At 70.3% G+C, this 57,671-nt stretch carries 46 protein-coding genes, 1 tRNA gene and 1 rRNA gene (1 of these 48 running past the window's edge); 20 read left to right on the top strand and 28 right to left on the bottom strand.

The window, feature by feature from the left end; translation table 11 throughout:
- From M2271_RS37040 to miaA, 4 genes are all read right to left on the bottom strand, one after another.
- Positions 1 to 943 carry the 5' end (the start) of an HD domain-containing protein gene (locus tag M2271_RS37040; RefSeq protein ID WP_280891859.1) on the bottom strand. The gene continues 1,286 nt to the left of window position 1, outside the view, so the window shows 943 of its 2,229 coding nt (coding positions 1-943); the start codon lies at positions 941 to 943; the stop codon falls past the left edge of the window.
- A 205-nt stretch (positions 944 to 1,148) separates the two neighbouring features.
- Positions 1,149 to 2,018: a diaminopimelate epimerase gene (gene dapF / locus M2271_RS37035; RefSeq protein ID WP_280891858.1), complete on the bottom strand. Its 870-nt coding sequence runs from the start codon at positions 2,016 to 2,018 to the stop codon at positions 1,149 to 1,151.
- A 76-nt stretch (positions 2,019 to 2,094) separates the two neighbouring features.
- Positions 2,095 to 2,595, bottom strand: a complete 501-nt coding sequence (locus M2271_RS37030) for a hypothetical protein (RefSeq protein WP_280891870.1) — start codon at positions 2,593 to 2,595, stop codon at positions 2,095 to 2,097.
- Between the two features lie 108 nt (positions 2,596 to 2,703).
- Complete coding sequence (gene miaA / locus M2271_RS37025) at positions 2,704 to 3,642, bottom strand: tRNA (adenosine(37)-N6)-dimethylallyltransferase MiaA (RefSeq protein WP_280891857.1); 939 nt, start codon at positions 3,640 to 3,642, stop codon at positions 2,704 to 2,706.
- Between the two features lie 183 nt (positions 3,643 to 3,825).
- Here miaA and M2271_RS37020 point away from each other — a divergent pair, with 183 nt between their 5' ends.
- Both M2271_RS37020 and M2271_RS37015 read left to right on the top strand, forming a co-directional pair.
- Positions 3,826 to 4,143 carry a hypothetical protein gene (locus tag M2271_RS37020; RefSeq protein WP_280891856.1) on the top strand — a complete coding sequence of 106 codons (318 nt, stop codon included), beginning with the start codon at positions 3,826 to 3,828 and terminating at the stop codon, positions 4,141 to 4,143.
- A 19-nt stretch (positions 4,144 to 4,162) separates the two neighbouring features.
- Entirely contained in the window at positions 4,163 to 4,519 is a 357-nt protein-coding gene (locus tag M2271_RS37015) for an antitoxin (RefSeq protein WP_280891855.1), read from the top strand.
- A 97-nt stretch (positions 4,520 to 4,616) separates the two neighbouring features.
- Here the strand turns inward: M2271_RS37015 and M2271_RS37010 are convergent, their stop codons facing one another.
- Positions 4,617 to 5,402, bottom strand: coding sequence for a class III extradiol dioxygenase subunit B-like domain-containing protein (locus M2271_RS37010; RefSeq protein ID WP_280891854.1), 786 nt, complete (start codon positions 5,400 to 5,402; stop codon positions 4,617 to 4,619).
- On the opposite strand from M2271_RS37010, the gene M2271_RS37005 reads away from it, so the two are divergent.
- Complete coding sequence (locus M2271_RS37005) at positions 5,401 to 5,577, top strand: hypothetical protein (RefSeq protein ID WP_280891853.1); 177 nt, start codon at positions 5,401 to 5,403, stop codon at positions 5,575 to 5,577. The two genes, M2271_RS37010 and M2271_RS37005, sit on opposite strands and share 2 nt — an antisense overlap.
- Positions 5,578 to 5,653: 76 nt before the next feature.
- Here M2271_RS37005 and miaB read toward each other — a convergent pair whose 3' ends face one another.
- The gene (gene miaB / locus M2271_RS37000; protein WP_280891852.1) at positions 5,654 to 7,183 is read right to left on the bottom strand and encodes a tRNA (N6-isopentenyl adenosine(37)-C2)-methylthiotransferase MiaB; all 1,530 of its coding nucleotides are present in this window, start codon (positions 7,181 to 7,183) and stop codon (positions 5,654 to 5,656) included.
- A 488-nt stretch (positions 7,184 to 7,671) separates the two neighbouring features.
- Complete coding sequence (rutA, locus tag M2271_RS36995; protein WP_280891851.1) at positions 7,672 to 8,754, bottom strand: pyrimidine utilization protein A; 1,083 nt, start codon at positions 8,752 to 8,754, stop codon at positions 7,672 to 7,674.
- Positions 8,755 to 8,923: 169 nt separating this feature from the next.
- Here rutA and M2271_RS36990 point away from each other — a divergent pair, with 169 nt between their 5' ends.
- Positions 8,924 to 11,848: a SpoIIE family protein phosphatase gene (locus M2271_RS36990; protein WP_280891850.1), complete on the top strand. Its 2,925-nt coding sequence runs from the start codon at positions 8,924 to 8,926 to the stop codon at positions 11,846 to 11,848.
- Between the two features lie 27 nt (positions 11,849 to 11,875).
- Here the strand turns inward: M2271_RS36990 and M2271_RS36985 are convergent, their stop codons facing one another.
- Together M2271_RS36985 and M2271_RS36980 are read right to left on the bottom strand one after the other, a co-directional pair.
- A complete protein-coding gene (locus M2271_RS36985; RefSeq protein ID WP_280891849.1) occupies positions 11,876 to 12,529 on the bottom strand; it encodes a response regulator transcription factor in 654 nt (217 codons plus the stop codon).
- A complete protein-coding gene (locus tag M2271_RS36980) occupies positions 12,529 to 13,491 on the bottom strand; it encodes a histidine kinase (protein WP_280891848.1) in 963 nt (320 codons plus the stop codon). The genes M2271_RS36985 and M2271_RS36980 overlap by 1 nt, the downstream gene beginning before the upstream one ends.
- Positions 13,492 to 13,720: 229 nt before the next feature.
- Here M2271_RS36980 and M2271_RS36975 point away from each other — a divergent pair, with 229 nt between their 5' ends.
- The 3 genes from M2271_RS36975 to M2271_RS36965 all read left to right on the top strand — a co-directional run bounded on the left by M2271_RS36975 (position 13,721) and on the right by M2271_RS36965 (position 16,709).
- The gene (locus M2271_RS36975) at positions 13,721 to 14,206 is read left to right on the top strand and encodes a TrkA C-terminal domain-containing protein (protein ID WP_280891847.1); all 486 of its coding nucleotides are present in this window, start codon (positions 13,721 to 13,723) and stop codon (positions 14,204 to 14,206) included.
- A 4-nt stretch (positions 14,207 to 14,210) separates the two neighbouring features.
- Positions 14,211 to 15,437, top strand: a complete 1,227-nt coding sequence (locus tag M2271_RS36970) for a cation:proton antiporter (RefSeq protein ID WP_280891846.1) — start codon at positions 14,211 to 14,213, stop codon at positions 15,435 to 15,437.
- A gap of 273 nt (positions 15,438 to 15,710) precedes the next feature.
- Positions 15,711 to 16,709: a TAXI family TRAP transporter solute-binding subunit gene (locus tag M2271_RS36965; protein ID WP_280891845.1), complete on the top strand. Its 999-nt coding sequence runs from the start codon at positions 15,711 to 15,713 to the stop codon at positions 16,707 to 16,709.
- A gap of 196 nt (positions 16,710 to 16,905) precedes the next feature.
- Here the strand turns inward: M2271_RS36965 and M2271_RS36960 are convergent, their stop codons facing one another.
- Entirely contained in the window at positions 16,906 to 18,297 is a 1,392-nt protein-coding gene (locus tag M2271_RS36960; protein ID WP_280891844.1) for a HAMP domain-containing sensor histidine kinase, read from the bottom strand.
- Positions 18,298 to 18,306: 9 nt separating this feature from the next.
- Positions 18,307 to 18,993 (bottom strand): response regulator transcription factor, encoded by a 687-nt coding sequence (locus tag M2271_RS36955; RefSeq protein ID WP_280891843.1) that lies wholly within the window; start codon positions 18,991 to 18,993, stop codon positions 18,307 to 18,309.
- Positions 18,994 to 19,277: 284 nt separating this feature from the next.
- Between M2271_RS36955 and M2271_RS36950 the strand changes: the two genes are divergently transcribed.
- The 8 genes from M2271_RS36950 to M2271_RS36920 all read left to right on the top strand — a co-directional run bounded on the left by M2271_RS36950 (position 19,278) and on the right by M2271_RS36920 (position 25,770).
- A complete protein-coding gene (locus tag M2271_RS36950) occupies positions 19,278 to 20,054 on the top strand; it encodes an amino acid ABC transporter ATP-binding protein (protein WP_280891842.1) in 777 nt (258 codons plus the stop codon).
- A gap of 97 nt (positions 20,055 to 20,151) precedes the next feature.
- Positions 20,152 to 20,994, top strand: coding sequence for a glutamate ABC transporter substrate-binding protein (locus tag M2271_RS36945; protein WP_280891841.1), 843 nt, complete (start codon positions 20,152 to 20,154; stop codon positions 20,992 to 20,994).
- Positions 20,995 to 21,133: 139 nt separating this feature from the next.
- Positions 21,134 to 21,802, top strand: a complete 669-nt coding sequence (locus M2271_RS36940; protein ID WP_280891840.1) for an amino acid ABC transporter permease — start codon at positions 21,134 to 21,136, stop codon at positions 21,800 to 21,802.
- A complete protein-coding gene (locus M2271_RS36935; protein ID WP_280891839.1) occupies positions 21,799 to 22,668 on the top strand; it encodes an amino acid ABC transporter permease in 870 nt (289 codons plus the stop codon). Before M2271_RS36940 ends, M2271_RS36935 begins: the two co-directional genes overlap by 4 nt.
- A gap of 246 nt (positions 22,669 to 22,914) precedes the next feature.
- Positions 22,915 to 24,555 carry an FAD-dependent monooxygenase gene (locus M2271_RS36930; RefSeq protein ID WP_280891838.1) on the top strand — a complete coding sequence of 547 codons (1,641 nt, stop codon included), beginning with the start codon at positions 22,915 to 22,917 and terminating at the stop codon, positions 24,553 to 24,555.
- A 9-nt stretch (positions 24,556 to 24,564) separates the two neighbouring features.
- On the top strand, positions 24,565 to 24,726 hold the full coding sequence (locus tag M2271_RS42665) for a putative leader peptide (RefSeq protein WP_348539224.1): 162 nt from the start codon (positions 24,565 to 24,567) through the stop codon (positions 24,724 to 24,726).
- Positions 24,727 to 24,805: 79 nt separating this feature from the next.
- Positions 24,806 to 25,348, top strand: a complete 543-nt coding sequence (locus M2271_RS36925; protein ID WP_280891837.1) for a cysteine dioxygenase — start codon at positions 24,806 to 24,808, stop codon at positions 25,346 to 25,348.
- Positions 25,345 to 25,770, top strand: coding sequence for a rhodanese-like domain-containing protein (locus M2271_RS36920; protein WP_280891836.1), 426 nt, complete (start codon positions 25,345 to 25,347; stop codon positions 25,768 to 25,770). Before M2271_RS36925 ends, M2271_RS36920 begins: the two co-directional genes overlap by 4 nt.
- A gap of 248 nt (positions 25,771 to 26,018) precedes the next feature.
- Here M2271_RS36920 and recX read toward each other — a convergent pair whose 3' ends face one another.
- The 5 genes from recX to M2271_RS36895 all read right to left on the bottom strand — a co-directional run bounded on the left by recX (position 26,019) and on the right by M2271_RS36895 (position 30,311).
- On the bottom strand, positions 26,019 to 26,948 hold the full coding sequence (recX, locus tag M2271_RS36915; RefSeq protein WP_280891835.1) for a recombination regulator RecX: 930 nt from the start codon (positions 26,946 to 26,948) through the stop codon (positions 26,019 to 26,021).
- Positions 26,949 to 26,951: 3 nt separating this feature from the next.
- Entirely contained in the window at positions 26,952 to 28,079 is a 1,128-nt protein-coding gene (gene recA, locus M2271_RS36910) for a recombinase RecA (RefSeq protein WP_280891834.1), read from the bottom strand.
- A gap of 359 nt (positions 28,080 to 28,438) precedes the next feature.
- Positions 28,439 to 28,591, bottom strand: a complete 153-nt coding sequence (locus M2271_RS36905) for a hypothetical protein (RefSeq protein ID WP_280891871.1) — start codon at positions 28,589 to 28,591, stop codon at positions 28,439 to 28,441.
- Between the two features lie 142 nt (positions 28,592 to 28,733).
- Positions 28,734 to 30,023, bottom strand: coding sequence for an AI-2E family transporter (locus M2271_RS36900; RefSeq protein ID WP_280891833.1), 1,290 nt, complete (start codon positions 30,021 to 30,023; stop codon positions 28,734 to 28,736).
- Between the two features lie 93 nt (positions 30,024 to 30,116).
- Positions 30,117 to 30,311: a DUF3046 domain-containing protein gene (locus M2271_RS36895; protein ID WP_280891832.1), complete on the bottom strand. Its 195-nt coding sequence runs from the start codon at positions 30,309 to 30,311 to the stop codon at positions 30,117 to 30,119.
- A gap of 80 nt (positions 30,312 to 30,391) precedes the next feature.
- Between M2271_RS36895 and M2271_RS36890 the strand changes: the two genes are divergently transcribed.
- From M2271_RS36890 to M2271_RS36875, 4 genes are all read left to right on the top strand, one after another.
- A complete protein-coding gene (locus M2271_RS36890) occupies positions 30,392 to 31,342 on the top strand; it encodes a hypothetical protein (protein WP_280891831.1) in 951 nt (316 codons plus the stop codon).
- Positions 31,343 to 31,695: 353 nt separating this feature from the next.
- A complete protein-coding gene (locus M2271_RS36885; protein ID WP_280891830.1) occupies positions 31,696 to 36,849 on the top strand; it encodes an ATP-dependent helicase in 5,154 nt (1,717 codons plus the stop codon).
- 102 nt (positions 36,850 to 36,951) lie between these two features.
- The gene (locus M2271_RS36880; protein WP_280891829.1) at positions 36,952 to 37,866 is read left to right on the top strand and encodes a DNA-formamidopyrimidine glycosylase family protein; all 915 of its coding nucleotides are present in this window, start codon (positions 36,952 to 36,954) and stop codon (positions 37,864 to 37,866) included.
- A 32-nt stretch (positions 37,867 to 37,898) separates the two neighbouring features.
- The gene (locus M2271_RS36875) at positions 37,899 to 38,663 is read left to right on the top strand and encodes an SDR family NAD(P)-dependent oxidoreductase (RefSeq protein ID WP_280891828.1); all 765 of its coding nucleotides are present in this window, start codon (positions 37,899 to 37,901) and stop codon (positions 38,661 to 38,663) included.
- On the opposite strand, the gene M2271_RS36870 is transcribed toward M2271_RS36875, so the two are convergent.
- From M2271_RS36870 to M2271_RS36830, 9 genes are all read right to left on the bottom strand, one after another.
- Complete coding sequence (locus tag M2271_RS36870) at positions 38,611 to 39,000, bottom strand: hypothetical protein (RefSeq protein WP_280891827.1); 390 nt, start codon at positions 38,998 to 39,000, stop codon at positions 38,611 to 38,613. The two genes, M2271_RS36875 and M2271_RS36870, sit on opposite strands and share 53 nt — an antisense overlap.
- Positions 39,001 to 39,407: 407 nt before the next feature.
- Positions 39,408 to 39,788, bottom strand: a complete 381-nt coding sequence (locus tag M2271_RS36865) for a helix-turn-helix transcriptional regulator (RefSeq protein ID WP_280891826.1) — start codon at positions 39,786 to 39,788, stop codon at positions 39,408 to 39,410.
- 109 nt (positions 39,789 to 39,897) lie between these two features.
- On the bottom strand, positions 39,898 to 40,443 hold the full coding sequence (locus tag M2271_RS36860) for a CinA family protein (protein ID WP_280891825.1): 546 nt from the start codon (positions 40,441 to 40,443) through the stop codon (positions 39,898 to 39,900).
- A complete protein-coding gene (pgsA, locus tag M2271_RS36855; protein WP_280891824.1) occupies positions 40,440 to 41,288 on the bottom strand; it encodes a CDP-diacylglycerol--glycerol-3-phosphate 3-phosphatidyltransferase in 849 nt (282 codons plus the stop codon). Before pgsA ends, M2271_RS36860 begins: the two co-directional genes overlap by 4 nt.
- A complete protein-coding gene (gene rimO, locus M2271_RS36850) occupies positions 41,285 to 42,787 on the bottom strand; it encodes a 30S ribosomal protein S12 methylthiotransferase RimO (protein ID WP_280891823.1) in 1,503 nt (500 codons plus the stop codon). The genes pgsA and rimO overlap by 4 nt, the downstream gene beginning before the upstream one ends.
- Before the next feature lie 86 nt (positions 42,788 to 42,873).
- A complete protein-coding gene (locus M2271_RS36845; RefSeq protein ID WP_280891822.1) occupies positions 42,874 to 43,710 on the bottom strand; it encodes a helix-turn-helix domain-containing protein in 837 nt (278 codons plus the stop codon).
- A 242-nt stretch (positions 43,711 to 43,952) separates the two neighbouring features.
- Positions 43,953 to 46,700 (bottom strand): DNA translocase FtsK, encoded by a 2,748-nt coding sequence (locus tag M2271_RS36840; RefSeq protein ID WP_280891821.1) that lies wholly within the window; start codon positions 46,698 to 46,700, stop codon positions 43,953 to 43,955.
- Between the two features lie 261 nt (positions 46,701 to 46,961).
- Complete coding sequence (locus M2271_RS36835; RefSeq protein WP_280891820.1) at positions 46,962 to 47,645, bottom strand: response regulator; 684 nt, start codon at positions 47,643 to 47,645, stop codon at positions 46,962 to 46,964.
- 318 nt (positions 47,646 to 47,963) lie between these two features.
- Positions 47,964 to 53,453: a HAMP domain-containing protein gene (locus M2271_RS36830; protein WP_280891819.1), complete on the bottom strand. Its 5,490-nt coding sequence runs from the start codon at positions 53,451 to 53,453 to the stop codon at positions 47,964 to 47,966.
- A gap of 377 nt (positions 53,454 to 53,830) precedes the next feature.
- Here M2271_RS36830 and M2271_RS36825 point away from each other — a divergent pair, with 377 nt between their 5' ends.
- Complete coding sequence (locus tag M2271_RS36825) at positions 53,831 to 56,584, top strand: SpoIIE family protein phosphatase (RefSeq protein ID WP_280891818.1); 2,754 nt, start codon at positions 53,831 to 53,833, stop codon at positions 56,582 to 56,584.
- A gap of 49 nt (positions 56,585 to 56,633) precedes the next feature.
- Here the strand turns inward: M2271_RS36825 and M2271_RS36820 are convergent.
- From M2271_RS36820 to rrf, 3 genes are all read right to left on the bottom strand, one after another.
- Positions 56,634 to 56,706 (bottom strand) — tRNA-Thr (locus M2271_RS36820).
- A gap of 96 nt (positions 56,707 to 56,802) precedes the next feature.
- On the bottom strand, positions 56,803 to 57,480 hold the full coding sequence (locus M2271_RS36815) for a DegT/DnrJ/EryC1/StrS family aminotransferase (RefSeq protein WP_280891817.1): 678 nt from the start codon (positions 57,478 to 57,480) through the stop codon (positions 56,803 to 56,805).
- Positions 57,481 to 57,579: 99 nt separating this feature from the next.
- Positions 57,580 to 57,671: ribosomal RNA gene (rrf, locus tag M2271_RS36810) — 5S ribosomal RNA — on the bottom strand; the annotation flags it as partial.

Here is a 57,671-nt window from a genome sequence, read left to right as displayed (position 1 = left end):
GGCCGAAGTCGGAGCCCCGCAGCCGGCCGCGTTTGCGGGCCACGCGGTGCAGGGAGACGAAGTGCCGGGGCCGGATGAGAACTTCGGTCTGGATGCCGGCGTCCCGCAGGACCGTGCGCATCTCGTCGGCCGCCTCGGCTAGCGGATCGTCCGTGCGGGAGGCGTTGTCGACGATCATCTGCCGGGTGTGCGCGTACTCCTCGGGGCGCAGGATCGCGAAGACCAGGTCCTCCAGTTCGGTCTTGAGCGCCTGCACACCGAGTCGTTCGGCGAGCGGGATGAGGACGTCACGGGTGACCTTGGCGATGCGGGCCTGCTTCTCGGGGCGCATCACACCGAGGGTGCGCATGTTGTGCAGGCGGTCGGCGAGTTTGATCGACATCACACGGACGTCGTTGCCGGTGGCGACGAGCATCTTGCGGAAGGTCTCGGGCTCGGCGGCGGCGCCGTAGTCCACCTTCTCCAGCTTCGTCACACCGTCGACGAGGAAGCGGACCTCCTCGCCGAACTGCTCACGGACCTGCTCCAGCGTCACGTCCGTGTCCTCGACGGTGTCGTGGAGAAGCGACGCCGTCAGGGTCGTCGTCTCGGCGCCGAGTTCGGCGAGGATCAGGGTCACCGCGAGCGGATGGGTGATGTACGGCTCACCGCTCTTGCGCATCTGGCCCCGGTGCGAGGACTCGGCCAGAACGTAGGCGTGGCGCAACGGTTCGAGGTCGGCGTCGGGGTAGTGGGCGCGGTGGGCCTCGGCCACATGGCCGATGGCGTCGGGCAACCGGTCACGGGCGGTGGGGCCGAGCAGCGCGGCCCGGCCGAGGCGGCGCAGGTCGATCCGCGCGCGGCTCTTCCTGCGGGGCACTGTCGGCAGGACAGGCCCCGATGTCGTCGGACCCGATGTGACCACCGGGCCCGGGGTCGCAGGATTCGCGGCATCCGCACTCATGGGCACCTCCGGCTGTGGACCGGCGGACGGGTGCCCCAGGGCTGACACGGCTCAGGGGATGTCATCGATCCCCCGTCCGGGCCGGTGCTTGATGCTACCGAGCCCATCACGGCCGACTGACCGCCTCTCGACGAGCGTGAAACTGATCACCCATTCGAGCGAGGGTTCATAGGTTTAAGATTGCGCATCCCGTGACGGCAACCGGTCAGCGAACCGTGTTTTCCAGCCACTCCGCGTCGATCTCCCCTTCAGCAACGATAACGGCCGGTCCGGTCATCTCGATCTCACCGTCGGGCCGCTCGGTGATCACCAGGGTGCCGCCGGGCAAGTCGACGGTGTACGTCGCCGGGGTACCGGTGACGGCCGGGTCGGCGCCGTCCCGGCGAGCGGCGGCCACGGCGACGGCGCACGCGCCCGTGCCGCACGAACGGGTCTCGCCGGCGCCGCGCTCGTGCACCCGCAGGGCGACGTGCCCGGGGCCGCGGTCGGTCACGAATTCGACGTTCACGCCGTCCGGATAGGCGGTGGCCGGGCTGAAGGGCGGCGGGGAGAACAGGTCACCCGCGTGTGCGAGGTCCTCGACGAAGGCGACGGCGTGCGGGTTGCCCATGTTCACGTTCCGCGCGGGCCAGCTGCGCTCGCCGACGCTCACCGTGACGCCCCCCTCGGGGAGCAGCGCCTTGCCCATGCCGACCGTGATGTCGCCCTCCTTGGCGATGTGCACGGTCTTCACGCCTCCGCGCGTGGCGACCACGAGGTCGCCCTCACCGGCGTACCCGGCGCGCTGGAGGTAGCGCGCGAACACGCGCACGCCGTTGCCGCACATCTCCGCGATCGAGCCGTCGCCGTTGCGGTAGTCCATGAACCACTCCGCCTCGGCCGCCAGATGCTTCGCCTCGGGGTGCGCGGCGGACCGCACAACGTGCAGCAGCCCGTCACCGCCGATGCCCGCGCGGCGGTCGCACAGGGCGGCGACGGCGGCCGGGGGCAGATCGATGGCGTTCTCGGGGTCCGGGACGATCACGAAGTCGTTCTCCGTGCCGTGCCCCTTGAGGAAAGCGATCCGCGTGCTCATTCCTCGATCGTACGGGGTGGGTACGACACTTCCGCGCGCGTGGAGGTCAGCACGACGGCCGACACACGTGTGGAGGTCAGCGCAGTCGGGCCACGCGCCAGACGGCGAGAACGACCACCGCGGCGACCAGCACGACGTAGGCGATCACCACGCGCCAGTCCGGCCGTCGCCCGGAGCCGCGCTGCGGCAGCCCGGGCCACGTGTAACCGACGCGGCGGGCGGCCATCATGCCCCAGCCGGCCGCGCAGGAGCAGATCAGCAGGCCCAGCATGGCGATCACGGCCCCGCTGTCGCCGAAGTCGAAGGCGAGCGGGAAGGCGAACATCAGGGAGCCGACGGCAGCGAGACTCACAATGGGCGCGAGCTGCCAGATGCGCAGCCGACGTTGTGGACGGAGCTCGACTTCGACCTCCGGACCGCCCGGGAACATCTCCTCCGGCTCGGGGCCGTCGGCGGTCACCCCGTCCGGTGTCTCGTCGGGTCCGTCGGAGCTCAGACGGTCGTCGCCCTGCTCCGGTTCGCCGACCGCCCTGCTGTGTTCGGTGCCTTGTGCGGTGTCGCGAGGGCCGGCCTCCATCGCCACGCGCCCTCCCAACTTGGACTCCACTTGGTCGATCGAAGCTCGATGATGGCACGGCGCCGGAGGCCGCGATGACGGCCGGAGCGTCCCGATGCCATGACGTGATCAGGCTGTAACCGGTCGTTCGACCAATGTCAGTGCGAGCTGCGGAAGTTCCGTGAGATCCGCCGCAGCCCCACTCAACCAGTGCACCCGCGGGTCGCGCCTGAACCATGAATCCTGACGGCGCGCGAAGCGCTTGGTGGCACGAACCGTCTCGGCCCGCGCCTCCTCCATGCTGCACTCCCCGGCGAGCGCCGCCAGCACCTGCTGGTAGCCGAGCGCGCGCGAGGCCGTACGCCCCTCGCGCAACCCCTGCGCCTCCAGCGCGCCCACTTCCTCCACCAACCCGGCCTTCCACATCCGGTCGACCCGGCGGGCGATGCGCTCGTCGAGTTCGGGGCGGGTCACGTCGACGCCGATCTGAAGGGTGTCGTAGACGGAGTCGTGGCCGGGGAGGTTCGCGGTGAAGGGCCGGCCCGTGATCTCGATCACTTCGAGGGCCCGGACGATACGACGGCCGTTGCTGGGCAGGATCGCGAGGGCGGCCTCCGGGTCGGCGGCGGCCAGACGGGCGTGCAGCGCGCCGGAACCACGCAGGGTGAGCTCGTCCTCCAGCCGGGCCCTGATCTCGGGATCGGTGCCCGGGAACTCCAGGTTGTCGACGGCCCCGCGGACGTACAGTCCGGACCCGCCCACGAGGATCGGCCAGCGGCCCTCGGTGAGCAGCGCGTCGATGCGTTCGCGCGCGAGCCTCTGATACTCGGCGACGGATGCGGCGACCGTCACGTCCCAGATGTCCAGGAGATGGTGCGGGACGCCGACGCGCTCCTCGGGCGTCAGCTTGGCGGTGCCGATGTCCATCCCTCGGTAGAGCTGCATGGAGTCGGCATTGACGACCTCACCGCCGAGTCGCCGGGCCAGGAAGACGCCCAGATCGGACTTTCCGGCCGCGGTGGGTCCGACGACGGCGATGACGCGGGGGGCGGGGGGTGCGCTGCTCACCGCCCCAGTCTCGCAAACCTCGGCCTGTGCCCTCGAACGAGTTACGTGACGGTCCGGGTGCGAGGTCGTTCCCAGTTGCGAGGCTCTCCGCCACCCGTTCACAGAGGCGGCGAACCGGACGACGCAAACGGACGCACCGGACGACGCGGGATTTCGCCCGCACGAGTAACATATGGAGTGGATATGGGCGTTTTCGCACGACTTCTCCGGAGGAAGAAGACCACGGAGGAGGCGGTACCCGCCGAGGCGCAGGCCGAGACGGCGACGGCCGAGCCCGCAGCTCAGGAGGCGGCAGAAGCAAAGGGATCGACGGAGACCGAGGCAGAGTCGGACGCCAAGGCCGAGGGCGGGTTGGCGGTGACGGCGGTTGCGACAGCGGCAGCGGCGGTCGCAGCCGAGGGCACCGGCAGTGACGGCGCCGGCGACGGCGTCGAGATCCCCAAGCAGCAGTCCGCCGAGGAGGTTGCCGACAGCGAGGCCGGGGAAGGCGCCCGCACGTAACCGCCACGGAAGGTGGACCATGGGTCTCCTGGACAACATGAAGGCCAAGCTCAGCCCGGCCAAGGACAAGGTTTCCGGCCTCGCGCAGCAGCACGGGGAAAAGATCGAGCGCGGCCTCGACAAGGCCGCGAAAGTGGTTGACGAGAAGACCAAGGGCAAGTACAGCAAAAAGATCCACACCGGCACGGGCAAGGCCAAGGACGCCATGGACCGCCTTGCACAGAAGGAGGACACGGGTCCGGCCGACACGGGGCCCGGTACCGGTCTGAGCGGCGACAGCGGCACACCGCCGGCATCGCCTCCGCCTACCTCGCCCCCGTCGGCATCACCTCCACCGTCCTCGCCTCCGCCTGCGTCACCGCCGCCGGCATCCTGAAGGCACGGCGCATGGACGGACGGCCGCGGAGCAGCACGCTCCCGGCCGTCCGCCGTGTCCGGGGCCCTGACCCCAGCCCCTGCCTCTCCCTACGGCGTCACGACCAGCTCGCCACCACGTACCCCACCCCGTACGGCGCGTCCTCGTACAGCAGCGTCCCGCCGAGGCTCGCGTCTTCGGCCGCACCGGCCAGGACCTGCCAGGGGGCCCGACCGGAGGCCTTCAGTTCGTACGCCAGGTCGGCGTCCAGTGCCCGCAGCGCCGCCAGGTCCGCCGCTCCCAGCGCACGCGCGGCCTCCTCGTCGAAGGGTGCCGCCCGCTCGTCGAGGTAACCGGGGGCCTTGAGCGTGCGGCAGGCGCTGGCGTCGCCCATCACCAACAGCGCCACTCGCTCGGCCCCGGCGGCAATGTCCCTTCCGACCTGGATACACCGCTCGGGCGCCAGCGGTTCCCCCACGCCGAGTCCCTCGATCGGGGCATCCGACCATCCGACCCGGTCCAGCAGCCACGCTGCCACCGCGAGCGAGGGCGGAAGCGGGCGGCCGGGCTCCCCGCCTTCCTCCGTGCCCTCGGCGGCCCTGACCCCGTCGGCCCTGACCCCGTCGCCGTCCCTGCCCCTGCCCTTCGGGTTGTCCGCGCCCAGGCATACGTCCAGATCTACGCCGAAGCCGCGGAACGAACCCCGCGTCCCCTGCGGGTGCGGTCCCCGTCCGCTCTCGTCGGCGGGCCCGACAACCACCAGCCGGTCGGGCCGGGCCGCGGCAAGGACACCGAGCGCGTCCGTGCACGCGGCACGCACGGCCTCCAGCTCGCAGGCAGCGCCGGCGGCGACATCGGGCACGAGAAGAGGCGGGCAGGGGCAGACTCCGGCGGCGACAAGCATGATCGGCAGCGTAACCCCGTACGACGGCCGGGTGTCACCCGCCCGTCACGGCGCTCCCGTGGGCCACGCGCCGCCCGACCTCCGCGGCCGACCGGTATGCCCGCCGATCGCCATCACCGCCGCCATCACCGTCTCCGGCTCCGTCTCACCGCTGCGGCTACCGCCGTCGTCGTAGCGTTACCGGTGGCCATAGCAATACCGACAGACGCAGCGGTGCCGGCAGCCGTGGCCGTCCGTCGGCACAACCGTCGTCAGTCGCAGCCGCAGCCGCTCCCTGTCGCGACCGGCAGCGGAGCCGGTGCACCGATCTTCGGCAGGCCGAGCATCACGCCCGCGGGCTTGGCGGCCTTCTCGGCGTTCCGCTTCTCCCAGGCGTCACCCGCGCGCGTGGGGCGCACGGCGAGGACGGCGCCCTCGGCGAGGAGGTGGTGCGGGGCGGCGTACGTGATCTCGACTGTGACCACGTCGCCGGGGCGCACCTCCTGCTCGGGCTTGGTGAAGTGCACCAGGCGGTTGTCGGCGGCGCGGCCGGAGAGGCGGTGGGTGGCACCGTCCTTGCGGCCCTCGCCCTCGGCGACCATAAGGTCGAGCGTGCGGCCGACCTGCTTCTTGTTCTCCTCCCAGGAGATCTCCTCCTGGAGGGCGACGAGACGCTCGTAGCGTGACTGGACGACCTGCTTGGGGATCTGGTCCTCCATGGTCGCGGCCGGGGTGCCGGGCCGCTTGGAGTACTGGAACGTAAACGCTTGCGCGAACCGGGCCTCGCGGACGACGTGCAGGGTCTGCTCGAAGTCCTCCTCGGTCTCGCCGGGGAAGCCCACGATGATGTCGGTGGTGATCGCCGCGTGCGGGATGGCCGCGCGGACCTTCTCGATGATCCCGAGATAACGGTCCTGCCGGTACGAGCGGCGCATCGCCTTGAGGACCGTGTCCGAACCGGACTGCAGGGGCATGTGCAACTGGGGCATCACGTTCGGCGTCTCGGCCATGGCCGCGATGACGTCGTCGGTGAAATCGCGCGGGTGCGGGGAAGTGAAGCGGACACGTTCCAGGCCCTCGATGGTGCCGCAGGCCCGCAGCAGCTTACTGAAGGCCTCGCGGTCGCCGATGTCGGAGCCGTACGCGTTGACGTTCTGGCCGAGCAGGGTGATCTCGGAGACGCCCTCGGCGACCAGGGCATCGATCTCGGCCAGGATGTCGCCGGTGCGGCGGTCCTTCTCCTTGCCGCGCAGGGCCGGGACGATGCAGAAGGTGCAGGTGTTGTTGCAGCCGACGGAGATCGACACCCAGGCCGCGTACGCGCTCTCGCGCCGGGTCGGCAGCGTGGAGGGGAACGCCTCCAGGGACTCGGCGATCTCGACCTGGGCCTCCTCCTGGACGCGGGCGCGCTCCAGCAGGACCGGCAGTTTGCCGATGTTGTGCGTGCCGAAGACAACGTCCACCCAGGGCGCCTTCTTCACGATGGTGTCGCGGTCCTTCTGGGCGAGACAGCCACCGACCGCGATCTGCATGCCGGGCCGTGAGGCCTTCCTCGGCGCGAGACGGCCGAGATTGCCGTACAACCGGTTGTCGGCGTTCTCACGGACCGCGCAGGTGTTGAACACGACGACGTCGGCGTCGCCGTCCGAGCCCTCGGGTGCGCGCACATACCCGGCTTCTTCGAGCAGTCCGGACAATCGCTCGGAATCATGGACGTTCATCTGGCACCCGTAGGTGCGGATTTCGTAACTCTTGGATGAGGAAACGTCCACTGCCGGGTTCCGGTGGCTGCTGCTGGTCATGGCTCAAGGGTAGGTGCTCCCCAGAGCCCCGTGCTCAGCGCTTCCTCCTCCGGCGCCCCATGGCCCCCCGCGGCCCAGGGTTCTCCCCCGGGCGGGCGACACCCAGGGCCCCGGCAAGGGACACCCGGGACTCCCGGCATCGGACACGCGGGGCAGAACCTCCTGGTCCGGCGGACAGCGGTCGAAGAGACGTGGGACATTGCTGAGTACCGTTGCCCTCGGGAGTCGGGCGGACCAAGGGGAACTGATGGACGGGGAGTTGGAGAGCTTGGCCTGCGCGACGGAGAAGCCGACAGTGACAGCCGCCTCCGGCCCCTTGTGCGGCGTCGGCTGAACGATCTGGACCGAGTCGCGGGCGCGGCCGTTCAGGCCATGGGCGCGCGGCTCAACCACGTCGTGCGGAGCCGCTTCGGCCCCGGCACCACACGCTTCCTCGGTGACGTGCTCGTCTACCAGCGCCACCAGACCCGCAGGGTGATGCCCCGGGATCAGGCCTCGGCCGGGCGCGCGGACCGGGACCTCATCAGCGGCTGGATGCGCGTGCCGAAGTTCTCGATCCCTTCGAGGAAGTCGTCGAAGACCAGCATGATCCCCTTGGTTCCGGGGACTTCGGCGATCTCGTCGAGCATCCCCGCGACGGTCTCGTACGAGCCGACGAGCGTGCCCATGTTGAAGTTCACGGCGCCCTCGGGCAGCGAGATGGTCCGGGCGGTGGAGGAGTCGTCGGCCGTGGTGTCCGTGGCGGACTCGCCCGCCATGTACGCGAGCGCCGCGCGGTCGGCGTTGTCGTGGTAGTCCTGCCACTTCGCGCGGGCGGCCTCGTCGGTCTCATCGGCGATGATCATGAAGAGGGAGAGCGCGCCCACGTCGCGGCCCGTCTCCTGGACCGCGTCCACCAGCGCGGCCGTGGTGTCCGCGAAGGCGAGCGGGGTGTTGACACCGCTGCCCAGGATGAAGTTGTAGTCGGCGTGCTCGGCGGCGAACCGCATCCCGGTACTGCTCTGACCTGCGGCGACGATATCGATGTGCCCGTTCACCGGGCGCGGGGACAGCACGCAGTCGTCCATCTCGTAGAACTCGCCCTTGAAGTTGCTGATGCCTTCGCTCCACAGCTCCTTCATCACGTTGACGTACTCGACGGCCCGGGCGTAGCGGTTGCCGAAGTGCTCGTCGCCGGGCCACAGGCCCATCTGCGCGTACTCTCCGGGCGCCCAGCCGGTGACGATGTTGACGCCGAACCGCCCCGGGGCGATGGAGTCGACGGTGACCGCCATGCGCGCGACGATCGCCGGAGGCAGGGCGAGGATCGGGGTGGAGGCGTACAGCTTGATCCGCTCGGTCACCGCGGCCAGGCCTGCCATCAGCGTGAACGACTCGAGACAGTGGTCCCAGAACTGGGTGTCGCCGCCGAAGCCCTTGAGTTTGATCATCGAGAGGGCGAAGTCGAGTCCGTGCTCCTCGGCCTTCTGCACCACGGCCTTGTTCAGCTCGAAGGTCGGCATGTACTGCGGAGAGCTCTTCGAGATGAGCCAGCCGTTGTTGCCGATGGGGATGAAGACCCCGATGTCCATGCCGCTCCTCATGATCGGAAGCCAGTCCGTGGAACGGCACGCTACAGGGAACAGATTTCAACAACTCGCTTGAGTTTCCCGACGGTTGAGGGATGGAGGGGGCAGGAAGCCGCCGGTGAGAATATGTGAAAGAGGTTTCGGGTGAAGAGGGGAACGATACGTTTCCTGCATGAACGCACGGCTCGCTCTGCTCGGCACGGTGCCCCCTGGAGTCACGGAGAGCGAGGTTTTCCGACTGGCGCTCCAGCACGCGGTGGGTGAGCTGGCCGCGCTGGGTGCGGCCATGCACCTGCGCGGCCCGATGTCCGCGTTGCGGCTGGTGTCGACTGCGGGCCTGCCGCCCGCCCTCACCCGGTCCTGGGAGATCGTCGACCAGGAGGGACCGCTGGCCCCGGCCCGCGCCCTCCAGCAGGGCCAGGGCGTATGGGTCCCGCTGGACTCCGCCGGCCCCGGACCGGAGGTCGCCTGGCCCGGTACGGGCCTGGTCTCCCTGCCGGTGTTCAGCGGGAAGCGCGGTATCGGCGCGCTGACCGTCCTGGTGGGCGAACGTGGTGAGCCGACCCCGGAGCAGTGGGACTTCCTCCGGGCCGTCGTTGCCTGGGCCGAGGACCGCATGGCCAAGGCGCCGCCGCCCTCGGGGCCCGCGCAGCCGGAGCACAGCGGCGAGCGTCTGCGGCAGGCGCTGAAGGAGGTCCAGGTCGGATCGTGGGACTGGAACATCCGCACCGGCGACCTGATCTGGGACGAGGCGGCGCTGGAGCTGTACGGCACCCGGCCCGCCGACTTCACCGGCAAGATCGAGAACTGGATGAGGATCGTCCACCCGGACGACCTGGCGCCGACGCTGGCGGCGGCCCAGCAGGCGATCCTGGACCACACCGTGTACGAGGCCGAGTACCGGGTTCGGCGCCTGGACGGCACGTGGGGCTGGACGCAGGCCCGCGGCCGGGCCACGTACGACGAGCAGGGCGAGCCCCACCGGATGATCGGCGTCGGCTGGGAGAGCAACGAGGCGCGGACTGCCCGTGATGCGCTCAGCCGGGCCCTGCGCCACATGAGCGACGGCTTCCTGGCGGTGGACGAGGAGTGGCGGATCACCTTCGCCAACCTGGAGGCGGAACGTTTCCTGGGCTTCTCCGAGGAGGAGTTGTTCGGGCGCCTCCTGTGGGATCTGCCGTCCGCCCGGCAGGCGCCCGGCATGGAGAGCCGTTGCCGGGAGGCGGCGGCCGAGGAGAAGCCCGCCGGTTTCGACGTACACATGCCGGATTCCGGTCGGCGATACCACCTGCGGCTTGTGCCGGGTCCCGACGGGCACACCCTCTACTTCACCGACGTGACCGAGAAGCGGCGCCTGGCCGAGGAGCACAAGGCGGCCGAGCGAGCCGCGACCGAACGGGCGACCCGGATCGCGGAACTGACCGCGGAACTCGCCAAGGCGACGACCTCACGGGACGTCGTGGACGCGGTCGCCCGACGGGTACTGCCCCCGTTCGCCGCCGCCGGAGTCCTGGTCCAGGTCATCGAGGGCGACCAGCTCCACTCCGTCGGCGCCGTCGGCTATCCGGACGACTCCCTGAAGGTCCTCGACAACATCCCCCGCGCGGTCGGCGATCCGTCCTGGGACGCGATCAGCTCCGGCGCACCGCTCTTCCTGTCCTCGGCGCAGGAGCTGGCCGCGCACTCACCTCCGATGACCGGCCTGCCGGAAGCCGGAGAGCGCGCCGGCAAGCAGGCGTGGGCGTTTCTGCCGCTCACGGCGTCCGGGCACACGTTCGGGGTGTGTGTCGTGGCCTTCGACCGTCCGCGGCGGCTCACCGAGGAGGAGCGCGCGCTCCTGACCACGATCAGCGCCCTCGTCGCGCAGTCCCTGGAGCGGGCCCGGCTCTACGACGCCGAGCACACCCGGTCCCGGGAACTCCAGCGCAGTCTGCTCCCCCAGGGGCTGCCCGACCTGCTCGCGTGCACGGCCGCCGCCCGCTATCTTCCGGCCGGGCAGGGCGCGGACGTGGGCGGCGACTGGTACGACATCATCCCGCTCTCCGGCGGGCAGGTGGCGCTGGTGGTCGGCGACGTCATGGGGCACGGTCTGCCGGAGGCGGCCACCATGGGCCGGCTGCGCACCGCCGTCCACACCCTGGCCGACCTCGAGCTGCCCCCCGACGAGATCATGGGGCACCTCAACGACATCGTCCGCGGCATGGGCGAGGCGTCGTACGTCACCTGCCTGTACGCGGTCTACGACTCCACCACCCGGATCTGCTCCCTCGTCCGTGCCGGGCACCCGCCGCCCGCCCTGGTCCGTCCCGACGGCACCGTGCACTTCCCGGAGCCGGAGGCCGACCCGCCGCTGGGCGCGGCGGAGCCGCCGTTCGAGACGGTCGAGCTGGAGGTGCCCGAGGGCAGCCTGCTCGTGCTCTACACCGACGGCCTGGTCGAGTCGGCGAAGCGGGACATCGACGACGGCATGGCGGAGCTGGCCCGGATGCTCAGCACGGCGCACGCAGGTGGTGCCGTCGACACCGTCGCGGATCTCGAACATCTGTGCGACACACTGACGGCCGGCCTTCTGCCCGCCGACCAGCAGGCGGCCGACGACGCCGCGTTCCTCGTCGCCCGGCTGCACTCCCTGCCCTCCGACCGGATGGCCTCCTGGCCGCTGCCCGAGGATCCGAGAGCGGCCGGCCAGGCCCGCCGTCATGTCCGCGAGCAACTCGCGGCCTGGAACCTGGACGACCTCGCCGCCACCACGGAACTCCTGGCCAGCGAGCTCGTGGGCAACGTCGTCCGCCACGCCCGGGGTCCGGTCCGCATGCGTCTGCTGTACGGCGCCGAGCTGATCTGCGAGGTCTTCGACGGCAGCCAGACGATGCCCCGCATCCGCCGCGCGACGGAGACCGACGAGGGAGGCCGGGGGCTGCAGCTGATCACAGCGCTCTCGGGACGGTGGGGCGCCCGCTACACGCCGACGGGGAAGTGCATCTGGACCGAGCAGCCGCTGCCCGGCCCGGACGGCGGCGAGGAGCCGCCCGTCGACATGGCGGGGTTGTTCCTGAACCCGGCCGACTTCGACGGGGACTGGGAAACGCTCCTCTGAAGACGGTTCACGGGTCTGGAAGACGGTTCACGGGTCTATGAGACCGGCCCGGATCGCGTAGCGGGTCAGTTCCAGGCGGTCGCGCATGCCCAGCTTCTGGAGGAGGTTCGCGCGATGGCGTTCGACCGTCTTCGCGCTGATGAAGAGCAGTTCGCCGATCTCCTTGGAGGTGTGCCCCTCGGCGACCAGCTTGAGGATCTCCTCCTCGCGTTCGGTGATGGCCCGCTCGGGCAGCCCGTCGCCGCGGTGGAGCCGCTCCAGATAGGAGCGGACGAGGGCCCGTTCCGCCCCCGGGTAGATGAACGGTTCGTCCCGTACGGCCGCCCGGCACGCCTCGACGAGGTCACGGTCGGCGACGGACTTGAGGACGTAGCCGCTGGCACCGGCCTTGAGGGCCTCGAAGAAGTACTCCTCGTTGTCGTACATCGTCAGGATGAGGATGTGCAGGCCGGGCAGTCGGCGGGACAGTTCGCGGGCCGCCTGCAGACCGGTCATACGGGGCATGGCGATGTCCAGCACGGCCAGATCGACGGCACACGCGCGTGCCAGTTCGACCGCCTCCGCCCCGTCGCCCGCCTCGGCCACCACGGTGAGGTCCGGCTCCCCCTCCAGGATGAGGCGCACGCCACGGCGTACGAGGGTGTGGTCGTCGGCGAGCAGGACCCTGATCGGGGTCGCCATCAGCGGCTTTCCCCGGCCACCGCGCCGGCCGCAGCGGGGACGCGCAGCCATAGGTCGGTGCCTCGGCCGGGAGCGGATTCGAGGGAGAGCGCGGCCCCTATGAGGAGCGCGCGTTCGCGCATACCGCTGATGCCGGAGCCCTCGGGCGCCCCGCCGAGGCCCTTGCCGTTGTCACGTACGAGGAGTTCGACGCCGTCCGTGACCGGCCGCAGCCGGACGTCCGCGCGGACTGCGGCGGAATGCCGGGCGGTGTTGGTCAGGCCCTCCTGGGCCACCCGGTAGAGCACGAGTTCGGACTCCTCGGTGAGGTGGGGCAGATCGGCGGATATGTGGTGGCCGACCGTCAGGCCGTGCGTGGTGAACTCGGCCGCGAGCGAGCGCAGGGCGCTGGCCAGGCCGAGTTCGTCCAGGACGCCGGGGCGCAGTCGGCGGGCGATGCGACGGATCTCGTCGAGGCCCGCGCGGGTGGCCTCCTGGGCCTGGCCGACCTCCTCGCGCAGTTCGTCGGGCGCCCGGTCGGCGACGCGCTTGAGCTGGAGGAGGACGGCGGTCAAGGTCTGGCCGACCTCGTCGTGGAGTTCGCGGGCGACGCGCTGCCGTTCGCGCTCCTGGGCGGAGAGCGCGCGGGCCACACCGGCGGCCCGCTCGGCCTCCAGCCGGCCGAGCATGGTGTTGTACGTCATGATCAACGCGGCGGTCTCGGCGGGCCCGGAGACCGGTGCCCGGGCTCCGGGACGGCGCAGGTCGGCGGCGGCCATGGCGCGGCCCAGCCGCTGGAGGGGGGCGAGACCGACACGCAGGACGAGCCCGTTCGCGACCAGCAGAGCCGCGAGGCCGCCTACGACTGCCAGCGCCTCACTCGGCAGGACGGGCGTCGACACGGTGACCGGACCCAACAGCAGCGCGGCGGCGGCGATCAGGCCGACGGCGTTGAGCGAGAAGATCCGCCAGAACAGCGACACGGACGTGGTCCCGCCCTTTCCGTCCCTTTCGGCATCCCCCGCCTCCGCAACGCGCCGAGCGGCTGCGATCAGCCTCCCAGCCTCGCGTCGGCCGCGTATATCCGTGACAACACCCATATCGCCACCGTACGGGTGGGTGACAGCATGCAGACCGGGCAGGCGTGATCATCGAGCCGAGCCGCCTCGCACACCCACACTTCACGTGCACCGACGAGCAAGGGGAAGAAACGTGTCTGCTCCACGCCTGAGGGCGACGCCGCTGCCGGGGATCGGGGTCCAGTACGACCTCGTCACCCGGGAACAACGCCATCTGTCCGTGGTGGCGCACCGCGACGGAGCCCGCACGGTGAGCGTGTACCGGGCCGACGACCCCGACTCCTGTGCGCAGTCCCTGCGGCTGACCGGTGCCGAGGCAGGGGCGCTGATCGACACGCTGAAGCCGTCCCACCACAGCGCGAGCCTGCTCTACACGACCGATCTGGGGCTGGTCGCCGAGCGGATCGAGGTCGCCGCGGCCTCGCGGTGGAACGGACGGGTCCTGGGCGACACGCGGATGCGGACCGAGACGGGCGCGTCCGTGGTGGCGGTGCTGCGGCGGGCCGAGGCGATCCCGTCACCGGCGCCGGACTTCCGGCTCGTCGGCGGTGACACGCTGATCGTGATCGGCACCCGTGAGGGCGTCGACGCGGCCGCGTCGATACTCGGTCGGGAGTGAACCGGTGCACTCCGCGGTCCTGCTGATCGAGTTCGGTTCCATCATCCTCGGCCTCGGCCTGCTCGGCCGGTTCGCCGGCCGCTTCCGTCTCTCCCCCATCCCGCTGTACCTGCTGGCCGGGCTGGCCTTCGGCAAGGGCGGTCTGCTGCCGCTCGGGGCGAGCGAGGAGTTCGTCGCGACGGGCGCCGAGATCGGCGTGATCCTGCTGCTGTTGATGCTCGGCCTGGAGTACTCGGCCGGTGACCTGGTCACCAACCTCAAGGCCCACTATCCGGCCGGCCTCGTCGACGGCGCGCTGAACGCGGTGCCGGGGGCGCTGGCGGCGCTGCTGCTCGGCTGGGGACCGGTGGCCGCGGTCGTGCTGGCCGGTGTCACCTGGATCTCGTCGTCCGGGGTGATCGCGAAGGTGCTCGGCGACCTGGGCCGAGTGGGCAACCGGGAGACGCCGGTGATCCTCAGCGTGCTCGTCCTGGAGGACCTGGCGATGGCGGTCTATCTGCCGATCGTCACCGCGCTGGTGGCCGGGGCCGGGCTGCTGGCCGGCAGCCTCACGCTCGCGATCGCGCTCGGCGCGGCGGGCCTCGTCCTGTTCGTGGCCGTCCGCTACGGCCGCCTCATCTCCCGTTTCGTCTCCAGCGACGACCCGGAGAAGCTGCTCCTGGTGGTGCTGGGGCTGACCATCCTGGTCGCGGGGATCGCGCAGCAGCTCCAGGTGTCGGCCGCGGTGGGCGCGTTCCTGGTCGGCATCGCACTGTCCGGCGAGGTCGCGGAGGGCGCGCACACCTTGCTGAGCCCCCTGCGGGACCTCTTCGCCGCGGTCTTCTTCGTCTTCTTCGGACTGCACACCGACCCGGCCAGCATCCCGCCCGTCCTGCTGCCCGCGCTCGCTCTGGCGGTCGTCACCGCCGCGACGAAGATCGCCACCGGGTACTGGGCGGCCCGGCGGGCCGGGATCTCCGTCAAGGGGCGCTGGCGGGCGGGCGGCGCGCTGGTGGCCCGCGGCGAGTTCTCGATCGTCATCGCAGGCCTCGCGGTCAGCGCCGGCATCGAACCGTCCCTGGGCCCTCTGGCCACGGCGTACGTCCTCATCCTGGTCGTCATCGGCCCTCTCACCGCCCGCTTCACGGAACCCCTGGCGTCCTGGTGGACCCACCGCTTCGGCCACCGTCCGCAGGCACCTGAAGGCTCTTCGCGTACAGCGGAGACGGGGGTGTCGGTCGGCGGCGACTGAGCCATCGGAATGTGTCCGCCGCAGGTGCCGGAAGGCGGCCTGCCCGCCTCCCGGCACCCTCCCCACCGCCGCAGGAAGCCCTCCTGCGCCGTCCTCCCGGTCACCCGCCCGCATTCCCCGTCCTGATCAGGTCACCCGCCCGCATTCCCCGTCCCGGTCGACCGCATTCCCCGCCCTGGTCACCCGCCCGCATTCCCCGTCCCGGTCGCCCGTCCTGGTCTCCCACCCCGGCCCCCTGGTCAGCACCGCGTCCCGGCTGGCAGGATCGCGCGCATGTCCAGAGGCTTCCCCCGTATCAGCAGGCGCCGGGCCCTGCAGAGCGCTGCCGCCGGGTTCGTCGCGTTCGGGCTGCTCCTGTGGTGGCTGCTGCCCCTGGGCGAGGAGCCACCGAGCGGGACGATCAGGTTCAGCACGGGGGCGCGAGCCGGCGTGTATGAGAAGTACGGCGAGATGCTGAGCGACGAGTTCGCCAAGGACATGCCCGACCTGAAGGTGCGGCTCAAGGGCAGTGGTGGCTCACAGGCGAACGTCAGGCGCGTGGCGACCGGGGAGGCCGATTTCACCATCGCCGCGGCCGACGCGGTGGAGACGTACAAGCTGGCCCAGGGGGTCGGCGCCGACCGGCTGCGCGGTGTGGCCCGGCTCTACGACGACTACGTCCAGCTCGTCGTTCCGCGCGACTCCTCCATCCGCTCCGTCGCGCAGCTGAAGGGCAAGCGCGTGGCCATAGGGCGGCCCGACTCGGGTGTGCGGCTGATCGCCGACCGGGTGCTCAAGGCGGCGAACATCAACGCCGAGACGGACATCACACCGTTCTCCGACGGCATCGACAGCGGCCCGGGCCGGCTGAAGCGGCACGAGATCGACGCGTTCTTCTGGTCGAGCGGACTGCCGACCGTGGGGCTGAAGGCGCTGTCCACGACTTTCGCCTTGCGGTTCGTGCCCTTGGATGCCGACCTCGTCGCGAAGCTGCACGACCAGGGCGGCGCGAGCCGCTACTACCGGGCCACCAACATGCCGGCGTCGGCCTATCCGTCGGTGCAGAAGGGAGCCACGGTGGCGACGATCGCGGTGTCCAACCTGCTGATGACGCGCACGGACATGGACCCGAGGCTCACCGAGTGGCTGACCCGGACCGTGCTCAAGAGCCGGGACCACATCGGCTCCTATGTCCACTCCGCGCAGCTGGTCGACGTACGCACGGCGATCTACACCGAACCGCTGACCCTGCACGACGGCGCCCGGCGCTACTACCGCTCCGTCAAGCCGTAGGAAAGCGTACGCACTTGACGTACCGTCGCCCCGGACGGCGACGTACAGGGCCTCGCCCGCCCGCCGTGCGCGAAGCCGTGCACGAGCCGCCGCCCGGCCTCACGCGGACGCCTTACGCGGGCCGACGAGCCCGCCGTACCCCACCTCATGCCACCTCACGCCCCCTCACGCCCCCCGCCCGCCCTCTACCCCCACCTCACGCCACCGGACCCGATCGCGGCACCCTCACCGTGACCGTCAGCCCGTGCGGCTCGTGGTGCTCGTAGGAGATCGAGCCGCCGCCCGCCGCGAGCAGGGTCCGGGAGATGGACAGGCCGAGGCCGGAGCCCTTCACGTTCTGGTGGCGTCCGCTGCGCCAGAAGCGGTCGCCGACGCGGGCGAGTTCCTCGTCGGTCAGACCGGGGCCGTCGTCGATGACCACGATGGTGGAGGTGTCGCCGTCGGAGGCGACCGTGACCTGCACCGTCTCGTCCTTCGGCGTGAACTTCACCGCGTTGTCGATCACCGCGTCCAGCGCGCTGGAGAGCGTGACCGGGTCGGCCCACGCGGTGGTGGGCGGACAGTCGCCCACCAGTCGTACGCCCTTGGCCTCGGCGGTCGGCGACCAGGCGGCGACCCGCTCGGCGGTCAGCGCGCCGATGTCGGTGACCCTCAGGTCCGCCTCGGTGTGCTCGGCCAGGGCCAGGTCGAGCAGGTCGTCGAGGACCTGGGCCAGGCGCTTGCCCTCGCCTTGGACGGAGGCGATCTCCTGGTTGCCCTCCGGTAGTTCGAAGGCGAGCAGTTCGATGCGCAGCAACAGCGCCGCGAGCGGGTTGCGCAGCTGGTGCGAGGCGTCGGCGACGAAGGCGCGCTGCTGCTCCAGGACGTCCTCGACGTTGTCCGCCATCTCGTTGAACGAGCGGGCCAGGCGCTGGAGTTCCGGCGGGCCGCCGGCGGCCGCCACCCGGGACTTCAGGGCGCCGCTCGCGATCATGTGGGTGGTGGTGTCCAGGACGCGCACGGGCCTCAGCACCCAGCCCGTCAGCCGCAGGGCGGCGCCGACGGCCAGCAGCATCGCGGCGATCTCGCCTGCGCCGATGATCAGCCAGCCGTGCAGGATCCGCGACCGCAGCTGCCCGGTGGGCGAATCGGTGACCACCACCGCGACGACATCGCCGTCCCGGATGACCGGCGAGGCGACGACCAGGCGGTCGCGCTGCCAGGGCCACACCTGTTCGGGATCATGGCTGCGCCGGCTGAGCAGCGCCTCGGCGAACGCGTCGCGCACCACGCCCGCCTCGGGGACGGTGAAACCGGACGGCGCCTTCGCCATCGCGCTCTCGTTGGCGTAGAAGACACCCGCCTGGATGCCGTAGACGTCGTAGTAGCTGGCGAGTTCGCTGTTCAGGGTCGCCTGACGCCCGTTGGACTCCACGGGGGTGTCGGTGACGAACTGGGCGAGCGCCGCGAAGCGCGCCGTGTCGTCGATCCGGTCGACGACCACGTTCTGCTGCTCGGCCGCGGCCACGCTCACCGCCAGCGGGACGCCGAGCGCGAGCAGCACGGCCGCCATCAGGACGATGAGCAGCGGAAGGAGACGTGTGCGCACCCGGCCCCGCTACGCGCCCGGGGCGACGAGCCGGTAGCCCACGCCTCGTACCGTCTCGATCAGGCTCGGCATGCGCAGCTTGGCGCGCAGGGACGCGACGTGCACCTCCAGGGTGCGCCCGGTCCCCTCCCAACTGGTGCGCCAGACCTCGCTGATGATCTGCTCCCGACGGAAGACCACACCCGGGCGCTGGGCGAGCAGGGCGAGCAGGTCGAACTCCTTGCGGGTCAGCTGGATGACCGAACCGTCCACGCTGACCTGGCGGGTGGGCAGTTCGATGTGCACCGGACCGAGACGCAGCCCGCCCTCGCCGCCGACCGGGGCGTCCTCCGGGACGGTGCGCCGGCTGACGGCGTGGATACGGGCGAGCAGTTCCCCGGTGTCGTACGGCTTGACCACGTAGTCGTCGGCGCCGAGGTTGAGGCCGTGGATGCGGGAGCGGACGTCGGCGCGGGCGGTGACCATGATCACCGGGATGCTGGTGCGCTTGCGGATCTTGCCGCACACCTCGTAACCGTCCTGGTCGGGCAGGCCCAGGTCGAGCAGGACGACTCCGAAGCCCGCGCCCTCGGGGACGAGCGCCTGGAGGGCCTCCTCACCGCTGCGGGCGTGCGTGACGTCGAAACCGTGGCGCGCGAGGACCGCGGACAGGGCCGCGGCCACATGGTTGTCGTCCTCGACGAGGAGAAGTCTCATCCGGGCCCCCTTCGGTTCATCGGACGTCCCATCTGCATATGTAAAAAGCCTGCACGCGCGCGTGCGCCCTCAGCAGTCACGCTGATGGATGAGGACGGCGTCAAGAGGGTTCCGGTTGCGCGCGCCTTCCGTTACCCGGCCGATACGGACGCCGGGCCCAAGTGCTACGACATGTGTCCGATCGCTATCCGATCGTGATGCTCAGATCTCCCTCAGATGTACTGACGCTGGTCGCACGGGGTCACTAAGGTCCTCGCAACCGAGGAGGACGGAGCCCCAAAGCGATGACCGAAGTATCGGTGGCCAAGGACGAGTTGGCCGCGACCGGAGAACTGGTCGTCCTGAAGAGCGTCAACAAGCACTTCGGCGCGTTGCACGTACTCCAGGACATCGATCTGACGATCGCCCGCGGTGAGGTCGTCGTGGTCATCGGGCCCTCCGGGTCCGGGAAGTCCACCCTGTGCCGCACCATCAACCGCCTGGAGTCGACGGACTCCGGCACGATCACCATCGACGGCAAGCCGCTGCCCCACGAGGGCAAGGAGCTGGCCCGGTTGCGCGCCGACGTCGGAATGGTGTTCCAGTCCTTCAACCTGTTCGCGCACAAGACCGTGCTCGAGAACGTCATGCTGGGCCAGATCAAGGTCCGCAAGACGGACAAGAAGCAGGCCGAGGAGAAGGCGCGCGCCCTGCTCGACCGTGTCGGCGTGGCCACGCAGGCCGACAAGTACCCCGCACAGCTCTCCGGCGGCCAGCAGCAGCGCGTGGCCATCGCGCGGGCCCTGGCCATGGACCCCAAGGTCATGCTCTTCGACGAGCCCACGTCGGCGCTCGACCCGGAGATGATCAACGAGGTCCTGGAAGTCATGCAGCAGCTCGCCCGTGACGGCATGACCATGATCGTCGTCACGCACGAGATGGGCTTCGCCCGCTCTGCTGCCAACCGGGTCGTGTTCATGGCCGACGGCCGCATCGTCGAAGAGGCTGTGCCGGACCAGTTCTTCAGCAACCCGCGCAGCGACCGGGCCAAGGACTTCCTGTCCAAGATCCTGCACCACTGACAGCTCGCGTCGCGCGATCGACGACCTGCGTCACCGGCGCCACCCGCTCGACTGCCTCGACGGCTCGCTTCTCTTCCCCACGCAAAGGATGTTCCGCATGAATCTCCGCAAGGTCACCGCCGCCTCGGCCGCCGTCCTGGCGCTCGCCCTGACCGCCACGGCGTGTGGCGGCGACGACAGCAAGGACTCCGGCTCGGGCTCCGGCGGCGGCGGCAAGATCAAGATCGGCATCAAGTACGACCAGCCCGGTCTCGGCCTGAAGCAGCCCGACGGTTCCTTCGCCGGCTTCGACGTGGACGTCGCGACGTACGTGGCCAAGCAGCTCGGCTACGGTCCCGACAAGATCGAGTGGGTCGAGACCAAGAGCGCCGACCGCGAGAACGCCCTCGCCCGTGGTGACGTGAAGTTCATCGCGGCCACCTACTCGATCAACGACGAGCGCAAGAAGAAGGTCGACTTCGCCGGCCCCTACCTGCTGGCCCACCAGGACCTGCTGGTCAAGTCGGACGCCGGCATCACCAAGGCCACGGACATCAACGGCAAGAGGCTCTGCTCCGTGGCCGGCTCCACCTCGGCGCAGAACGTCCACGACACCATCGCCCCGAACGCCCAGCTGAAGCAGTACGGCGGCTACTCCGAGTGCATCGGGGCCCTGCAGAGCGGCGCCGTGGACGCGGTGACCACCGACGACTCGATCCTCGCGGGCTTCGCCGCGCAGGACCAGTACAAGGGCAAGTTCAAGCTCGCCGGCCTCAAGCTGAGCAACGAGAACTACGGCATCGGCGTCAAGAAGGGCGACTCCGCGACGGTGGGCAAGATCAACGCCGCGCTGGAGAAGATGGTCAGCGACAAGTCCTGGGAGAAGGCGGTCCAGGACAACTTCGGTCCGGCCGAGTACAAGAACGAGCCCGCGCCGAAGATCGGCACCATCGTCAAGTAGCGCAGGGATTCCCGGCGCGCCGCCGTCCACTGCGATCACGGCGTAGCGCAGGGGTCCCCCGGCGTGCCGCCGTCCACCGCGATCACGGCGGCACGCCGCGCCCTCCACGTTCGCCACACACCCGGAAGCGCGGGAGATCGTGTTCGACTTTCTTGAAGGTTACGACGTCCTCGGGGCGTTCTGGATGACGGTGAAACTCACCGCCCTCTCCGCCCTCGGCTCCCTGGTCTGGGGCACTCTGCTCGCCGCGATGCGGGTCAGCCCGGTCCCGCTCATGCGCGGGTTCGGCACCGCCTACGTGAACATCGTCCGGAACATCCCTCTCACGGTCATCATCGTCTTCACCTCGCTCGGTCTCGCCGACGTATTCGGCATGACGATGGGCGCGTCCGACGACTTCGCGGCCCAGGGTTTCCGGCTGGCCGTTCTCGGTCTGGTCGGCTACACCGCCGTGTTCGTCTGCGAGGCGATCCGCTCCGGTATCAACACCGTGCCCGTCGGACAGGCCGAGGCGGCCCGCGCGCTCGGCCTGAGCTTCAGCCAGGTCCTGCGCCTGATCGTCCTGCCACAGGCCTTCCGCGCGGTCATCGGACCGCTGGCCAACGTGCTGATCGCGCTGACCAAGAACACCACCGTGGCGGCCGCGATCGGTGTCGCGGAGGCTGCCCTCCTGATGAAGGAGATGATCGAGAACGAGGCACAGACACTCGCCATCGGCGCGGTGTTCGCCCTCGGATTCGTGGTGCTGACCCTTCCCACCGGCCTCATCCTCGGCTGGCTGAGCAAGCGACTGGCGGTGAAGCGATGACCTCCGTTCTCTACGACACTCCGGGCCCCCGCGCCAAACAGCGCAACGTGATCTTCTCAGTGGTCTTCTTCGTCCTGCTCGCCCTGCTGCTGTGGTGGGTCTGGCAGACGATGGACGACAAGAACCAGCTCACCTGGGCCCTGTGGAAGCCGTTCACCCAGTCCCAGGCCTGGACGACGTATCTGCTGCCGGGCCTGGCCAACACGTTGAAGGCCGCGGCCCTGGCCATGGTGATCGCCCTCCCGCTGGGCGCGTTCTTCGGCATAGCGCGCCTCTCGGACCACCGATGGGTGCGGGCCACGGCCGGCACGGTGGTCGAGTTCTTCCGGTCGATCCCCGTCCTGCTGCTGATGCTGTTCGCCAACGAGCTCTACGTCCGCTCCTCGGGCATCAGCAGCGAGGAACGGCCCCTCTACGCGGTCGTCACCGGCCTCGTGCTCTACAACGCCTCCGTCCTCGCCGAGATCGTCCGGGCGGGCATCCTCTCCCTGCCCAAGGGACAGACGGAGGCCGCCATGGCGGTCGGTCTGCGCAAGGGCCAGACGATGACCAACGTCCTGCTGCCGCAGGCGGTCACCGCGATGCTCCCGGCCATCGTCAGCCAGCTCGTCGTCATCGTGAAGGACACCGCGCTCGGCGGCGTGATGCTGGGATTCACCGAGCTGCTCAACGCCCGCCAGACGCTGGCGGCCGTCTACGCCAACGTCATCCCCAGCTTCATCGTGGTGGCCGTCATCTACATCGTGCTCAACTTCCTCCTCACCAGCTTCGCGAGCTGGCTGGAGGCCAGGCTGCGGCGCAGCAAGAAGAGCACGGGCGCGGTCCTCGGCGAGGACACGGTGGAGGTCAACCCCGCGGCGGTGTAGCGCGGCTTCGGGATCGGTGACGGCGGCAGCTACGGCTCCGCCTGATGCACCATCACCTGCTCCTGTGAACGACTCGGAGTGCGGTGTGAACGACCCGGAGGGCAGTGGCATGATCGCCACTGCCCTCCGTCGCTTGACGCAGGCACCGGCAATGGGTTGCATACGTTCTGTGATCGTGCACCCTGCTCCACCTGCCTTTTCGCCCCCGTCCGCCAAGATGTCACCGCGAGCGGGGGGCGCCGCGCCGTGGACCCGGTGATCATCGCGGGAGCCGGGCCTGTCGGGCTTGCGCTCGCCCTTGCGCTGGCGCGGCAGGACGTGCCGTCCGTCGTGCTCGACGAAGGGCCCGGGAAGGACGAACCACGTCTCGCGCGCACCGTCGTGCTGCGTGAGGACACCGCCGCCCTCATGGAGCGGCTGTCCGGCGTGTCACTCGCCGAGGCCGGTGTCCATTGGGCCGGATGGCGGTCGATGCGGCGCAAGCAGGTGACACGCGAGGTCACGTTCGGCGCCACCGACACCGGCCCCGAGACGGAGCCCGCCACCGACGCCGGGCCCGCGCCGCTGCACATCGCCCAGCATGTACTCACCGGGGCGCTGCGCGCCGCGCTGGCCCGTGAACGGCTCGTCAAGATCGTTGTGGACAGTCGCCTCGACGGCATCGAACAGGAGCCCTCGGGCGTCACCGGCCACACCCGCGGCCCCAAGGGCACCTGGTGGCGCGGCAGCTACCTGGTCGGCTGCGACGGCACCCGCTCGACCGTGCGCAAGCTCCAGGACATCCGCTTTCCGGGCCGCACGGCGGTGGAACGGCACGCGGTCGCGGCCCTGCGTGCGGAACTTCCCCTGCCCCACGAGGCATTGCTCCACCGGATGCCCCCGTGGCGCACCTCCGGCCCCTCCACCGACGAGATCACCGCCCGCCCCCTCCCCGACGGCGTGTGGCGCCTCGACTGGCTGCTGCCGCCGGGCAAGGACCTGGTCACGCCCGAGCTGCTGGTGGCCCGCATCAGGGAGACCCTGGCAGGCTGGGCAGGCGGGTCGACACCGGCGTACGAACTCCTCGACACCGGCGTGCACACGGTCCACCACCGGCTGGCCCGTCGCTGGCGCGTAGGTCGGGTCTTCCTCGCCGGGGACGCGGCGCACCTGCTCGGCGCGCTCGGCACACAAGGGCTCGACGAGGGTCTCCGGGACGCCGACAACCTCGCCTGGAAGCTGGCGCTGGCCTGGCACCACGGGCCGCACGAGGCACTGCTCGACAGCTACCAGGCGGAGCGGCGCGCGGTCGTCGCCGGTCGGCTGCGCGCAGCCGACCAGGTGCTGCCGCTGCTGCGCGGCGGCGGAGTCCTGCGTGCGTACGTTCCCGGCTCGGCCCGCGGCCACGACGCACTGCTGACGGACGGTCACTTGGGGCGCGGAGTTCTGGGTGCGCCGGGGACATACGCCGACTCACCGCTCGCGCCCCGGCACCTCGAAGGAGAGACCGTCATCGACACGGAGCCCGGCATGCCCGTCACCGATGCGCGGGTGACCGCGGAGGACGGCTCCTTCGTACGACTGCGCGACCGCCTCGGTCGCGGCGCTCTGCTCGTCGTGCTGATCGCCCCGGGCACCGGTGTGTGGGAGCGCAGGCACTGGGTGACCGCCGGGATCATGCCTCGGCTGGCGGCGGCGGTGGCCGCGCTGCCGCACCCCGCCGAACTCCTGGTCGCCGAGGAGTACCCGGGCGCCGCCCCCCACACGGTCCTTCTCGTACGACCGGACGGTCACCTGGTCACGGCGCTGGCCGGGGTCCGGCCGGCCGACCTGTACGCGGCGACGGAGGCGGCACTCGGCGGCCCCGCCAAGGCGGAGGCGCGGGAGGCGCGGGCCGGTTCGCGCTGACCCGCGCGCATGCTCGTGGTCACTGTGCGTCCGCATAGTGACACTGAGTTGACCGGCCCGAACCCGCGTGGTGTACTCCGGAGCATGACCGACACCTGTGTACGCCTGTGGCGGAGGGTCCATATGGACCTCATCCGCTATGCGGGCTGCGTGTGTCGTCCGTCGAGCTGACTTCGCCTTCCTCCTCCCGCGCGCGCCGCCTCCGTGCTGCCGCGCGCCCCCACGCGAACGCTCACCAGGACGGTGCCCCGTGTCTGCATCCCCCGCCGTGTCCACGTCCTCGGCCGTTGCCGCTGTTTCCGCCCCCACACAGGCGGAGCTCCTCGACTTCGTACGGCGTGCTGCCGCCGACGCCGAGCTGATCGACTCGTTGCCGCTCGACCCCGACGGCCGGACCTGGGTCCGGCTGGAGGGACCAAGCGGCAGCGAGGCCTGGCTGATCGGCTGGCCGCCCGGCAGCGGCACCGGCTGGCACGACCATGCCGACTCGGTCGGCGCCTTCGTGACCGCGGCCGGTGAGCTCAGGGAGCACTCGCTCGCCGCCCGGCTGCCCACCGATGGCTGGAAGACCCTGGAACTGACCGAGGACGTGGACCGGGAACGCCGGCTGCCGGCCGGAAAGGGCCGCGCCTTCGGCCGCCATCACGTCCACGAGGTGCTGAACGAGTCCACCGAACAGCACGCGATCTCCGTCCACGTCTACTACCCGCCCCTCCCGCAGATCCGCCGCTACAGCCGCAGCGGACCGATCCTGCGCCTGGAGCAGGTGGAGCGCCCGGAGGACTGGCAGTGAGCCCGGCGGAAACACCGGCGGCAGGTCGCGCGGCCGGACCGCCGGTCGGTATCGACGCGCTGCTGGAGCGCGTGCGCGAGGGCTACGAGCGGATCGAGGCGGCAGAGGCTTACGCCGCCTTCCGTGCCGGGGACGCGCTGCTCGTCGACATCCGGTACGCGGCCCTGCGTGACCGGGACGGGTTGATCCCCGGCGCCCTCGTCATCGAGCGCAACGAACTGGAGTGGCGCCTCGACCCGCACGGCAGCCACCGCGCCCCCGAGGCCACGAGCCACGACCTGCGTGTCGTGGTGATCTGCAACGAGGGGTACGCCTCCACCCTGGCCGCCGCGTCCCTGCACCAGTTGGGGCTGCACCGGGCCACCGATCTGGTCGGCGGGTTCCAGGCGTGGAATACCGCGGGGCTTCCGGTGACGGCATAGGCCAACCGCCCAAGAGCCACGCGGCTTCCGGCGACGGACTGCGAGCGGACGCGACCGGCCGGCGGTGACGACGAAGGCGAGCAGGCCGCCCCGCGACCATCCCGACCTACACCGACGGCACGACGGCCGGGGCCGCACGACCCGTCATGCCGAGACCGAACGCGGTGAGGACGGCGAGGGCGCTGCCGAGGGCCGTCGAGGAGCAGCCTTGCCGAACCGCCGACGGCCGTCACAACCGCCGGCGCCCTTCAGAACCCATCGTCCTCGATGAACTCCGTCTGCTCGCCCTCCTCCTCGAGGGCCTGCCGGACCACTCTCAGGGCCATGCCCTCGGGGTAGCCCTTGCGGGCCAGCATGCCCGCGAGGCGGCGCAGCCGCTTGTCCCGGTCGAGGCCTCGGGTGGCGCGCAGCTTCCGCGCGACGAGCTCCGCCGCGGTCGCCTCCTCCTGCTCGGAGTCGAGCTGTGCCATGGCCGCGTCGATCAGCGTGGAGTCGACGCCCTTGGTCCGCAGCTCCTGAGCGAGTGCGCGCCGGGCCAGCCCTCGGCCGTGGTGCCGGGACTCCACCCAGGCGTCCGCGAACGCGCTGTCGTTGATCAGCCCGACGTCCTCGAACCGCGACAGCACCTCCTCGGCCGCATCATCCGGGATCTCCCGTTTGCGCAGGGCGTCCGCGAGTTGCTTCCGCGTGCGCGGGGTCCCGGTGAGCAGGCGCAGGCAGATCGCCCGTGCCCGCTCGACCGGGTCCGCTGAGGGTTCTTCTTTCTCGGCCCTCGACGAGAAGGAAGAACCCCCGTCCTCACCGGACGGCTCCGCGCGGCCACGCCGACGGCGCCCTCGTGAGCCGCCCGCGCCACGAGCCCCGCCCCTGGGGGGTGAGCTGCCGACGGACGAGTCTGCGTCGAATGCCGAGCCGTCGCCCGGCCCGTACTCCCACGCGTCCAGCCTGTCCGACCCGTCCTCCGGTCCGTCCGTCCACCGTCCGTTGCCCTGCTCGCCGCCCGCCTCGGCGTCGTACGACCCCCTCATGCCGTACGACGCCGCACGGACGTGGTCTTCGTCCATGCCACGGGCCGGGGAGACGTCCCTCGGACCGGTCGAGCCCCTGGTGCCTCTTCCGCCTCGCTCACGCGGGGCGTCCGGGTAGGTGTACTCGGCCCAGTCGGTTCGCCGCGTCACGGATCAGCTCTTGACTGCGGCGGCCTTGGTCTTGGCCGTCTTGGCCGCCACCGGGGCGGGCACCGTCTTCGCGGCATCGTCCGCGGGTGCGGAGACCGCTGCGTCCACGCCCGGCCCGGCAGCCGGCTCCTCCGGTCGGACCCCGACGCCCAGCTTCTCCTTGATCCTCTTCTCGATCTCGTTGGCCAGGTCGGGGTTGTCCTTCAGGAAGTTGCGCGCGTTCTCCTTGCCCTGTCCGAGCTGGTCGCCCTCGTACGTGTACCAGGCACCGGCCTTGCGGACGAAGCCGTTCTCCACGCCCATGTCGATCAGGCCGCCCTCACGGCTGATGCCGTGCCCGTAGAGAATGTCGAACTCGGCCTGCTTGAAGGGCGGCGCGACCTTGTTCTTGACGACCTTGACGCGGGTACGGTTGCCGACCGCGTCGGTGCCGTCCTTCAGCGTCTCGATACGCCGGATGTCGAGTCGCACCGAGGCGTAGAACTTCAGCGCCCGGCCACCGGTCGTGGTCTCCGGGGAGCCGAACATCACGCCGATCTTCTCGCGGAGCTGGTTGATGAAGATCGCGGTGGTCTTGGACTGGTTGAGCGCGCTGGTGATCTTCCGCAGCGCCTGGCTCATCAGGCGGGCCTGCAGACCGACGTGGCTGTCGCCCATCTCGCCCTCGATCTCCGCGCGCGGCACGAGCGCGGCGACGGAGTCGATGACGATCAGGTCGAGGGCGCCGGAGCGGACAAGCATGTCCACGATCTCCAGGGCCTGCTCGCCGTTGTCCGGCTGGGACAGGAGCAGGTTGTCGATGTCGACGCCGAGCTTCTGCGCGTACTCGGGGTCGAGAGCGTGCTCCGCGTCCACGAACGCGACCGTGCCGCCGGCCTTCTGGGCGTTCGCCACCGCGTGCAGGGTCAGGGTCGTCTTGCCGGAGGACTCCGGTCCATAGACCTCGATGACGCGGCCCCGCGGCAGGCCGCCGACGCCGAGGGCCACGTCGAGCGCGGTCGACCCGGTCGGGATGACCTCGATGGGCTCCCTCGTCCGATCGCCCATGCGCATGACCGCGCCCTTGCCGAATTGCCGTTCAATCTGTGCGAGTGCGGCATCCAGGGCCTTCTCGCGGTCGGTACCTGCCATGGGTTCCACCCGATTTGCTTGAGTCGATCGCTTCACGTCAACGACGCTAACGCCTGCCACTGACAATGCGTCTCGACGCTCGTCCGGCCTGTGGATAACTCGGGCACTTATCCACTCAAACCGCGCCGAAATCCCCATCAAGAGCCTTGCCTGAACCTCTATAAGAACGGATGTTCGATTTTCGTGTCAAGCGCACCACGCGGTACTGCGGAGACGTCCCGGGACAGTTCCCGCCTGGCTGCTTCCCGCGGTGTGTACGGCGGGTGTCTTCGGCCGGAGGACGACGGGGCGGAGCGTTCTCGTGACGCTTGAGGGGTGGAAAACTCAAGGCGCTCGCGTCTTTCCGGCACGGTGCAGGCTCACCCGTGCAGCGGCCTGAGCGGAGCCGTCGAGTGGTACGCCGCCTCCTGGCGACCGGCGCGGGTGAGTACGACCCCGCGCGCGATCGTCGCGGCGCCCGAAGCCAGGACGACAGGCAGGATCGCGAACCCCGAGCGCACGGCGAGCGCCATCCCCGGCAACTCGGTGGCCGGGTGGCCCGGTGGGCCCGTGTTACGCCGCCGCCGTCGGCGCCGGGGTATGGGCCGGCCTCACCTACTGACCAACGGGCGTCACCTCCTCACCCCCCGGGTCTGCGCAGGGACCGGCCCGGCCTCACGTACCGTCCGAGGAGGACCCGTCGGCGGTACGGCCCGAAGAGGAGCCGGCGACCGAGTCCTGTGCCTCCGGCCCCCGCCCCCACAGCGCACGCGCGCGCGTGAACAGCCCCTCCCCCGGCCTCCGGTGCCCCTGTACCCGGGGGTCGTCCGTGACGTCGTACCGCTTCACGTAGGCCCCCAGGAATGCCTGGAGCGTGGCGATCGCCGGGATGGCGATCAGCGCGCCGACGGCACCGAGGAGGGCGGTGCCGGCGATGACTGAGCCGAAGGCGACCGCGGGGTGGATGTCGACGGTCTTCGAGGTCAGCTTGGGTTGCAGGACGTAGTTCTCGAACTGCTGGTAGACCACGACGAAGATCAGCACCCACAGCGCGTACCAGGGGTCGACCGTGAAGGCGATGAGCATCGGCAGGGCGCCCGCGAGATACGTGCCGATGGTGGGGATGAACTGCGAGACCAGCCCGACCCAGACGGCGAGTACGGGCGCGTACGGCACACTCAGGGCCTCCAACAGGATGTAGTGCGCGACTCCGGAGATGAGCGCCATCAGGCCGCGCGAGTAGATGTAGCCGCCAGTCTTGTTCACGGCGATCTCCCACGCGCGCAGCACCTCCGCCTGCCGGGCGGGTGGCAGCACGGAGCAGATCGCGCGGCGCAGCCGTGGGCCGTCGGCGGCGAAGTAGAACGAGAACAGCGCGATCGTCAGCAGCTGGAAAAGTCCGCCGAGGACCTGCCCGGAGACGTCCAGGACGCCGGTGGCGCTGTTCTGCACGTAGTTGCGCAGCCAGTTGGACCGGAGCAGGCCCTCCTGGACGTCAACGCGTCGCAACTCGGTGTGGAAGTGCGTGTTGATCCAGTTGATGACCGAGTCGAGGTAGGCCGGGAAGTCCTCGACGATCTTGATGATCTGACCCGCGAGCATCGAACCGAGCAGCGTGACGAACCCCGCGGCCACGATGAGCACGGCGAAGAACACGAGGAACGTGGCCAGTCCCCTGCGCATGCCGCGCGAGGACATCCAGCTCACCGCGGGTTCGATGGCCAGGGCCAGGAAGAACGCGATGAGGATGTTGATCAGCAGAGCGGTGAGCTGGTGGAAGGCCCAACTTCCCAGCTGGAACACGGCGATGAGGGCGAGGGCGAGCACCAGGGCGCGCGGCAGCCAGCGGGGCATGCGGGCGTTCGGCCCCCAGGCGCCGCCGTCGGCCTGGGGCCGGGGAGGCGGCGTCGTGCCGGACGGAGCTGCATGCTGGGTGACCTGGCCGGTCTCGTCAGTGGGTGCCACGGTGCAAGTCTCGCCCACATGTCCGACAATCGGTTACCCGCGGGCGATCTTCTTGAACGATCAGTGCTTCTGTCACGAAACGTTCAGAGCTGATCAGCGTTTCTCCCTCGGAACGTTCATGACGCCGCAGACCACACGCCAGACCTCCTTGGCGTCCCATCCGGAGTCGAGCGCCTCGTGCACCGTGCGCCCGCCGAGCTCCATCATGACGTGGTCGCGCGCGAAGGTGTCGGCGTAGCCCGGACCGAAGTGATCCGCCATCCGCTGCCAGAAGACCGTCAACCGCATACCTCCAGTATCCCGCCCCTGAGGGTGGGCCTGAGCCGGGACCGCTTACCGAGACCGCTTTCCGTCCTACGGTCTGACGCATGGCCGAAACCGGAGCTTCCGCACTCCCCCCGACGCCCCCGGCGTACTCCCCGCTCGCCCGCGCCGAGCACTTCTGCTGGCTCACCGCCCGCGTGCTGGAGCAGCGCCTTTTCGCGTACCACTTCCTGCGCGGAAGCGCCGACCCGGTGGAGACGGCGCTGGACGCCTACCGCAACGCGGACGGCGGATACGGCCACGCGCTGGAGCCCGATCTACGGGGGCCGGTGAGCCAGCCACTGCACACCGGTCACGCCCTGCGGGTCCTGGACGCCATCGGGCGCTGCGGCGGACAACGCGTGGAGCGCGTGTGCCGGTACCTGACCTCCGTGACCACAGCGGACGGCGCCCTGCCGGCGATCCATCCCAGCCAGCGCGGCTATCCGACGGCCCCGTTCATCCCGGTCCTGGACGATCCGCCGAGCGAGCTCCTCGCCACCGGTCCGGTGGTGGGTCTCCTGCACCGCAACGAGGTATGGCACGCCTGGTTGTTCAGGGCCACGGACTTCTGCTGGCAGGCGGTGGAGTCCCTGGAGCGGTCCCACCCGTACGAGATCCAGGCAGCCGTGGACTTCCTGGACTCCGCGCCCGACCGCCCGCGCGCGGAGGCGGTCGCCGACCGCCTGGGCCGTCTGGTGCGTGAGCAACGCCTCGCGGTTCTGGACCCGGACCAACTCGACACGTGTCCGGTTCCCCCGGGGTACGCCCCCGGCGAGCACCACTTCCCGTACGACTACGCGCGGACGCCGGACTCACTCGCGCGCGCGTGGTTCACGGACAACGAGATGTCCCGCTCCCTGGACTTCCTGGCCCAGGACCAGCTGGAGGACGGCGGCTGGCCGGTCCGCTGGCGCCAGTGGGCCCCGGGCACGGCCCTGGAGGCCCGCCCCATGGTGACGATCCGGGCGCTGCGCACCCTGCGCGCGTACGGTCGCGGTCGCCCCCTGAGCTGAGGCTCGTGACTCCTCCCCTTCGTGAACGAAGGGGCTTCTCAGTCGACTCCGAGGAGTCTCGTGACGGCCAAGCCCTGACCGCTGCCGAGGCAGATCCGCAGCGTACTACGCCGCTTCGCGGCTCCGCCATCAGGATGCGTTTCCCGCCCGGCCTGAAGGCCGGGATTCCCACGCAAGATCACGGATGGCGGGTTCGGGTGAGGTGGCGCGCTCTGGGCGGTATGCCGGTGGCCCGGAGTTGACCTGTTGCGGGCGCGGCGGTCCGGGGCCGTGTATCCGTCGCCGGAGTGGTCGCGGAGATCGCCGCCGAGACGACGCAGACCGTTGTCAGTCCCGAGGTGCAGGATGGACACATGGTCAGCGACGCACGCCGAGCCCTGGACGGCTTCTCCCCCACAACCCGCGGCTGGTTCACGGGCGCCTTCGACGCGCCCACCGCCGCCCAGGCCGGCGCGTGGCAGGCCATCGCAGCGGGCTCGGACGTGTTGGTCGTAGCTCCCACCGGCTCCGGCAAGACCCTCGCAGCCTTTCTCGCCGCACTCGACCAGCTCGCCTCCACACCCCCACCCGCCGACCCCAAAAAACGCTGCCGGGTCCTGTACGTCTCCCCGCTCAAGGCCCTCGCCGTCGACGTGGAACGCAACCTCCGCAGCCCCCTCACCGGCATCCGTCAGGAATCCGTACGCCGAGGCCTGCCCGAACCGGAGGTAAAGGTCGGCATCCGCTCCGGCGACACCCCCGCCGCCGAGCGCCGCGCCCTGTCCACCCGCCCTCCGGACATCCTGATCACCACCCCGGAGTCGCTGTTCCTGATGCTGACCTCGGCCACCCGCGAGGCGCTGACCGGCATCGAGACAGTGATCCTCGACGAGGTCCACGCGGTCGCCGGTACCAAGCGCGGCGCCCACCTCGCGCTCTCCCTGGAGCGTCTGGACGAGCTCCTCCCCAGGCCGGCCCGCCGCATCGGCCTCTCCGCGACGGTCCGCCCGGTGGACGAGGTGGCCCGCTATCTCTCGCCCCGCCGCAAGGTGGAGATCGTCCAGCCCGAGTCCGGCAAGGAGTTCGACCTCTCGGTCGTCGTCCCTGTCGAGGACCTGGGCGAACTGGGCGGCTCCCCGATCGCCGACGGCTCCGACGGCTCCGACGGCTCCGACGCCGCGGAACGCCCCTCGATCTGGCCGCACGTGGAGGAGCGGATCGCCGACCTCGTCCAGGCCCACCGCTCCACCATCGTCTTCGCCAACTCCCGCCGCCTCGCCGAACGGCTCTGCAACCGCCTCAACGAAATCGCGTACGAGCGAGCCACCGGAGAACCGCTGGACGAGCACCACGCCCCCGCGGAACTGATGGGCGGCTCGGGCGCGGCACAGGGCGCGCCCCCGGTCATCGCCCGCGCCCACCACGGCTCGGTCTCCAAGGAACAGCGCGCCCTCGTCGAAGAGGACCTCAAGGCCGGCCGCCTCCCCGCCGTGGTGGCCACCTCCAGCCTCGAACTGGGCATCGACATGGGCGCGGTGGACCTCGTCATCCAAGTCGAGTCGCCTCCCTCCGTCGCTTCCGGCCTGCAGCGCGTAGGACGAGCGGGACACCAGGTCGGAGCCGTCTCCACGGGTGTGGTCTTCCCGAAGTACCGCGGCGACCTGGTCCAGGCGGCAGTCGTCACGGAGCGCATGCGGACGGGTTCCATCGAGTCGCTGAAGGTCCCCGCAAACCCCCTGGACGTCCTCGCCCAGCAGCTCGTCGCGATGACCTCGATGGACACCTGGCAGCTGGACGACCTGCTGACCATGGTCCGGCGGGCCGCCCCCTTCGCCTCGCTCCCCGAGTCCGCCTTCACCGCGGTGCTCGACATGCTCGCCGGCCGCTACCCGTCCGACGCCTTCGCGGAACTGCGTCCGCGCGTGGTCTGGGACCGCGTCGCCGGCACGATCACCGGCCGCCCCGGTGCGCAGCGCCTCGCCGTCACCTCCGGCGGCACGATCCCCGACCGCGGCCTCTTCGGCGTCTTCCTCGCCGGCTCCGACCCGAAGAAGGGTGGCGGCCGGGTCGGCGAACTCGACGAGGAGATGGTCTACGAGTCCCGCGTCGGCGACGTCTTCACCCTCGGCACCAGCTCCTGGCGCATCGAGGACATCACCCGCGACCGCGTCCTCGTCTCCCCCGCGCCGGGCGTCCCGGGCCGGCTCCCGTTCTGGAAGGGCGACCAGTTGGGCCGCCCGCTCGAGCTGGGCCGCGCGGTGGGCGCGTTCCTGCGCGAGGTCGGCTCCCTGCCCAAGGAGGACGCCCGTCTGCGCCTCCTCGCTGCGGGACTGGACGCCTGGGCCGCGAACAACGTCCTGTCCTACCTCGCCGAGCAGCGGGAGGCCTGTGGCCACGTCCCGGACGACCGCACGATCGTCGTGGAGCGCTTCCGCGACGAACTCGGCGACTGGCGGGTCGTCGTGCACTCCCCCTTCGGCGCCCAGGTCCACGCCCCGTGGGCACTCGCCCTCGGCGCCAAGCTGTCCGAGCGGTACGGCATGGACGCCCAGGTCCTGCACGCCGACGACGGCATCGTCCTCCGACTGCCCGACGCCGACCTGATGGGCCTGGACCTGCTCGATCAGGACCCGGCAAGGACCGGCACCGAGTACGACGCGGACCAAGCCCCCGTCGGTGCGGCGGACGTCGTCTTCGACAAGGGTGAGGTCCACCAGATCGTCACCGACCAGGTCGGCGGCTCGGCCCTGTTCGCGTCGCGCTTCCGCGAGTGCGCCGCCCGCGCGCTGCTCCTGCCCCGCCGCACCCCCGGCAAGCGCACCCCGCTGTGGCAGCAGCGCCAGCGCGCCGCCCAACTGCTCCAGGTCGCCAGCGAGTTCGGCTCCTTCCCGATCGTCCTGGAGGCGGTCCGCGAGTGCCTCCAGGACGTTTTCGACGTCCCCGGCCTGGTCGAGCTGATGGGCGACCTGGAGTCCCGCAAGGTGCGCCTGGTCGAGGTCACCACCCCCGAGCCCTCCCCGTTCGCCCGCTCTCTCCTCTTCGGGTACGTCGCCCAGTTCCTCTACGAGGGAGACTCACCGCTCGCCGAGCGCCGCGCCGCCGCCCTCTCCCTGGACTCGCGTCTGCTGGCCGAGTTGCTCGGCCAGGCGGAGCTGCGCGAGCTGCTCGACGCCGAGGTGCTGGCCGAGCTGGAGCGGGAACTCCAGTGGTGCACCGAGGACCGCCGCGTCAAGGACGCCGAAGGGATCGCCGATCTCCTTCGTCTCCTCGGTCCGCTCACGGACACCGAGCTGGCGGAGCGGGGCGCCGAGCCGCAGTGGGCTCAGGAGCTGGCCGCCGCCCGCCGCGCGATCCGGGTCCGCGTCGCCGGCGCGGACCACTGGGCGGCGATCGAGGACGCGGGTCGTCTGCGCGACGCACTCGGCACCGCGCTCCCGGTGGGCGTCCCGGAGGCCTTCACGGAGCCCGTCAAGGACCCACTGGGTGACCTCCTCGCACGCTATGCGCGCACCCACGGCCCGTTCACCTCGGCCACGGTCGCGGACCGCTTCGGCCTGGGCGTGGCGGTCACCGAGGGCGCCCTCCAGCGGCTCGCGGGGACCGGCCGGGTCGTCCAGGGCGAGTTCCACCCGGCCGGCATCGGCCAGGAGTGGTGTGACGCGGCGGTCCTGCGGCGCCTGCGCCGCCGCTCCCTCGCCGCCCTGCGTCATGAACTGGAGCCGGTGCCGCCGCCCGCCCTCGCCCAGTTCCTCCCCCAGTGGCAGCACATCGGCAGGGGCCACGGCCTGCGTGGCATCGACGGCCTGGTACGGGCCGTCGAACAGGTGCAGGGCGCGTCCGTGCCGGCGTCCGCCCTGGAGAAGCTCGTCCTGCCCTCCCGCGTCGCGAACTACACGCCCGCGATGCTCGACGAACTCACCGCCGCCGGAGAGATCGTCTGGGCCGGAGCGGGCTCCCTCCCCGGCAAGGACGGCTGGGTCTCCCTCTACCTGGCGGACGCGGCCCCTCTGCTCCTTCCACCGCCCCACCCCCTGGAGCTCACCGCCCTCCACCAGTCCGTCCTGGACGCCCTCTCCGGCGGCTACGGCCTGTTCTTCCGCCAGATCGCCGACCAGGTCCGCGCCACCACCCACCCCGAAGCCACCGACCCGCAACTGGCCGACGTCATCTGGGACCTGGCCTGGTCCGGCCGGCTCACGAACGACACGCTGACCCCCATGCGCTCCCTCCTGGGCTCGGGCCGCACCGCCGGCTCCACGGCGCACCGTGCCAAGCGCACGATCCCGCGCGGGCGCTACGGCTCGCTGACCGCCGCCGCCCGCCCCGCCTCACGCAGCGGTCCACCAACCGTCGCCGGCCGCTGGTCCCTGCTCCCGGACCGTGACACCGACCCCACCGTGCGCGCCCACGCCCTGGCCCGCGTCCTCCTCGACCGGCACGGCGTGGTCACCCGGGGAGCCGTCTCCGCGGAGGGCGTCGAGGGCGGTTTCTCGGCGGTGTACCGCATCCTGGCCGCCTTCGAGGAGAGCGGCCAGGCCCGCCGAGGCTACGTGGTCGAGGGCCTCGGTGCCGCCCAGTTCGCCATGGACGGCGCGGTCGACCGCCTCCGCGCGGTAGCCAACGCCCGCGACCGCGGCGATGCCCTGCCCCTTCCGCCCCGGGCCGATGACACCCCGGGCGACGCGCCTGGCTGCACCCCCGACGGCACCCCCGACGGCACGCTCGGCGACACGCCTGACCGCACCCCCCACGGATCCGCCTCGTTCACCGACTTCGTTCCCGACGCCTTCAGCCCCCTTCCGGACTTCTCCCAGAACGCCTTCGACGCACCCGCCCCCTTCGGAACCGACGGCCCAGAGCCGTCCGACGGACAGAACCCGCCCAGCGGTCGCACCACCCCCACCGATCCCGGCTTCGGCGACGACTGGCCTCCTTCCCCCGCCACGCGGAGCGAATGGATCTCCCCCAGGGACCTCACCCCACCGACCGCCCCAGGACCCGGCACCAGCACCAGCACCCCGTACGGATCCGCTCCGGGCCCCCGGGGCCCGGCCCGGGGCGGCCCGTACGACCCCTACGGCTCGTACACCCCGTACGGCTCCGCCTCCATCGCTCCCCGCCCCCGCCCCACTCCCGACTCCCGAGCCGTCCTCCTCGCCGCCGCCGATCCGGCGAACGCGTACGGCGCGGCTCTCCCCTGGCCGGAGCCCCCCACCGGTGCCGGACACAAGCCGGGCCGCAAGGCGGGCTCCCTGGTCGTGCTCGTGGACGGCGAGCTGACGCTCTACATGGAGCGGGGCGGCAAGACCGTGCTGGCCTGGCCCTCCGACCCCGACGGCACAGCCACCGACGACTCACGGCTGCGAACCGCCGCGGAGGCCCTCGCCGCGGCCGCCAAGGCCGGCTCCCTCGGCACGGTCACCGTGGAACGCGTCAACGGTGCCTCGGCCCTGACGTCCTCCATCGGCACCCTCCTCGAAGCCACAGGCTTCATCGCCACACCACGCGGCCTACGCCTCAGGGCATAAAGCGACGAGAACCACCTGCGGACCGTCGGCAGCATGCCCTCCCTCGCCCCCGGCAAGGAAACGGAAGCCGTACGAACCGCCCCACCGTGCCACCCTTGACCCATGCCCGAAGGAGACACGGTCTGGCAGACCGCGAGGCGGCTGCACACCGCGCTCGCGGGCAAGGTGTTGACCCGTAGCGACCTACGGGTCCCCAAGTACGCCACCGCCGACCTCACCGGCCGCACCGTCCTGGACGTCGCCCCGCGCGGCAAACACCTCCTGGCCCGCATCGAGGGCGGCCTCACCCTCCACTCGCACCTGCGGATGGACGGCGCCTGGAAGGTGTACGCCCCCGACCAGCGCTGGAACGGCGGCCCCACGCACCAGATCCGCGCGATCCTAGGCACCGCCGACCGCTCGGCCGTCGGCTACCGCCTCCCCGTCCTCGAACTCCTCCGCACCGCCGACGAACACCGTGCCGTGGGCCACCTCGGCCCCGACCTCCTGGGCCCGGACTGGGACCCCGACCTCGCTCTCGCCAACCTCCTCGCCGCCCCCGCCCGCTCCCTCGGCGAGGCCCTGCTCGACCAGCGCAATCTCGCCGGCATCGGCAACGTCTACAAGAGCGAGCTGTGTTTCCTCCTCGGCGTCACCCCCTGGCTGCCCGTCGGCGCCCTTCCCCACGACCGCGCCGCGCACCTACCCGCACTCGCCAAGAAACTTCTGGAGGTCAACCGGGACCGGCCGGTCCGTGTCACCACGGGCCGCCGAGGCCAGGACCTGTTCGTGTACGGCCGCGCGCCCCGCCCGTGCCTCCGCTGCCACACCCCCGTCCGGGTGGCCGATCAGGGCGACGGCTCCCGCGAACGCCCCACGTACTGGTGCCCGACCTGCCAGACCGGCCCCGCTCCAGCACCGGTCGCCCACCGGTCGCCCCAAGCCCGACCTGTCCGATCCACCCAGCCCTCCGATCCCTCCCATCCGTCCCGGCCGCCCCGGACCACTCCGCCCGTACAGCTCCGTACAACTGATTGACGACCCGTCAGAAACCCTCGTACCGTCCTCTCATGGCCGTCAGCGCGTACGACCTCACCGGACGCACCGCCTTCGTCACCGGCGCCGCCGGCGGCATCGGCCGCGCCTCCGCCATCCTGCTGGCCCGGGCCGGCGCCACCGTGCACTGTGCGGATCTCGACATGTCCGGTCTGGACGAGACGGCGAGGAACATCAAGGAGGCGGGCGGCACCGCCCACCTCCACCACGTCGACGTCACCGACCGCCACCGGCTCCGCCGGGCTGTCGCCTCCTGTGAGCGCCTCGACGTGATGGCCGCGATCGCCGGGATCATGCACAGCAGCCCGGTCCTGGAGACCCGGGACGACGATCTCGACCGTGTACTGAACGTCAACTTCAAGGGCGTGCTGTACGCCTGCCAGGAGGCCGCCCGACTGATGCTGGCCCGGGACTCCAGGGGCAGCATCGTCACCATGGCCTCGGGTGCCGTGGACACCGGCGGCCCCGGTCTGCTCTGCTACGGCGCGTCCAAGGCGGCCGTCGTCCAGCTGACGAAGACCTTGGCGACCGAGGTCGGCCGACACGGCATCCGCGTCAACGCCGTCGCGCCGGGCTGGATCCGCACCCCCATGACAGACCGCCACGACACCGAGGCCCAGGCGCACACCGAGTCACTGATGGCCCGAATGTCGCCGCTGGGCCGGGTCGGCGAACCCGAGGACATCGCCCACGCCGTGCTCTACCTGGCATCCGACGCCTCGGCCTTCACGACGGGCCAGATCCTCCGCCCGAACGGCGGCGTGACGATGCCCTGGTAGTCCCATCCGGCATTCCCTGGCCAACTCCGTCCGACGACACCGCCGCGCCTCCACCCGACGACACCGCCGCGCCCCCACCCGACGACACCGCCGCGCCCCCACTCAACGACACCCCGCCCTCACCACTCACTCGCCAGGCCCTCCCCCACCGTCCCTCGGGCAGCGCCCCCACTGCCCGGGCCTTTGGCACACAGTGCACCGGCAGCAGACTCAGCCCCCATCCCCCGGCCGCGATCGCCCCCTCCAGCGCCCCCGCGCCCGGCGACAGCACGAGCCGCAGCACAGCCCACCACCACAGCCCCGCACCCCCCAGAACCGCCCCCCAGGTTCCGCACACCCGCCAGTCCCACAAGACCTGCCGGTCCCCCCAACCCCCCCACACCCGTTTCACCCCCCAAACTCTCCGGACCCCCCACACCCGTCCGACCCCCCAGCGTCCTATCGGCCGTGCCATCCACCCACCTCCAGCCCGACACCAGTCACCGTCCGCGTCCGCGTCCGCCTCCGACGGGAGGGCGCCCCGACAGCACGCGGCGGCAGGCGAACCCAGAGCGCGGAGTACAGAGCCCAGCGCCGCCTCGGCAGACGGACCGGCGGCTCGCCCGCCTCGGGTCCACGATGCACGAAGGCCCCGGCCGACGCCTCTCCAGACCACCTGTTTCCAGGTGCTTCGGAGAAACCCCGGCCGGGGCCTCACACACGTCTCAGCGCATCGTCAGCTCGTGCGTACGCCCGCCCGAACGATCAGGCGGCAACCACGTCCACCGCTTCGGCGGGCGCCTTGATGGTCACCCGTTCCGGTGGCACACCGGCCACCGAGACGGAACCCAGCATCGGGCGAACCGGCGTGGTCACAGGCTCGCGGGGGGTGGCCGCAGCAGACTGGGCCAGCTCGGCGAGGGCGAGCTCGTCGCTCACTTCCCGCATGAGCTCGGACATCCGTACGTCCAGCGCGTCGCAGATGGCGGAGAGCAGCTCGGAGGAAGCCTCCTTCTGCCCCCGCTCCACCTCGGAGAGATAGCCGAGTGAGACTCGGGCGGACGAGGAGACTTCGCGCAGAGTACGGCCCTGGCGTTGGCGCTGCCGACGCAGCACGTCACCCAGCAGGCGACGGAGCAGAATCATCGGTGGCTCCCTCCTCGGACCGCGTAGCCGCATCCTTCTCGCCCCACCGTACCGCCTTGCGCCGCGGCCGTGCGGGGAGCGATGTCGTGTTCACTCAGGGCTGCAAACATCAAAACCCCCCGTTCCGTTCCGTATCCTGTGTCCGCTCATTCTCAGTCTGTTCGCCCGCAAGCCCCTCCAGGAGCAGTGCGAGTACGCTCCGTACACTCTCCTTACGAATTTCCGCCCGGTCGCCGTTCAACCGCAGCGCGGTCACTTTCCCGCCACCGGACGCTTCGGAATCCGGCGCACAGGGGCCGTCGACGGCCACGAAAACCGTCCCGACAGGCTTGCCGTCCTGCGGTTCCGGGCCGGCGACCCCGGTGGTCGCGATGCCCCAGTCGGCGCCGAGTGCCTTGCGCACTCCCGCCGCCATCTGCGCCGCGACCTGCGGATCCACCGCTCCGCGCTCCGCCAGCAGAGTGGCGTCGACACCCAGCAGTTGATGCTTGAGCTCGGTGGCATAGGCGGTCACCGAACCTCGAAAGGCCTGGGACGCCCCAGGGGCGGCTGTGATGTCCGCCGCGACGAGCCCGCCCGTGAGCGACTCGGCGACGGCGAGCGTCTGACCTTTCACCGTCAGTAGTCGTACCACTTCGGTGGCCGGGGAACTCACGCTTCCGTCCCCTCCAACGCCGCCTTGCGCTCGGCGATTCCCTGCCGACGGAGCACAATGGCCTGTCTCACATAGTCGAGCCCGGTCACCACGGTCAGAACGACGGCTGCCGCCATCACCCAGAACCTCAGGGTGGCCAGCCAGCCAGTCAGCGCCAGAACGTACATCCCGACGGCCACGCCCTGGGTGAGGGTCTTCAGCTTGCCACCCCGGCTCGCCGGGATGACGCCGTACCGGATGACCAGGAAACGCAACAGCGTGATCCCGAGTTCCCTGCCCAGGATGACGAGGGTCACCCACCACGGCAGGTCGCCCAGCGCCGACAGACAGATCAGCGCCGCCCCCATGATCGCCTTGTCGGCGATGGGGTCGGCGATCTTTCCGAAGTCGGTGACCAGGTCGTACGTCCGCGCCAGATGCCCGTCGAACAGGTCAGTGATCATGGCTACAGCGAAGGCCGCCCAGGCGAGCGAGCGCCACGCCGGGTCGTATCCGCCCTCCGCCAGCATCAGCGCGACGAAGCCGGGCACGAGGAGCAGCCGGAGCATGGTCAGCAGATTGGCGATGTTCCAGACGCTGGCCTGGTTGACAGCCGCGGCCGTGATCTTCCCACCGCGCACGGACTTGGAGTCGGACTCAGCAACAGATGCCCCGGCACCACCCGAAGCACCAGGGACCCCGCCACCACCCGAAGCAGAAGGACCGGAACCACCCGAGACACCCGCGGAGCCGACAGCACCGGAACCGCCACCGGACACGGACGGGGTACCCGAAGCCGCCGCACCCGTGGCCGCGCCCTTCGCGGCGGAGGAGCCACCCGCAGCGGACGCCGGTACTCCCGTCATCTGCCCGCCTCCTCACTACCCGTGAGCGAACCGGCGAGCGGCTCGGCCACCAGGTCGACACCTTCCGTACCGACCACCTTCGCCTCGACCATACGACCGACGCTCAGTCCTTCGCTGCTCGTGAGCAGCACGTGGCCGTCGGTCTCGGGTGCCTGATGCGCCCCACGGCCGTACACACCCTCGACGGAGTCCACCGACTCCACGAGTACGTCCACGGTCTCGCCCACGCGCTCCTCGGCCCGCTGCGAGACGAGTTCCTCGGCGAGCCGGGAGACCCGCGCGAGACGCTCGGCGACGACGTCCTCGTCCAGCTTGTTCTCGTATGTCGCCGCTTCCGTGCCGTCCTCGTCGGAGTACCCGAAGACGCCGATGGCGTCCAGCCTCGCGCCGTTCAGGAAGCGCTCCAGCTCGGCCAGGTCGGCCTCGGTCTCGCCGGGGAAGCCCACGATGAAGTTGGAACGCACACCCGCCTGGGGGGCCTTGCTCCGGATGGTGTCGAGCAGCTCCAGGAAGCGGTCGGTGTCGCCGAAGCGCCGCATCGCGCGCAGCACGTCGGGCGCGGAGTGCTGGAAGGACAGGTCGAAGTAGGGGGCGACGTTCGGGGTCGAGGTCAGCACATCGATCAGTCCGGGACGCATCTCGGCCGGCTGGAGGTAGCTGACCCGAACCCGCTCGATGCCGTCGACCTCGGCGAGCTCGGGCAGCAGGGACTCCAGCAGGCGGATGTCACCCAGGTCCTTGCCGTACGACGTGTTGTTCTCGGAGACCAGCATGATCTCCTTCACGCCCTGTTCGGCCAGCCACCGCGTCTCGTTCAGCACATCGCTGGGCCGGCGCGAGATGAAGGAGCCGCGGAAGGACGGGATGGCGCAGAAGGTGCAGCGGCGGTCGCAGCCGGAGGCGAGCTTCACCGAGGCGACGGGGGCGCCGCCCAGACGGCGGCGCAGCGGCGCGCGGGGGCCGGAGGCCGGAGCGAGCCCCTCCGGAAGGTCGACGGGAGCGGCCACGGCCGTCTCCTCGGCGACCGGCCCGTGCCCGGGCAGCGCGACGGACGCCGCCGAATCCTGCCGTCCTGCAGGGCTGATCGGCAGCAGCTTGCGCCGGTCGCGCGGGGTGTGCGAGGCGTGGATGCCGCCGTTCAGGATGGTCTGGAGGCGGTCGGAGATGTCGGCGTAGTCGTCGAAGCCGAGCACGCCGTCGGCCTCCGGGAGGGCCTCGGCGAGATCCTTGCCGTACCGCTCGGCCATGCAGCCCACCGCCACGACGGCCTGGGTTCTGTTGTGCCCCTTGAGGTCGTTGGCCTCCAGGAGGGCGTCGACGGAGTCCTTCTTGGCGGCGTCGACGAAGCCGCACGTGTTGACGACGGCGACGTCCGCGTCCGCGGCGTCCTCCACGAGGTCCCAGCCGTCCGCCTCCAAGCGGCCTGCGAGCTCCTCCGAGTCCACCTCGTTACGGGCGCAGCCAAGAGTGACGAGTGCGACGGTACGGCGTTCAGGCATGGGCTCAAGACTACTTCGTCCCACTGACACCCCATGTCGAAGGGGGCTGGCGATCTTGGCCGGCCCCCTTCTTCACCTCAGCGTGCTCAGCCGACCTGAGGGTCGCCCTTGGTATACGTGAGCCGCTCCACGGCCCCCGGCTTGAAGTCGTTCTCGATCTTCTTGCCGTTCACATACAGCTGGATCGCGCCCGCGTCGCCGAGGACGAGGTTGACCTTCTCGCTGTCCTGGAAGGTCTCGGACTCACCCTGCTTGAGCAGACCGTCGAACAGGAGCCGGCCGTTGTGGTCCTTGGCCGAGATCCAGCTCTTTCCGTCGGCGGCGCTGACCTGGACGGTCACCTTGTCCTGGGGCGCGGCCGCGATGGCGCTGTCCGACGGCTTCGGGTCCTCGGGCTTGTCCTTCTTCGTGGTGGGCGAGGCCGTCGTACTGGTCGAGGGCTTGATGCCCTCGGCGACCTGCGTGTTTGAGCCTGAATCGTCGTTACCGCCCTTGAAGGCGGTGAACCCGACGAAACCGACCACGGCGACGATCGCGGCGACCATGGCCGCGGTCCAGTTGGGCCCGCGCCGCTCCGGGCGGATGCGCTCGGCCTCGAACAGCGGTGCGACCGGTGTAGGAGCCGGACGACCGCCGTGATCGGCGTCGTACTGGGCGAGCAGCGGGGCCGGATCGAGGTGGACGGCCCTGGCCAGAGTACGGATGTGCCCGCGCGCGTACACGTCTCCGCCGCACGGACCGAAGTCGTCCGCCTCGATGGCGTGCACGATGGGCAGGCGGACCCTGGTGGCGGAACTGACGTCGTCGACGGTCATCCCGGCCGTGATACGTGCCTGCTGGAGGACACGACCGATGGAGAGGCGGGCTTCCTCACGGTCGTCTTCGAACGGACGCTCGTCTTCAGGGGATTTGCCGAGGGACACGGGGGCGCCTTTCGAGCGTTTTAGCCGCCTGTGCTGGAGGTTCAGTCTATGGGGGGTACGAAAGAGTGAGGCAACCGGGCGGTGGACTTTGTACGCCATCGGTATGGCCGCGGTGGGGCCGAACACGCCGATGGCGAGGCAGCAGCTTCTCGCTTCCCTCAACTTGACGTACGCCGAAGGGAAACGGTTGCTCAATGATCCCTTACAGGTGAGTCACGATCGGCCACCCACTCGGGCTCCCTCTAAGCCTCCCCGCGGATCACCGCGAGCACGCCGTCCAGCTCATCAGGCTTCACAAGAACATCACGAGCCTTTGAACCTTCGCTCGGTCCGACGATCCCCCGGGACTCCATCAGGTCCATGAGCCGCCCGGCCTTCGCGAAGCCGACCCGCAGCTTGCGCTGCAGCATGGATGTCGACCCGAACTGCGTCGAGACCACCAGCTCGGCCGCCTGGCACAGCAGGTCGAGGTCGTCGCCGATCTCCTCGTCGACCTCCTTCTTCTGCTTGGTGGCCACGGTGACGTCGTCCCGGAAGACCGGCGCCATCTGGTCCTTGCAGTGCTGGACGACCGCCGCGACCTCGTCCTCGGTCACGAAGGCGCCCTGCATACGGGTCGGCTTGTTGGCCCCCATCGGCAGGAACAGCCCGTCGCCCTTGCCGATCAGCTTCTCGGCGCCTGGCTGGTCGAGGATGACCCGCGAGTCGGCGAGCGAGGAGGTGGCGAAGGCGAGCCGCGAGGGCACGTTCGCCTTGATGAGACCGGTGACGACGTCGACCGAGGGCCGCTGCGTGGCGAGCACCAGATGGATGCCGGCCGCGCGCGCGAGCTGCGTGATCCGCACGATCGAGTCCTCGACGTCACGCGGGGCGACCATCATCAGGTCGGCGAGCTCGTCGACGATCACCAGCAGATACGGGTAGGGGTGGAGCTCGCGCTCGCTGCCTTCGGGCTTCTTGACGGTCCCCTCCCGCACGGCGCGGTTGAAGTCGTCGATGTGCCGGTAGCCGTAGGCCGCCAGGTCGTCGTAGCGAAGGTCCATCTCCCGTACGACCCACTGGAGCGCCTCGGCGGCCCGCTTGGGGTTGGTGATGATCGGCGTGATCAGGTGCGGGATGCCCTCGTAGATGGTCAGCTCGACCCGCTTGGGGTCGACCAGGATCATCCGGACGTCCTCCGGTGTCGCCCGCATCATGACCGACGTGATCAGACAGTTGACGCAGGACGACTTGCCGGAGCCGGTCGCGCCGGCGACCAGCACGTGCGGCATCTTCGCCAGCGAGTGCATGACGTAGCCGCCCTCGACGTCCTTGCCGAAGGCGACCAGCATCGGGTCGTCGTCCTCCGCCGACTCGGCCAGCCGCAGCACGTCACCGAGGTTGACCATCTCCCGGTCGGTGTTCGGGATCTCGATGCCGACGGCCGACTTCCCGGGGATCGGGCTGATGATCCGCACGTCCGGACTGGCGACGGCGTACGCGATGTTCTTGGCCAGGGCGGTGATCCGCTCGACCTTCACGGCGGGGCCGAGCTCCACCTCGTAGCGCGTGACCGTCGGCCCGCGGGTGAAGCCGGTGACGGCGGCGTCGACCTTGAACTCGGTGAAGACGTTCGTGAGCGAGGCGACCACGGCGTCGTTGGCGGCACTGCGCGCCTTGCCGGGGCCCCCGCGCATGAGGAGGTCGAGCGAGGGCAGCGAGTACGTGATGTCGCCGGACAACTGGAGCTGCTCGGCGCGCGACGGCAGCTCGCGCGGCTCGCTGGGCGGCGACTTGGTGAGGTCCCGGACCTCGCCCTTCCGCGGCGTGTCGTGCCTCTCCCCCTTCCGCGGTGCATCGAGCTTCTCCTGCTCGGGCCGCGCGGCCGGCCCCGGCACGGGGGTCGGCGTCGGCGTCGTCTCCTCGCGGTCGCCCACACTCACCCCCTGGGTGAGGTCGGCGACGATCGGCGAGGGCGGCATGCCGTGCAGGACGGCACCGTCGAGTGCGGCAGCGGCGGCCGCGGCGACATCCACGGCGTCCAGGGGGCGGTTCATGTCGGGCTGCGGCACGGCGGAGCGGCGGGGGCGGCCCCGCCGGGTGGAGAGCGCCTCCTGCTCCGCACTGTCGGGGTCGTACGCCGTCGGGGCGGGAGCGCGCCTGCGGGTGCGGCCGGGCACCGCCTCGCGCCACTGGTCGTCGTACCGCTCGTCGTCCTCGGTGAACTCCTCCTGGACGGGCTCGTGGACGATGCCCAACTTCACGCCGAGCAGCCGCAGCCGCTGCGGGATGGCGTTGACCGGGGTCGCCGTGACGACGAGCAATCCGAACACCGTGAGCAGCACGAGCAGCGGTACGGCGAGGACCTCGCCCATGGTGTACGTCAGCGGGGTGGCCGCGCCCCAGCCGATGAGGCCGCCCGCGTCCCTTATCGCCTGCATGCCGTCGCTTCGGGCGGGCGAGCCGCAGGCGATGTGGACCTGGCCGAGCACGCCGATGACGAGCGCCGACAGACCGATCACGATCCGCCCGTTGGCCTCGGGCTGCTCCGGGTGGCGGATGAACCGTACGGCGATCACCGCGAGCAGTATCGGCACCAGCAGGTCGAGCCGGCCGAAGGCGCCGGTCACCAGCATCTCGACGAGGTCCCCGACGGGGCCTCGCAGGTTCGACCACGTGCCGGCGGCGACGATCAGGGCGAGGGCGAGCAGCAACAACGCGACGCCGTCCTTGCGGTGAGCAGGGTCGAGGTTCTTCGCGCCCTGTCCTATCCCGCGGAACACCGCGCCGACGGCGTGCGCGAGGCCCAGCCAGACGGCGCGGACGAGCCGGTAGACGCCTCCGGTCGGGCTGGGCGCCGGCTTCGGCGGCACGGCTTTCCTCGCGGCGGCCTTCCGGGCGGGCGCCTTCTTCGCGGATGCCCTTTTCGCAGCGGCCTTCTTCGCCGCAGCCTTCGCCGGAGCGGCCGCCTTCTTGGCGGGCTTCTTGGCTGCGGAAGGAGGTGGGGCCATAGGTGTGAGGTTACCGGTGGAGACGACAGGGGACACGCGTGCCGGTTGCTTCACCCGTTCGTGTCGCCGTTATGAGGGCACAAAGCTGACGACGTCGTTACACGGGCGCGAAGCTGACGACGTCTCATGCGATGCCGTCATGACTGCGGGCAGTCGTACCGCTGGGGAGGGGGCGCGGGCCGAACCCCGCCGACGCCGGGCTGCGCGGCCCACCGCCCACCGAGGCACCGGGCGGCCCACACAACACACCCCAGCCGGACCTCAGTTCTGCGAGGACACCGAATTCGCGCTCCCGGTCCCCGGCTCCAACGCGTCCAGCGCCCGCCGCAACCCCGTGAGTTTGCGTTCGAGATGAGCCGCCGTGGCAACCGCCGCCGCGTCCGCCGACTCGTCGTCGAGTTGCTTGGACAGCGCCTCGGCCTGCTCCTCGACCGCCGCGAGCCGCGCGGAGAGCTCGGCGAGCAGTCCCGCCGGCTCCTTGGCCTCACCGACCGAGACCTTGCCGCCACCGCCCTCCAGCTGGAGCCGCAGCAACGCCGCCTGCTCCCGCAGTTGGCAGTTCTTCATGTACAGCTCGACGAAGACGGAGACCTTGGCGCGCAGCACCCAGGGGTCGAACGGCTTGGAGATGTAATCGACCGCGCCCGCCGCGTACCCGCGGAAGGTGTGGTGCGGTCCGTGGTTGATCGCGGTGAGGAAGATGATCGGGATGTCCCGGGTCCTCTCCCGCCGCTTGATGTGCGCGGCCGTTTCGAATCCGTCCATGCCCGGCATCTGGACGTCCAGCAGAATGACCGCGAAGTCGTCCGTGAGCAGTGCTTTGAGCGCTTCCTCCCCGGACGATGCCCGCACCAGCGTCTGATCGAGCGCAGAGAGGATGGCCTCCAGCGCCAGCAGATTCTCCGGCCGGTCATCGACCAGGAGGATCTTGGCCTTCTGCACCATGGCCCGCCCTCCTCGCCCCGGCGTGGGGCCTCCCCTGTCCGCAGGACTCGGGGTGGCACCGACCGGCGCCTCCCCCGGGGACGACTCCCTTGCGCCGCCCGTCCTTGTGCCGGTCATCGTAGCCGCACCCCGCCTGTCGCCACACCCTGTCACCGCGATGTCACTGTGCACGCAGCAGAAACGCAGCGGAAGACCAGAAGGTTCCCCGGATCCCGTACTTCTACACGACTTCGACCACCCTGAATCAGCAACTCCGGCCGCCTCCCGAACGTTCCCGCCGCATGGTCACGAAGCCCGAACAAAGCCCGACCGTTCCCGTCACTCCCCACGCATCCACTGCTCCATCACAGCCAGCAGGTGATCGGGGTCGACCGGCTTGGTGACGTAGTCGGAGGCACCCGACTCGATCGCCTTCTCCCGGTCGCCCTTCATCGCCTTCGCGGTCAGCGCGATGATCGGCAACCCGGCGAACTGCGGCATCCTGCGGATCGCCGTGGTCGTCGCGTATCCGTCCATCTCGGGCATCATGATGTCCATCAGGACGACCGCCACGTCGTCGTGCTGCTCCAGCACCTCGATGCCCTCGCGGCCGTTCTCGGCGTACAGCACGGACAGTCCGTGCTGCTCCAGGACGCTGGTCAGCGCGAAGACGTTGCGGATGTCGTCGTCGACGATCAGCACTTTCTCCCCGCCGAACCGGATACCGCGGCGCGGCTGCTTTGTGGCGATCTCCTGCTCCGTGACCGTCGGCCAGCCCTCCTGCTGAGCGTGCCGCTGTTCGATCTCCTGCACGGGCCTGCGGCGGCGCCGGAAGAGCGCGGCGGGACCGTTCTGCGTCTCCCGGTACGACTTCACCTCGGCCGGCGTCTCGATCTCCACGTCGGACAGCTCGGACGACTCGGGCAGCCCCGAGCCGGACGCCATCAGCTCGCCCATCTCCAGCGGCGGCGCGAGCTGCTGGTAGCCCTGCGGCGGCAGTTCGCTCGGGTGCAGCGGCAAATACAGCGTGAACGTCGATCCGCGCCCCGGCTCGCTCTGGGCGTAGATCTCACCGCCGAGCAGCTGCGCGATCTCCCGCGAGATCGACAGCCCCAGTCCGGTGCCGCCGTACTTGCGACTGGTCGTACCGTCGGCCTGCTTGAACGCCTCGAAGATCACCCGCATCTTGCTGGCCGCGATCCCGATACCGGTGTCGGTCACCGAGAACGCGATCAGGTCCGCGCCCGGGTCGCGCAGCGAACCGGTCTCCAGGAGCTGCTCGCGGATTCCGTTCGGCACATCCCGGCCGGCCGGCCGGATGACCAGCTCGACGGCGCCGGAGTCGGTGAACTTCACCGCGTTGGACAGCAGGTTGCGCAGCACCTGCAGCAGCCGCTGTTCGTCGGTGTGCAGCGTGGCGGGCAACTCCGGCGAGACCCGCACGGAGAGGTCGAGGCCCTTCTCGGCGGTCAGCGGGCGGAAGGTGGCCTCCACGTAGTCGACGAGCTGCACCAGCGCGATACGCGTCGGGGAGACGTCCATCTTGCCCGCCTCGACCTTCGACAGGTCGAGGATGTCGTTGATCAGCTGGAGCAGGTCGGATCCTGCACCATGGATCGTCTCGGCGAACTCGACCTGCTTCGGGGAGAGGTTCCCCTCGGCGTTGTCGGCGAGCAACTTGGCCAGGATCAGCAACGAGTTGAGCGGCGTCCGCAGCTCGTGCGACATGTTGGCGAGGAACTCGCTCTTGTAGCGCATCGACACCGCGAGCTGCTCGGCACGCTCCTCCAGAACCTGCCGCGCCTCCTCGATCTCGGTGTTCTTCACCTCGATGTCGCGGTTCTGCCGGGCCAGCAGCTCGGCCTTCTCCTCCAGTTCGGCGTTGGACGCCTGGAGGGCCTTCTGCCGGTTCTCCAACTCGGCCGACCGTTCCCTGAGTTGCTCGGTCAGCTCCTGCGACTGCTTCAGCAGCACCTCGGTCTTCGTGTTGACCGAGATGGTGTTGACGCTGGTCGCGATCATCTCGGCGATCTGGTTGAGGAAGTCCTTCTGGATGTGCGTGAAAGGCGTGAAGGAGGCCAGCTCGATGACGCCGAGCACCGTGCCCTCGAACAGCACCGGGAGGACGATCACTTGCGCGGGCGGCGCCTCTCCGAGCCCGGAGGAGATCTTGAGATAGCCGCTGGGCGCGTTCTCCACGACGATCGTGCGCTTCTCCTGGGCCGCCGTCCCGATGAGCGCCTCACCGGGCCGGAACGACGTCGGCATGGAGCCCATCGAGTAGCCGTACGACCCGAGCATGCGCAGCTCGTACGCCTCCTCGTTCTCGGCGTTCATGTCCTTGCCGTCCAGGAGCGGCATGGCGACGAAGAACGCGCCGTGCTGCGCGGTCACCACCGGTGTCAGCTCGCTCATGATCAGCGAGGCCACGTCCGCCAGATCGCGTCGGCCCTGCATCAGCGCGGAGATGCGGGCGAGGTTGCCCTTGAGCCAGTCCTGCTCCTTGTTGGCGATCGTGGTGTCGCGCAGGTTGGCGATCATCTTGTTGATGTAGTCCTGGAGCTCCTGGATCTCCCCGGACGCGTCCACGTCGATCTTCAGGTTCAGGTCGCCACGGGTCACCGCGGTCGCCACGCGTGCGATGGCCCGCACCTGTCGGGTCAGGTTCCCGGCCATCTCGTTCACCGACTCGGTCAGGTCGCGCCAGGTCCCGTCGACGTCCCGCACGCGTGCCTGACCGCCCAGCTGGCCTTCCGTACCCACCTCGCGGGCGACTCGGGTGACCTCCTCGGCGAACGACGACAGCTGATCCACCATCGTGTTGATCGTCGTCTTCAGCTCGAGGATCTCGCCTCGCGCGTCGATGTCGATCTTCTTCGTCAGGTCGCCCTTGGCGATGGCCGTGGTCACCATGGCGATGTTGCGCACCTGACCGGTCAGGTTGGACGCCATCTGGTTCACCGACTCGGTGAGGTCCTTCCAGGTACCGGCCACACCCGGCACCCGCGCCTGACCGCCCAGAATACCGTCCGTGCCCACCTCGCGGGCCACCTTGGTGACCTGGTCGGCGAACGAACTCAGCGTCTTCACCATGGTGTTGAAGGTGTCGGCGAGCTGCGCGACCTCGCCGCGCGCCTCGATCGTCACCGTCCGCGTCAGATCACCGTTGGCGACCGCGGCCGCGACCTGGGAGATGTTGCGCACCTGCACGGTCAGGTTGTTGGCCATCAGGTTGACGTTGTCGGTGAGGTCCTTCCAGATGCCCGTGACACCCGACGCGTGCGCCTGGCCGCCCAGGATGCCCTCGGTCCCCACCTCGCGGGCCACCCGGGTCACCTGCTCGGCGAACGACGACAGCTGATCCACCATCGTGTTCACCGTGGTGACGAGTTCGAGGATCTCGCCCTTCGCGTCGACGGTGATCTTCTTCGACAGGTCACCCTTGGCGACCGCGGTCGTGACCTCGGCGATGTTGCGGACCTGGATCGTCAGGTTGTTCGCCATGAAGTTCACGGACTGCGTGAGGTCCTTCCAGGTGCCGGAGACACCCTGCACCTCGGCCTGGCCGCCGAGGATGCCCTCCGTACCCACCTCACGGGCCACCCGCGTGACCTCTTCGGCGAACGACGACAGCTGGTCCACCATCGTGTTCAGGGTGTTCTTCAGCTCCAGGATCTCGCCGCGCGCGTCCACGGTGATCTTCTGGGACAGGTCACCCCGGGCCACCGCGGTCGCCACCTGGGCGATGTTGCGCACCTGGCCGGTCAGGTTGGACGCCATGCCGTTCACGGAGTCGGTCAGGTCCCGCCACACACCGGCAACACCGGGCACCTGCGCCTGACCGCCGAGCTGCCCGGCCGTGCCCACCTCGCGGGCGACCCGGGTCACCTGGTCGGCGAAGGCGGACAGCTGGTCGACCATCGTGTTGATGGTGTTCTTCAGCTCCAGGATCTCGCCGCGCGCGTCCACGTCGATCTTCTGGGACAGGTCACCCCGGGCCACCGCGGTCGTCACCTGGGCGATCTGCCTCACCTGCGAGGTGAGGTTGCCGCCCATGAAGTTGACGGAGTCGGTGAGCTCCTTCCACGTACCGGACACACCCGGCACCACGGCCTGACCGCCGAGGCGCCCCTCGGTGCCCACGTCCCGCGCCATCCGCGTCACCTGGTCGGCGAAGGCCGAGAGCTGGTCCACCATCGTGTTCACGGTGTTCTTCAGCTGGAGCATCTCGCCGGAGACGTCCACGGTGACCTTCTGCGACAGGTCACCGTTGGCGACCGCCGTCGTGACCTGCGCGATGTTCCTCACCTGTCCGGTGAGATTCCGGAACGCGGTGTTGACGGAGTCGGTGAGATCCTTCCACGTCCCGGCGGCCCCCGGCACCTGCGCCTGACCGCCCAGCTCACCCTCGACGCCGACCTCGCGCGCCACCCGCGTGACCTCGGCACCGAACGCGGAGAGCTGGTCCACCATCCCGTTGACGGTGTTCTTCAGCTCCAGCATCTCGCCGGCCACGTCCACGGTGACCTTCTGCGACAGGTCACCGTTGGCCACGGCCGTCGTCACGGCGGCGATGTCCCGCACCTGCGTGGTGAGGTTCCGGAAGACCGTGTTCACCGAATCGGTGAGGTCCTTCCACGTCCCCGCCGCGCCCGGCACGTTCGCCTGCCCGCCGAGCTGCCCCTCGGCACCGACCTCGTTGGCCACGCGCGTGACCTCGTCCGCGAAGATCCGCAGCGTCTCGGTCATCTGGTTGATCGTGTCCGCGAGCTGCGCGACCTCACCGCGCGCCGACACCGTCACCTTCTGCGACAGGTCACCGTTGGCGACCGCGGTGGTCACCTGGGCGATCCCGCGCACCTGAGCGGTCAGATTGCCGGCCATGAGGTTCACCGAATCGGTGAGGTCCTTCCACACGCCCGCCACACCGGGCACCTGCGCCTGACCGCCCAGTTCGCCCTCGACACCCACTTCGCGGGCGACTCGCGTCACCTCGGAGGAGAAGGACGACAGCTGGTCCACCATCGTGTTGACGGTGTTCTTCAGCTGCAGCATCTCGCCTTCGACATGAACCGTGACCTTCCGGGACAAGTCACCCTTGGCCACCGCCGTCGTCACCAACGCGATGTCGCGCACCTGGGCCGTCAACCGGTACGCCATGGTGTTGACGGACTCGGTGAGGTCCTTCCATGAACCGGACATACCGCGCACCCTGGCCTGCCCGCCCAGCTTGCCCTCGGTGCCCACCTCGCTGGCCACGCGCGTGACCTCGTCGGTGAACGTCGACAGTTGGTCGACCAGGTTGTTGACGGTCCGCCCGACCCGCAGGAACTCACCGCGCAGCGGATGCCCGCCTCCGTCCGGCGCCTGCGTCCGCAGCTCCATTCGGGGCGACAGATCGCCCTCCGCCACCGCCGACAGCACCCGGCCGACCTCGGAGACAGGCCGTACGAGATCGTCCACAAGGGCGTTCGAGTTGTCGATCGCGCTCGCCCAGGAACCCTGACAGGCGCCCGATTCCAGCCGTTCTGTGAGTTTTCCCTCGCGGCCCACCATGCGCCGCACGCGCGACAACTCACCCGTCAGATGGAGATTACGGTCAGCCACCTCGTTGAAAACCGCAGCGATCTCCGACATCACGCCGTCCCCGGACACCGTGAGCCGCTTTCGGAAGTTCCCGTCGCGCATCGCGACGAGCGCGACCATCAACCGGTCCAGGGCAGCGCTGTCCACCGCGGTGGTCCCTCCCCGTGGCTTGCGCTGGTTACCCGGGGACTGTCCGTCTTTCGCGCGCGTCTTAGTGCCCCGCGTCGCTGCGCCAGACTCCACTGTGTCCCTCCCGCAAGGGTCGACCGTTACTGCTGTGGTCCGGTACTACTGTTCGGCGTACCAGGTACTGATGGGTATTCATGTCCGCTATGTCAAGGCCGCACCCTGGGCTGCTGCCCACCGCATGCAAACCACACTCAGCCTGCCGGTACCTTCACCAGAAGCTTGCCCAGTGTTTCACCCTGGCTGAACCAGGCCATAACAGTTCGGCAGCTTCGCACATCGTCCGCACACCCTCCGGACGAAAACACTGCAGACCGGCATCCGCACGGACGGGGAAGGTAAGTAACCTTGCATCCGGCTGTCCAGCCCCGCCGGTCCGTCCGGCCTGGACGGTGGCACGAGAACGAGCGGGCATCGGAGGGGCGACCGCACACATGACCACCGGACTGATCCCTGGGGGACAGCCCCCGGACCCCCGGCCGACGGGTGCTCTGCCGCACAAGCGGCACGAGCCGGTCGGCCAGGCAGCCCTGCACGTCGACAACAGGCCGAGGAGTTCAGTGATCACCGCGCGCGCGGCCGCCAGCTTCGAACCCGTCGGGCGATCGGTCGCGAGCGCCCGCTCGTTCGTCCGCGACACCCTCCAGGGCTGGGGCTTCGCCGACATCATCGACGACGCCGTCGTCCTGACCAGCGAACTGGTGACCAACGCCGTGGTGCACGCGGGCACCGCCGCGGACGTCCTGTGTCTACGCAGTGACGAAGGCGCACGGATCGAGGTGGCCGACCGCTACCCCGAACGCGAGGTCCCCCTCCAGGGCCAAGCCGTCAACATGGGCAACCTGGACCGCGAGGGCGGCCGCGGCCTCCAGCTCTGCGCGGCCCTCGCCGGCCGCTGGGGCGTGGAGTACACGCCCACCCAGAAGCAGGTCTGGTTCCAACTCGACCTCCCCGGACGCCCCGTGGGCACCCGCGCCGCGGGTCCGTCCCTGCCCGTCGACCTCCTCCCCCTCGCCGACGGCCGCGTCCGCGTCGCCGTCGTCCAGATCGACCGCACGGGCGCCATCACCTCCTGGAACGAGGACTGCGAGGAACTCTTCGGCTACACCGCCGAACAGGTCATCGGCAAGCCGCTGACCGACCTCGCGGCCTGGCCGCACACCCCGGGCACCAGCACCGGCATCGCCGAGGCCCTCCAACTCTCGCGCTGGGAGGGCAGTTACGGCATCAGGGGTGCCAACGGCCGGGTCCTCTCCGTGTACGCCTCCCACCTCCGCGTCCGCGACACCGGCGGCGAACCCTCCACCGTCTGTCTCCTCGTGAGAGACCACGAACGGGCCGTCCTGCAGACCCCGTTGCGGGTACCCGCCTCGGACACGTCCACCTCCTCCGACGGCAAGAGCACCGACCCGTTCGAGGTGTTCATCGGCTCCCCGGCGCCGGACGACCTCGACGGCCTCCTCCAGCGCACGGTGGAACGCGCCCGCGACATGCTCGACGCCGACTCCGCCTTCCTGCTTCTGGCCACCGACGACGAAACGGTGTTGGAGGTCCGCGCCTCCACCGGCCTGCCCTCCGCCCGCCAGCGCTTCGCCCGCGTCCCCGTCGAGGCCGGCCCCGGCCGCTACGGCTCGGCCCGCATGCCGGCTGTCCACGACGACCTGACGGCCGTACCTGGCGCCGTACCGCTGCTGAACGGCACCGGCATGCGCTCGGTCGTCACGGTCCCGCTCAAGGTCGAGGGACGTCTCACAGGCTCCCTGGGCGTGGCGGCGGAGGCCCCTGGCAGATACTCGAACGAGGAGGCGCTGCGCCTCCAGTTCGCCGCCGACCGCATCGCGCTGGCGGTGGAGTCCGCACGCCTCGGAGAACTGGAAGGCCTGCGCCGCGGCTCCCTCGGTTTCCTCGTCGAGGCCTCCGACCTTCTGGCCGGCACCCTCGACCGCGACCAGACCCTTGCCCTCATGGCCCAGATGACGGTCCCGACCCTGGCCACCTGGTGCGCCGTGTACACGATCGCCGACCAGGCCTCCGACCCGTACCTCTCGTACGTCCTGCACGAGGACGAGGAACTGATCGACGGCATCAAGTCCCTCCTCTCCAAGGTCCCCCCGCCCGACCCGGTGCCCACTCCCGGCGCCCGCGTCTGGTCGGCCCCCGGCGAGGCGGCCCACCAGGCGGCCCTGCGCAGCTCCATGCGCAGTCTGGGCCTCAACGGCGGCCCGACCCGCCAGATCGCCTCAGGCATCGGCCCCACGCTCGCCACAGCCTCGGCGGCGGGCGGCGAGACCGTCGTCCTGCCGCTGGTGGCCCGCAACCGGGTCATCGGCATGCTCACCCTGGGCAAGCCCACCGACGAACACTTCCGCCAGGAGATCCTGGAACTGGCCGAGGACTTGTCCCGCCGGGCCGCCCTCGCCCTCGACAACGCGCGCCTCTACTCCGAGCGCACGGCCATCAGCCAGTCCCTCCAACGCAGCCTCCTGCCTCCCGAACTCCCCGATATCGACGGCGTGGAGGTCGAGGTCATCTACCGCGCGGCCGGCGAGGGCAACGAGGTCGGCGGCGACTTCTACGACCTCTTCCCCATCCGCGACGGCGTCTACGGCTTCGCCATCGGAGACGTCTGCGGTACGGGCCCGAACGCCGCGGCGGTCACCGGCCTGGCCCGTCATGCGCTGAGGTTGCTGGCCCGCGAGGGGCTCAGCGGCCCGACGGTCCTCGAGCGCCTCAACTCCGCGATCCTCGACGAGGGCGCCCGCAGCCGCTTCCTCACCCTCCTCTACGGCGAGTTGTGGCCCCAGGAGGACGGCAGCGCCAAGCTGAAGGTGGTCTGCGCCGGCCATCCCCTCCCGCTCCGCCTCCGCCAGGACGGCACCGTCGAACCCGCGGCCGAACCCCAGCCGCTCCTCGGCGTGATGGACGACCTCGAACTGTACGAGCAGGAGGTCACCCTCGATCCCGGCGACGTGCTTCTCTGTGTCACCGACGGCGTCACCGAACGCCGCGAGGGCACCCGCATGCTGGGCGACGACGGCCTCGCCGACGTGCTCACGACGTGCACAGGCCTCACGGCGGGCGCGGTCGCCGCCCGCATCATGCGCGCGGTGGAACGCTTCGCGTCGGACGCTCCCTCGGACGACATGGCCATTCTGGCGATGCGCGTCCCAGGCCTCCACAAGGACTGACGAGGGCATGCGAAAGGCCCCCGCCCGAAAGGGCGAGGGCCTTTTTCTGAGCCCCCAAACGGAATCGAACCGTTGACCTTCTCCTTACCATGGAGACGCTCTACCGACTGAGCTATAGGGGCCGGTCGCCTTGGCGAGGTTTCCCCCGCGGCAACGGAATAGATCATACCCCGAAGGGACCTGTGTCCCCAACTGCCCTCCCAGGTCGGGCGAACCTCTCAGAAGGCAGGCTGCAGCAGCCCTCCAAGGGCATTGCACGCGCCCACGATCCGCTGCATGTCCCGCTTCGCCAGAGCGGCGTCCACCGGCAGCGCCAGCGTCTCGTCGGCGGCTCGCTCGGTCTCCGGCAGCGAGACGCACCGCCGGTACTCCGGCAGCCGATGCACGGGCGTCTTCACCGGCACCCGGCACTCGACGCCCCGGGCCCGCACGGCCCTGGCGAACGCGTCGCGGTCCGGCCGACCGTTACCCGGGACCCGCACGACGTACTGCTGGTAGGTGTGGCCGACAGCTTCGTCGGGCGTCCGCACACCCCGCAACTTCGCATCGAGATAGGCGGCCCGCTCCCTGCGCTGGGCGACTTCGTCATACGGCGCCTCTGACTCGCCCTCCTGCAACACCAGCAGCCCGTGAAGCTCCCCGATCCCGAGCAGTCGGGCCATATCGGCCGGCCGGCCGAAGCGGTGGACGACGACAACAGCCGCCGTTCGCGCAGTCACGGCCGCTTCGACTGCGGTCGCGTCGAGACAGTAGGTGAGCGGATCGATGTCGGCGAACACCGGAAGCGCCCCGGCCAGCACTACGGCCTCGGCAACCTCCACGTTCCCGAAGGCCGGTATGACGACCTCGTCACCGACTCCGACGCCGGCGGCCCTGAGTAGTGCAGCAGTACCCATGCTGTGGATGCTGGTTGCGCAACGTGAACTTCAAGTGACGCAGAACAAAAAAGGGTTGGTCCCTGAACCGAAGTTCAGGGACCAACCCTTTGAATGATTGTTCGGCGGCGTCCTACTCTCCCACAGGGTCCCCCCTGCAGTACCATCGGCGCTGTAAGGCTTAGCTTCCGGGTTCGAAATGTAACCGGGCG

This window comes from Streptomyces sp. LBL, from assembly GCF_029893585.1.
In the GTDB taxonomy this organism is placed as follows: Bacteria; Actinomycetota; Actinomycetes; order Streptomycetales; family Streptomycetaceae; genus Streptomyces.
Note: the sequence above shows the minus strand (reverse complement) of the source record. Positions and strands in the feature narration are given on the sequence as shown.

Excerpts from the sequence above, each read along its gene's own strand:
- dapF (WP_280891858.1), bottom strand. The coding sequence starts at position 2,018 with ATGAGCACGCGGATCGCTTTCCTCAAGGGGCACGGCACGGAGAACGAC.
- M2271_RS37030 (WP_280891870.1), bottom strand. The coding sequence starts at position 2,595 with ATGGAGGCCGGCCCTCGCGACACCGCACAAGGCACCGAACACAGCAGG.
- M2271_RS37020 (WP_280891856.1), top strand. The coding sequence starts at position 3,826 with ATGGGCGTTTTCGCACGACTTCTCCGGAGGAAGAAGACCACGGAGGAG.
- M2271_RS37015 (WP_280891855.1), top strand. The coding sequence starts at position 4,163 with ATGGGTCTCCTGGACAACATGAAGGCCAAGCTCAGCCCGGCCAAGGAC.
- M2271_RS37005 (WP_280891853.1), top strand. The coding sequence starts at position 5,401 with ATGATCGGCAGCGTAACCCCGTACGACGGCCGGGTGTCACCCGCCCGT.
- M2271_RS37010 (WP_280891854.1), bottom strand. The coding sequence starts at position 5,402 with ATGCTTGTCGCCGCCGGAGTCTGCCCCTGCCCGCCTCTTCTCGTGCCC.
- miaB (WP_280891852.1), bottom strand. The coding sequence starts at position 7,183 with ATGACCAGCAGCAGCCACCGGAACCCGGCAGTGGACGTTTCCTCATCC.
- rutA (WP_280891851.1), bottom strand. The coding sequence starts at position 8,754 with ATGGACATCGGGGTCTTCATCCCCATCGGCAACAACGGCTGGCTCATC.
- M2271_RS36990 (WP_280891850.1), top strand. The coding sequence starts at position 8,924 with ATGAACGCACGGCTCGCTCTGCTCGGCACGGTGCCCCCTGGAGTCACG.
- M2271_RS36985 (WP_280891849.1), bottom strand. The coding sequence starts at position 12,529 with ATGGCGACCCCGATCAGGGTCCTGCTCGCCGACGACCACACCCTCGTA.
- M2271_RS36965 (WP_280891845.1), top strand. The coding sequence starts at position 15,711 with ATGTCCAGAGGCTTCCCCCGTATCAGCAGGCGCCGGGCCCTGCAGAGC.
- M2271_RS36955 (WP_280891843.1), bottom strand. The coding sequence starts at position 18,993 with ATGAGACTTCTCCTCGTCGAGGACGACAACCATGTGGCCGCGGCCCTG.
- M2271_RS36950 (WP_280891842.1), top strand. The coding sequence starts at position 19,278 with ATGACCGAAGTATCGGTGGCCAAGGACGAGTTGGCCGCGACCGGAGAA.
- M2271_RS36945 (WP_280891841.1), top strand. The coding sequence starts at position 20,152 with ATGAATCTCCGCAAGGTCACCGCCGCCTCGGCCGCCGTCCTGGCGCTC.
- M2271_RS36935 (WP_280891839.1), top strand. The coding sequence starts at position 21,799 with ATGACCTCCGTTCTCTACGACACTCCGGGCCCCCGCGCCAAACAGCGC.
- M2271_RS42665 (WP_348539224.1), top strand. The coding sequence starts at position 24,565 with ATGCTCGTGGTCACTGTGCGTCCGCATAGTGACACTGAGTTGACCGGC.
- recA (WP_280891834.1), bottom strand. The coding sequence starts at position 28,079 with ATGGCAGGTACCGACCGCGAGAAGGCCCTGGATGCCGCACTCGCACAG.
- M2271_RS36905 (WP_280891871.1), bottom strand. The coding sequence starts at position 28,591 with ATGGCGCTCGCCGTGCGCTCGGGGTTCGCGATCCTGCCTGTCGTCCTG.
- M2271_RS36895 (WP_280891832.1), bottom strand. The coding sequence starts at position 30,311 with ATGCGGTTGACGGTCTTCTGGCAGCGGATGGCGGATCACTTCGGTCCG.
- M2271_RS36890 (WP_280891831.1), top strand. The coding sequence starts at position 30,392 with ATGGCCGAAACCGGAGCTTCCGCACTCCCCCCGACGCCCCCGGCGTAC.
- M2271_RS36885 (WP_280891830.1), top strand. The coding sequence starts at position 31,696 with ATGGTCAGCGACGCACGCCGAGCCCTGGACGGCTTCTCCCCCACAACC.
- M2271_RS36880 (WP_280891829.1), top strand. The coding sequence starts at position 36,952 with ATGCCCGAAGGAGACACGGTCTGGCAGACCGCGAGGCGGCTGCACACC.
- M2271_RS36875 (WP_280891828.1), top strand. The coding sequence starts at position 37,899 with ATGGCCGTCAGCGCGTACGACCTCACCGGACGCACCGCCTTCGTCACC.
- M2271_RS36865 (WP_280891826.1), bottom strand. The coding sequence starts at position 39,788 with ATGATTCTGCTCCGTCGCCTGCTGGGTGACGTGCTGCGTCGGCAGCGC.
- pgsA (WP_280891824.1), bottom strand. The coding sequence starts at position 41,288 with ATGACGGGAGTACCGGCGTCCGCTGCGGGTGGCTCCTCCGCCGCGAAG.
- rimO (WP_280891823.1), bottom strand. The coding sequence starts at position 42,787 with ATGCCTGAACGCCGTACCGTCGCACTCGTCACTCTTGGCTGCGCCCGT.
- M2271_RS36840 (WP_280891821.1), bottom strand. The coding sequence starts at position 46,700 with ATGGCCCCACCTCCTTCCGCAGCCAAGAAGCCCGCCAAGAAGGCGGCC.
- M2271_RS36835 (WP_280891820.1), bottom strand. The coding sequence starts at position 47,645 with ATGGTGCAGAAGGCCAAGATCCTCCTGGTCGATGACCGGCCGGAGAAT.
- M2271_RS36825 (WP_280891818.1), top strand. The coding sequence starts at position 53,831 with ATGACCACCGGACTGATCCCTGGGGGACAGCCCCCGGACCCCCGGCCG.
- M2271_RS36815 (WP_280891817.1), bottom strand. The coding sequence starts at position 57,480 with ATGGGTACTGCTGCACTACTCAGGGCCGCCGGCGTCGGAGTCGGTGAC.